Genomic DNA, 57,109 nt, shown 5'->3' with positions numbered 1-57,109 from the left:
GAACGTGGGATAATTAGGTCTAATCTGCGTGACGTAATAGGACCAGCCCGGCCGGGCGCCCCCGCTACGCCCCAGCGAAAGCCGATCCAGGAGTTACTGCCCATGGTTGCCACACCAGCCCATCTCCTCCGCTCAGCCACGGCGCTGGGCAACGAGGAGGTCCTGCGGATCCGCAACGACTTCCCGATCCTGCACCGGTCCGTCAACGGGCACCCGCTCGTCTACCTGGATTCCGGTGCCACGTCACAGAATCCGCTCAGCGTGCTGGAAGCGGAGCAGGAGTTCTACGAACAGCGGAACTCCGCGGTGCACCGCGGCGCGCACTACCTCGCGGTGGAGGCCACCGAGGCCTTCGAGGACGCCCGCGAGACCGTGGCGGGCTTCATCGGCGCGGACCCGGACGAACTGATCTGGACGTCCAACGCCACCGAGGGCCTGAACCTGCTCAGCTACTCCTTCCTGAACGCCTCCCTGCCCGGCGCCCCGGCGGAAGCCGCCCGCTTCGCGCTGGCCGCCGGCGACGAGATCGTGGTCACCGAGATGGAGCACCACGCCAACCTGATTCCCTGGCAGCAGCTGGCGGACCGGACCGGCGCCGTACTGAAGTTCATCCCCGTCGACGATGCCGGCGCCCTGGACCTCGACGCCGCCGCGCGCCTGATGGGCGGCCGCACCCGCGTGCTGGCCTTCACCCACGCCTCCAACGTCCTGGGGACCATCAACCCGGTGTCCACGCTGGTCCCGCTGGCCCGCGCCGTCGGTGCCCTCGTCGTGCTGGACGCCTGCCAGTCCGCCCCGCACCTGCCCCTCGACGTCAAGGCCCTGGACGTGGACTTCGCCGTTTTCTCGGGGCACAAGATGCTCGGCCCCACCGGAATCGGCGGACTCTACGGGCGCTCGGAACTGCTCAATGCCATGCCTCCCTTCCTGACCGGCGGCTCCATGATCACCACTGTCACGATGGAGCGCGCCGGTTTCCTGCCCAGCCCGCAGCGCTTCGAGGCCGGCACCCAGAAGATCTCCCAGGCCGTTGCGCTCGCCGCCGCCGCCAACTACCTCAGCGAAACCGGCCTGGCCCGGATCCACGCCTGGGAAACGGAACTGGGCCAGCGGCTCGTGGCAGGCCTCGCGGCCATCCCCGGGATCCGCGTGCTGGGCCCGGCGGCGGGGGAGGAACGGATCGGCCTGGCCGCGTTCGACGTCGCCGGAGTGCACGCGCACGACGTCGGGCAGTTCCTGGACAGCCGCGGGATCGCCGTCCGCGTGGGCCACCACTGCGCCCAGCCGCTGCACCGCCGGCTCGGACTCACCGCGAGCACGAGGGCCAGCACCTACCTGTACAACACCACGGACGACGTCGACGCGTTCCTCGACGCCGTCGCCGGGGTCCGCGGATACTTTCAAGCCTGAGGACGGCACTGCATGAGTCTTGACCAGCTGTACCAACAGATCATCCTGGAGCACTCCAAAGCACGCCACGGCAGCGGCCTGGCCGGCGCCGGAGTGCCCGAAGGGGCCAGCAGCGGCCAGTCGCACCAGCTCAACCCGGTCTGCGGCGACGAAATCACGTTGCGGGTGTCGGTGGCAGGCGGAAAGGTCAGCGAGCTGCGCTGGGACGGCGAGGGCTGTTCGATCTCGATGGCGTCGGCCTCAGTGCTGACCGACCTCGCCGAGGGTCTGGATACGGACGAGCTGCGCAGCGTGATCGACAGCTTCCGCGAGGTGCTGCGCTCCCGCGGCAAGGTGCCCGCCGACCCGGAGATCCTGGGCGACGCGGCGGCCTTTGAAGGTGTGTCCCGCTACGCCGCTCGGGTCAAGTGCGCGATGCTCTCCTGGGTCGCTGCCGAGGACGCCCTCGGCCAGGCGGTCGCGGCCCAGAACCGTACCTCCTAGGTCCGTACCTCTTAGGACCCAGGCGGCCAGGACCGCAGGGGCCAGGACCGCAGGGGCCTCAAGGGGCCCAGCGGCGCCGCCGGACCAGCAATGTGAGCAGGGCGCCGAGGACGGCCCCCAGGGTGTTGGCCAGGACATCGGCCATCGTGGGATAGCGTCCGGGCAGGAAGAGCAACTGTGCAAGTTCGATGGCGCACGAGATCAGGAGCCCGGCGGCCGCGCCGACCCACCAGTAGCCACGGCCGATGATTAAGGCCACGAGGGCGCCCAGCGGAACGAAGAGCAGCACATTGGCGGCGGACTCCACAAAGCCGTAGTCGACCCAGCCGGGAATGCCTCGGCCGTGCAGCCACCTCAACGCCGCGCGCAGCAGCCCGGCGACCGGGCGGTCCACCGGCTGCGGCCACAGGGCGACGGCAGCCAGCACCGCGACGTAGGCGATGAGTCCCCACGTGGCCACGCGCTGGGGCCGCAAGGCATCCCCCTTCGGCAGTGGACAGGCATTTTCCTGAGTCTAGCCCCGCCGCCGCCGCGGGGTTAACCCAACTGGCTCGCAGTTGTTGTCGTTTTGAAGAGTCATAACGTCAACAACTGCGAGCCAGTTGGCCGGGGGAGAGCCGGTCAGTTCAGCAGGCCCGTGATCCCGATCGCCGCCGTCGCCGCGCCGAGCAGCATCGAAATGCTGACCAGCACGACGTGGACGGTGAGGAAGCGGGTGGCCTTGCCGCCGGCGTCGCGCGCCCGCGGGTCCTTCATGACCCGGCGCAGGAACTGGGGCCAGACGGCCAGGGACCAGACGCCGGCCACGATCAGGACGGCGGCCAGGGCACCGGGCAGCTCCATCGCCTAGTGGCTTTCGAGCCAGGCCTGGGCCTGCGTGGACTGGATGTTGAGGGCCTTGCCGACCATCGGCTCGGCCGCGTCGGCGATCTTCCCGCCCAGCAGCGGCACGGACGAGGTGACCGTTCCCTCCAGCTCGATCCGGGTGCTGCCGCCGTCGGCCACGAGGCGCTGCACGGCGTTGACGTCCAGCGGGGCGCCGGCGACCTTCAGCGAGATGTTGCTCTGCCGCGAACCGTCGGCCTCCGGGGCGCCCCAGCTCTCCAGCTGCGTCACCTTCAGGCTCTCACCGACGAACTTACGGGCCAGGTCCGGCATCCGGGTCGTGGGGATGGTGCGGACCGTCGTGGTGTTGAAGGCGCCGGCGGGGTCGCCGTCGACGGTAAACGATTCAAGGGTTCCGCCGACGAGTTCGCTGGTGTGGCGCAGGAAGTCCTCGTTGACGAAAACTGCCGTGACGCTCTCAACGCTGTGCGGAAGGGTGGTGGATGCACTCAGGGCCATTGGGGGTCCTCCATGGGGTGGGGCTGGACGTTTCGGGCTCCCAACATCCTACGCGGTGGGCCCCGCCGGTTCCGATTCGGCGGCTGGCTCCGTCTCTGCGAGGCGCTGCGCCGCTGCCGCGATATTCCGCGACATCGCGGGGAAAATGAGGCTGTGGAACGGCAGGACCGCGAGCCAGTAGAGCTTGCCGCTGAGGCCCTTCGGGAAGAAGATGGCCCGTTGCCGGTAGCGGCTGCCGGTGCCCTCGGGTTCGACCGAAAGTTCCAGCCAGGCCCGGCCGGGTGCCCGCATCTCGGCCCGCAGCCGGAGCAGCCGGCCGCGGTCGATCCGCTCGACCCGCCACCAGTCCACCACCTCGCCTTCGGCCAGCAGGTGCGGGTGCCGCCGGCCGCGCGCCAGGCCCGCGCCGCCGGTGAGCTTGTCCAGCCATCCGCGTACGCTCCAGGCCAGCGGCAGCGAGTACCAGCCGTTGCGGCCGCCGATGCCTTCGATGATGGTCCAGACGTGTTTCGGGTCCACCGCACTGGAGTAGCTGCGCTCGTCGAGGTAGACGCGGTGGCCGGCCCACTCCGGATCGCTCGGCAGCGGATCGGCGTCGGCTCCGGCGCTGGCCCAGGTGGTCTCCACCTGGCCGTCCCGTTCCTTGCCCAGCGCCAGGGCGACGGCCCGCCGGTAGGGGGTGAGGCCGCCCTCGGGCAGCGGGATGTAGGAGTCGATGTCATGCTCCCGGGAGACGGCGTCGTGCTGCAGCGACTCCACCAGGGGCAGCGACATGGACAGCGGGATCGGCGTGGTCAGCGCGACCCACATGCCCGCGAGCTTGGGCGCGGGGATGGGAAGGGCAAGCACCACCCGGTGCGGGAGTCCGGCCTCCGCCGCGTACTCCTGCATCATCCCGGCGTAGCTGAGCACCTGCCGTGAGCCGATGTCGAAGGTGCGGTTGATCTTGCCCTCCAGCGACGCCGCACCGACAAGGTAGTACAGCACGTCCCGCACCGCGATGGCCTCGATCTTGTTCCGTACCCAGCTGGGGGCGGGCATCACCGGCAGGGTCTCGGACAGGTGCCGGATCATTTCGAAGGAGGCCGAGCCGGAGCCGATCACCACGCCGGCCTGGAACACGACCGCGTCCACCGGGCCGTCGAGGAAGACCTTGCCCACGGCCTCGCGGGAGCGCATGTGGGTGGAGAGCTCGGCGCCGGAGGGGTGCAGCCCGCCGAGGTAGACGATCCGGTCCACGCCGGCCCCCGCGGCCGCCTGCGCCGCCGTCTCGGCCATCGCCTTTTCCTTCGCCTCGAACCCGGCGCCGCCGGCCATCGAGTGGACCAGGTAGTAGAGCACGTCGACGCCGGCCAGCGCCTCCTGCAGCGCCGCGCCGTCGTCGAGGCTGCTCTGGACCACCTCGACCTGGTCCAGCCAGGGGACGCCGGCGATTTTGGCCGGGGTGCGGACCAGGACCTTCACCCGGTGGCCGGCCTCAAGCAGCCGGGGGACCAGCCGGCCGCCGATGTAACCGGTGGCGCCGGTCACGAGCACGGTCTTCGGGTTCGTGGCGTTGGGGGTGCCGTTCATGGGTGGCTCCTTCATCATTGCGGATATAAGCCATTCGGAGCGCCGGCCGCGCTGGACTGCAGCCTGGACGGCCGGATCCCCGTCCTGCCAGCTTAGTCCCGGGTGCCGGCCCGCCTCCGGGTCGCGGTAGGCTGGAAGTACCCGGGATTCTTGCGAATTTCGGGTATTCGTGTTGCCTGCATGCCCGTGATCACCCCAGGAGTTCCCGCCATGAGCCTCAACGGCCCTTCTCTCACCGGTCTGCGGCGTGTCCTCGCCGAGGACACGTCCTTTGCCCGGGTGCAGGCCGAAGCGTCCCGGCCGTTCACGGCCCGCAGCGAGGACTACCAGATCAGCGCCCCCGCCGGGCTGCGCGCCGCGCTGCTCGCGGAGATGGCCGACGGCCTCGCGTCCGACGGCGGGGCTGCCGGCGGCGGGGCTGCCGACGGCGCCGCCGCCCCGGTGGTGCTGGCCGTCACCGCCACCGGCCGCGAGGCCGAAGACCTTGCCGCCGCGCTGGGCGCCTTCCTGCCGGCCGGCACGGTCGCGGAATTCCCCAGCTGGGAGACCCTCCCGCACGAGCGGCTCTCGCCGCGCTCGGACACCGTCGGCCGCCGGCTCTCCGTGCTCCGCCGCCTCGCGCACCCCGAGGCCGGGGGCGCCCTGCGCGTCGTCGTCGCCCCGGTCCGGGCCGTGGTGCAGCCGATCGTGGCCGGGCTCGGCGAGCTGGTCCCGGTGACCCTCAAGCTCGGCCAGGAGGTCCCGTTCGGCGACGTCGTGAAGAACCTCGCCGACGCCGCCTACGCCCGGGTGGACATGGTCACCCGGCGCGGTGAATTCGCGGTCCGCGGCGGCATGCTGGACGTTTTCCCGCCCACCGAGGACCACCCGATCCGGGTGGAATTCTTCGGCGACGAGGTCGAGCAGATGCGCTGGTTCGCCGTCGCCGACCAGCGCTCGCTAACCGCGCCGGGCGTGCACCACCCCACCGAACTGCACGCCCCGCCCTGCCGCGAAATCCTGATCACGCCCTCGGTGATGTCCCGGGCCGCGACGCTGAAGTCCCAGCTGCCGGCCGCGGCGGACATGCTGGAAAAGATCGCCGGCGGCATCGCCGTCGAGGGAATGGAATCCCTGGCCCCGGTGCTGGTCGATTCCATGGTGCCCTTCCTGGACCAGTTCCCGGAGGGCTCCATCTCGGTGGTGATTGAACCCGAAAAGGTCCGCACCCGCGCCCACGACCTCGCCGCCACCAACGAGGAGTTCCTCGAGGCAGCCTGGTCCACGGCCTCCGACGGCGGGACCGCCCCGCTGGACTTGAGCTCCGCGGCCTCGGAGGCCCTGCACTCGGCGAGTTTCCGCTCGCTGGGCGAGACCCGCAGCACAGCCCTCGCGCACGGAGTCTCCTGGTGGTCCATCACCTCGCTCGCCAGCGACGAGGAACTGCTGCCGGAGATCGACGTGCTGAACCTGCACGCCCGCGAACCCCGCGGCTACCAGGGCGACGTGGCCGAGATGATGGACTTCATCGGTTCGCACGTGCGGGAACAGTGGCGGATCGTCGTCGCCACCGAGGGCCCCGGCCCGGCGCAGCGCCTCGCCGAACTGTTCCACGACAACGACATCCCGTGCGCCCGGGTGGAAACCCTCGACGCCGACCCGCAGCCCGGCCTGATCGAGGTGACCACCGCCGCCGTCGGCCGCGGTTTCGTCCTTGACCGGCTCAAGGTGGCCCTGCTGACCGAGGCCGACCTGCTGGGCCGCACCTCCGCCGGGTCCACCAAGGACATGCGCCGGATGCCGTCCAAGCGGCGCAACGCCGTGGACCCGCTGCAACTGCTGGCCGGCGACTTCGTGGTGCACGAACAGCACGGCATCGGCCGGTTCGTGGAGCTGATCCAGCGCAAGGTCGCGGGCGGGGGAGACGGCGTGCGCGAATACCTGGTGCTCGAATACGCGCCTTCCAAGCGCGGTGCCCCGGGTGACCGGCTCTTCGTCCCCACCGACCAGCTGGACCAGGTCACCCGCTACGTCGGCGGCGACACCCCGGTGCTGAGCAAGATGGGCGGCTCGGACTGGGCCAGCACCAAGTCCAAGGCGCGCAAGGCCGTCAAGGAGATCGCCGGCGAACTGATCCGGCTGTACTCGGCCCGGATGGCCTCCCGCGGCCACGCCTTCGGCCCCGACACCCCGTGGCAGCGCGAACTCGAGGAAGCCTTCCCCTACGTGGAGACCCCGGATCAGCTGACCACCATCAACGAGGTCAAGGCGGACATGGAACGGGAGATCCCGATGGACCGCCTGGTCTCCGGCGACGTCGGCTACGGCAAGACCGAGATTGCCGTCCGGGCGGCGTTCAAGGCGGTCCAGGACGGCAAGCAGGTGGCCGTGCTGGTGCCCACCACGCTGCTGGCGCAGCAGCACTACGAGACCTTCACCGAGCGCTTCTCCGGCTTCCCGCTGCGGGTCAAGCCGCTGTCCCGCTTCCAGGGCGCCAAGGAGGCCAAGGAAACGGCCGAGGGAGTGAAGAACGGCTCGGTGGACGTCGTGATTGGCACGCACCGGCTGCTGTCCAAGGACTTCGCGTTCAAGGACCTTGGCCTCGTGATCGTGGACGAGGAGCAGCGCTTCGGCGTCGAACACAAGGAAGCGCTGAAGAAGATGCGCACCAACGTGGACGTCCTGGCCATGAGCGCCACCCCCATCCCGCGCACCCTGGAGATGTCGCTGACCGGCATCCGCGAAACGTCCACGCTGGCGACCCCGCCGGAGGAGCGGCACCCCGTGCTCACCTACGTCGGCCCGTACACGGACAAGCAGACGTCGGCCGCGATCCGCCGCGAGCTGATGCGCGAAGGACAGGTCTTCTTCGTGCATAACCGGGTTTCCACGATCGAACGCACCGCAGCGAAGATCCGCGAACTGGTCCCGGAAGCCCGCGTCGAGGTGGCGCACGGCAAGATGTCCGAAAGCCGGCTGGAACAGATCATCGTGGACTTCTGGGAGAAGCGCTTCGACGTCCTGGTCTGCACCACCATCATCGAGACCGGGCTGGACATCTCCAACGCCAACACCCTGATTGTCGACGGCGCGGACAAGTACGGGCTCTCCCAGCTGCACCAGCTGCGCGGGCGCGTGGGCCGCGGCCGGGAACGGGCCTACGCCTACTTCCTCTATCCCTCCGAAAAGCCGCTGGGCGAGGTGGCGCTGGAACGGCTCAAGGCCGTAGCGACGCACAACGAACTCGGCGCCGGCATGCAGCTGGCCATGAAGGACCTCGAGATCCGCGGCGCCGGCAACCTGCTTGGCGGCGAGCAGTCCGGCCACATCCAGGGCGTCGGCTTCGACCTCTACATCCGGCTGGTCGGCGAGGCCGTGGCGGACTACCGGGGCGAGGCCGAGGAGAAGGCCGCGGAGATGAAGATCGAGCTGCCGGTCAACGCGCACCTGCCGCACGACTACGTACCCGGTGAGCGGTTGCGCCTCGAGGCCTACCGGAAGCTGGCCGCGGCACTGAGCAATGAGGCGATCGAGGAGGTCGAGGCCGAGCTCGTGGACCGCTACGGGGAGCTGCCGCTGCCGGCGAAGAACCTCGTCGCGGTGGCCCGTTTCCGGGTCGGGGCGCGCGAGGCCGGCCTCACTGACGTCGCCCTGCAGGGCAACTTCATCAAGTTCTCGCCGGCCCAGCTGCCGGAGTCCAAGCTGATGCGGCTGGCCCGGATGTACCCCGGCTCGCAGGCGAAACCGGCTTTGGACGCGGTGCTGATCCCCAAGCCCAAGACTGCCCGGATCGGCGGCCGCGACCTGCAGGATGCCGAGATCCTGGCCTGGGCCAACGGCGTGATCGAGGCGATCTTCTCCGACGTCCCGCTCTCGGTGGGCTAAACCGTGATGGGAGGACACCACGCCGCGTCCGGGGCCGCGGCGTGGGTGGCTATTGCCTCGACCGGGCCCTACGCGCTGGGCTGGTATCCGCTGGATGCAACCGGCATCGTGATCGGCGGGATGGCAACGGCCGGGACTGCGCTGGTCTGCGACTGGGACCACCGCTCCAGCACGGTGGCGCATGCCCTGCCGCCGCTCTCGAACATGATCGCCGTGGGGATCGAGAATGCCTCCGGCGGCCACCGCCAGGGCACCCACTCGGTCCTCGGCGCCGCGTTCTTCGTGTTGCTCGCGGCCATGGCCGGGCAGGCCCAGCTGCAGACGGACTGGGGGCTGCTCTCCGTGGGCGCAGGGCTGCTGTGCATGTTCATGATCAACATTGCCGCAAAGGCGCTGAAGCTGTTTCCCAAGTACGGCTGGATCAGCAACTGGATCTTCGCCCTGGCCATGGCGGGCCTGGTGACCTGGTTCGCGCCGCACCAGTGGTTCTGGCTGCCGGTGTCGATGCTCACCGGCGTCCTGGTGCACATCGTGGGCGACATGATCACCACCGGGGGAGTGCCGCTGCTCTGGCCGTTGGTGGTCAAGCCGCCGAAGTTCCTGCGCAGGCTGCCGTTGGTCAAGGACATCTGGAAGGCCAACGGGGCATTTTCCATCCCGCTGCTGGGCCGGGCCGGCTCGCGGCGCGAATGGTTCGTGCTGATCCCGGTCAGCGCGTACGCCATGGTCGGGATGTTCTCCGCCGTGCTTGCCCTGGCCAAGGGGCATTTCCCGGCCGCCCTCGCGCTGGGGACCGCGCTGGTCAGCCGCCTGCTGGCCGTCGTCGGCGGTTAGGGCCGCCGCGCTTTTCCGCTGCGGTTCCGGACGTGCGCGGCACGGATCCCGGGTGCCTTAGCCCGCATCCGCCGCGCTTGTCCGGACCGGCCGCTTAAACATCTGAAGCCCCGGAAAACCGGGGCTTCAGTTCGAAGCGTGGTTAGCTCTCGCCTGCGGAGTCGGAGCGGCCCGTGATGGTCTGCGGGATCCAGAATGCCAGGGCGAACAGGATGAGGCAGGCGGCCATCGGCCAGGGGTTGCCCAGGCTGAGGAAGGACAGCGAATACAGGGCGCCGAAGAACAGGGCCATCATCAGGACAAACAGCACGACGCTGGATGCCAGGCTGTTTTCGCCGCGCTGGGTCTTGGTGGTGTTACTGGACATTCGTTCCTCCTCGGCCCCGCGGGGCTCAAAAACTGTGGCGGCAGCGGCTGTGACCGGTGCGCGGTCAGTACGCGGACGAACCCTGTTCGCCCTTGACGATCGCGATGCCGGAGCTGGCGCCAATACGTGTTGCACCTGCAGCAATCATAGCCTGCGCGTCGGCGAGCGAACGCACGCCGCCCGAGGCCTTGACACCGAGCCCCGGACCCACGGTGCGGCGCATCAGGGCGACGTCCTCGGCCGTGGCTCCGCCGCCGTTGAATCCGGTGGAGGTCTTCACGAAGTCCGCGCCGGCCTCGACGGCGGCCTCGCAGGCGAGGACCTTCTGGGCGTCGTCGAGCAGTGCGGTCTCGATGATGACCTTCAGGATGGCGCCGCCGGAGTGGACGGCCTCGGCAACGGCGCGGATGTCATCCACCAGGGCGCCTTTGTCGTTCGCGCGTGCCGCGGCGATGTTGATCACCATGTCGATCTCGTCGGCGCCGTCGAGCACCGCGCCGCGGGCTTCGAAGGCCTTGACGTCGCTGGGGGTGGCGCCCAGCGGGAAGCCGATCACGGAGCAGGTCAGCACGCCGGAACCCCTGAGCGCGGTCTTGACGGTCTTGACCCAGATGGGGTTCACGCAGACGGACTTGAAGTGGTACTCGGCCGCCTCGGCGCAGACCTTCAGGACCTCGGCCTCACTGGCCTCCGGCTTGAGCAGGGTGTGGTCGATGTACGAGGCAATGTTGCCCGCAGCGCCCTGGTTGTCGGTGCCGGCGGCGTCGGTGGCCGTGTTGGCTTCGTTGCTCATGATGGTCCCTTTCCTGGCGGACCTGGTTCATGCCCGGTCCGGCGTGCTGACACGGCGTGTGTCGTGGCTTCTCAGTGCACCATCTTGCCATAACGTCACCCGGCCGGCGTCGGGCCTACGCCGCCTGCGCGATGGGCTCTGAGAGGGACGCCTGAAGTAGCGCCGCGGCGCAGACGCCGGCGGCGGAACCGGCGGCGACCAGCAGGCCCAGCCGTACGCCGTCGTACGCCGCCGCGTCGCCGATGGCCCAGATCCCCGGCACGGAGGTCCGGTAGTCCGTGCCCACCACGATGCCGCCCTGCGGCGCGGTGGCCAGGCCGGCGGTGCGGGCGAGGCTGTCGCGGGAAACGCGCTCTTCGGCGAGGACTACGAGGTCCCCGCTCATGCTGGAGCCGTCGTCGAACACGATCCCGGCGGCGGGCAGCGCGGAGCCGGCGAGGGTGGGGACGACGGCGGACGGGCGCAGCGTGGTGCGGACGGGCCGGACGCCGCGCGCCCGGAGCACCGCCTCGGCCTGGCCCGCGGCGGTGCCGGTGCCCACCAGGATGCCCAGCGGCCTGCGGCCCAGGACCCGGGTGACGTCCTTGACGGCGTCGCCCAGGCGGGTGGCGTCATCAATCGTGGAGTAGCTGAGGCAGCGGCCCGCACCCTCGATCGGCGCGAGGGCCGGCGTCGAACCGGTGGCGATTACCAGCTGGTCGTAGCTGAACTCGAGGCCGTCCGCGGTGGTGACCCGCCGCTCCGCCGCGTCGATGAAGCTGGCAGGCTGCCCGAAGCGGACCGAGACCTGGGGCAGGGCGGCGAGTTCCAGCAGCTCCTCCGGGGCATCGTCGCGGTTGCTGAGCACGGTGATGCCGCCGGCGAAAGGGGTGCGCGTGAGCTGGCGGACCAGCGCCTGGGCGGCCGGGCCGGCCCCGGCGACGACGATCCGCGGCCGGGTCTGGGCGGTGGCGGACACGGTGGAGATGGCGGACGCTTCCGTAACGGACATGTGCTGGCCCTTTCGCTGGTGGGCCGGATGTGGCCCGTGTTCTTGATGTTCCCCAGCGTAGGGGGCCGGCTTTTCGCGGAGGTTTCCGCGGTGTTGCAGTATTCTCGCGGTTCGTTCGCCAGTTGTTACCAGCTGGTAATGCCGTGGGTCACACCCGGATCCGGTAGCCGCGCTTGACCACCGTCTCCACCAGGCTGCCGTCCGGCAGCGCGGAGCGGAGCCTGCTGACGGTCATGTCCAGGGCGTGGACCGATCCGCGCAGCTCCAGCAGTTCGGAGAGCGCGTCGCGGGACAGCACGGCCCCACCGGCACCCAGCAGCGCCCGCAGCAACAAGAGCGGCGCCGGGGCCAGCTCCACGGCCTCGCCGTCGATCCGCAGCGACCTGCCGCGCAGCTCCACCGCGCCCGAGGCGGTAGCCAGCCGCCGTACATGGTTCAGGGCCAGGTGTTCCACGACCAGCCGGATCAGGGCGCCCATCCGAAACCGTTCCGGGATCAGCGGCTGCACCCCGGCGTCGAGCAGCGGCTGGGCGGTGATGGGCCCGACGACGGCGGTGGCCACCGTGGTCTTCAGGCTCTCCACAAGCTGTTTGTAGAGGCCCATCTCGTGCGCCGTGCTCCACAGCGCATCGACGGCGGGGGCGCTTGTGAAGGTCAGCACGTCCAGGTTGCCGCCGCACGCCGCCTCGATCAGTTTCGGCAGCCGGTCCGCGCCGTCGGGCTTGACCCAGCGGTACGGAGTGACGGTCATGACGTTGGCGCCGGACATCCGCAGCCGCTCCAGCTGCCGGACATCGGTGTAGCCGTGCAGCTGCACGGCGACGGTCTTGCCCCGCACCCCCTCGGCCAGCAGCATGTCCACCAGGGTGGAGGTGGTCTCGTCGCTGCTGATCCCGACGTCGGCCAGGCCGGCCGCGCGGACGGCGCCGCGGGCCTTGGGGCCGCGGACGAACATCCGGGTGGCGCCGAGGGTTTCCAACAGCTGTTCGCCGATGCCGAAGGTGTCCGCCGCCTCGCACCAGCGGCGCATGCCGTAGGCGGTGGTGGCGATGCAGAGCTCCGGCCGGGCCTCGATGATGGCGCGGGTGTCCTCGATCAGCCGCAGGTCCTCCTGGACCGGGGCGATCTTCAGCGCCGGGGCGTGCAGCACCTCCGCGCCGCGCCGTTCCAGGGCCTCGATCAGGTCCTGGGAACGGCGGTGCGAGGTGACCCCGATCCTGAAGCCCTCCAGCGGCAGCTCAGCCTTCTCCTGCGCTTCCTCCGCGGCGGGTGCCCCGGGCGAGGGTGCTCCGGCGGCCTGCGCTCCCGGGCCGGCGGCGGCAATGGCCTCCAGCGCGCTCACGGCGCTCACGCTCCCATCAGGGACGCGGCGAGGCGGTCCAGTTCGGCTTCGGCTTCGGCACAGCCGCGGTTGGCCTCGGCCACCCTCACCACCTCGCCGATCACCAGCACGGCGGGGTTGCTGCAGTCCGCGGCCGCCGTCGTAATGCTGCCCAGTTCGGCGATGGTGGTCCGCTGGCCCGGGCGGTAGCCGCGTTCGACGACGGCCATCGGCATGTCCGCGCGCATCCCGGCGCGCCGCAGTCCCGCGGCCAGCTGGTGCAGGGTGCCAATGCCCATCAGCACCACGATGGTGCCGCCCAGCCCGGCCAAGTGCGTGTGTTCCTTGTCGGTCAGCGGGGCGTGTCCGGAAACCACGGTGAACATGTGGCTGACCTCGCGGTGCGTGACCGGGATCCCGGCCGCGGCGGGGACGGAGATGGCGCTGGTGACCCCGGAGACCACCCGCACGGGCACGCCCGCCTTCACGCAGGCGGCCACTTCCTCGCCGCCCCGGCCGAAGACGTACGGGTCCCCGCCCTTGAGCCGGACCACGTTCTTCCCGGCCAGGGCTGCGTCGACCATGAGTTCCTCAATGCCGGACTGGCTGACGGGGTGGTGGCCGGGCCGCTTGCCCACATCCACGAGCTCCGCCGTCGTCAGTGCGGGCAGTTCCTGGTAGGGGGCGAGCCGGTCATAGAACACGACGTCGGCGTCCCGCAGCGCCTGGACGGCCGCCACGGTCAGCAATTCAGTGGTCCCGGGTCCGCCGCCCACCAGGGTGACATGGCCGGCGGGGCCGGCGGCGGGCTCTGTCGCGACCGGGATGCCGGTCTCGTGGCAGCGCTCCAGCAGGGCCGCCCAGCCCGGCTGGCCGTCGTCGACCGCGGCGACCAGGAAGGGCCGCTCCGGCAGCGCGCCGTCGTGCGCCCCGCCGTCCGGGCGGCTGAGCCGGGACACCACGGCCCCGGCCGCCTGGTAGCGCCGGACGGCCTGGCGGGCGGCGGTGTCCGCGCCGGTGACGAGGACTTCGCGGCCGCTGAGATCGATGCTGAGCTGCATGTTAGGCCTGGCTTTCGGTAGGGGCAGACGAGACGGCGGGGCCGGCAGTTGCGGGGCCGCTGTCGGCGTCGGCGGGACGGACCGGGATGCTGGCGGCGATCAGCACCGGCTGCTGCCCGGCCTGCGCCTTCTCCTCCGCGGTGGCGGGGCGCATCTGGCCGCGCTCCGGGACGAAGGAGATCGAGTCGTCCTTTTGGTCCGGGGCGTTGACGAAGGAGCGGAAGCGGCGCAGCCGTTCAGGGTCCTTGAGCGTCTCGGCCCACTCGTCCTGGTAGGTGTCCACGTGCTTGGCCATGGCTGCCTCAAGGTCCGCGGCGATGCCGAGCGAGTCGCGCACCACCACGTCCTCGACGTGCTTCAGGCCGCCGTCGAGCTCTTCCTGCCAGCGCGCGGTGCGCTGCAGCCGGTCCGCGGTGCGGATGTAGTACATCAGGTAGCGGTCGATGTACTTCAGCAGGGTCTCCTCGTCCAGGTCCTGCGCGAGGAGCTGGGCGTGCGCCGGCTGGAAGCCGCCGTTGCCGCCCACGTAGAGGTTCCAGCCCTTGTCCGTGGCGATCACGCCGACGTCCTTGCCGCGGGCCTCGGCGCATTCGCGGGCGCAGCCGGAGACGCCCATCTTCAGCTTGTGCGGGCTGCGCAGTCCGCGGTAGCGCAGCTCCAGCGTGATCGCGAGGGCGACGGCGTCCTGGACGCCGAAGCGGCACCAAGTGGACCCGACGCAGGACTTCACGGTGCGCAGCGACTTGCCGTAGGCCTGGCCGGACTCGAAACCCGCGTCCACGAGTTCCTTCCAGATGTCCGGGAGCTGTTCCAGCCGGGCGCCGAACATGTCGATCCGCTGGCCGCCGGTGATCTTGGTGTAGAGGCCGTACTTCTCGGCGACGGCGGCGATCACGCCGAGCTTCTTCGGGGTGATCTCGCCGCCCGCGATCCGGGGAACCACCGAGTAGCTGCCATCCTTTTGCATGTTGGCCAGGGCGCGGTCGTTGGTGTCCTGCAGGGTCCCGCGGCCGGCGTCGAGCACGTAGGCGCTGTGCTGGCTGGCGAGGATGTTGGCGATGGTGGGCTTGCAGATGTCGCAGCCGGCGCCGGTGCCGTAGCGGGCCAGGATGTCCTCGAAGGAGGCCAGTTCCAGGACCTTGATGGCGTCGAAGAGTTCCTGCCGGGAGAGTTCGAAGTGTTCGCAGAGGGCCTTGGAGACGGCGACGCCGGACTTGGCCAGTTCGCCTTCGAGCAGCTTCTTCAGCATCGGCACGCAGGAGCCGCACTGGGTGCCGGCACGGGTGCAGCCCTTGAGGTCGCCGAGGTCCTGGACCGGGGGGTTGCCCTCGCAGGCGCCGCAGCCATTGACGGCGTCGCGGATGGCTCCGGCGGCCACGTTGTTGCAGGAGCACAGGATGGCGTCGTCCGGGAGGCTGGCCTCCAGGGCTTCGCCGCCGCCGGCCGCGGTGAGGTAGGCGCCGGGTTCGGCGGCCAGTTCGCGGCCGAGCATGGGGCGCAGCGAGGTGTACGGGGTCGCGTCGCCGACGAAGATGCCGCCCAGCAGGGTCTTGGCGTCGTCGGTGGTGACGATCTTCTGGTACACGCCGCGGGCCGGGTCCGCGTAGACGATTTCAAGGGCGTGGTCCGTGCGGGCGAAGGCGTCGCCGAAGCTGGCGACGTCGACGCCGGAGAGCTTGAGCTTGGTGGCGGTGTCGAAGCCCGGGAAGGTCGCGCCGCCGCCGTGCAGCCGGTCCGCGACGATCTCCGCCATGGTGTTGGCCGGGGCTACCAGGCCCAGGCACATGCCGCCGAAGTTGGCGACCTCGCCGATCGCCCAGACGCCGGGCACCTGGGTCTGGCAGCCGTCGGAGATCACGACGCCGCCGCGCGGGCCGAGTTCGAACTGCTGCTGTGCGCCCTCGTCGGCCCGGAACAGTTCGTCGCGGGGGCGTACGCCGATTGCGACGATCACAATGTCGGCCTCAACGGTGCGGCCGTCGGCCATCAGCACGCCGGTGACCTGGCCGTCGTCGTCGGAGAGGACCTCGGCGGGGAAGACGCCGCCGTGGACGGTGAAGCCCTTGGCCTCGATCAGCCGGCCGAGCGCCTGCCCGGCGCCCTCGTCCAGCTGGGTGTTCATCAGCCAGGGGGAGCCGTTGATGACGATCGGCACGGCGCCGAGCTGTTCGGTGCCGGCCGCGGACTCGAGGCCGAGCAGGCCGCCGCCGATCGTGACGGCGTTGACCTTCCGGCCCAGCTTGGCGGTGAGTTCCGCGATCGCCTGGTTGATGGCCCGGACGTCCTCGAGGGTGCGGTAGACGTGGGTGAGTTCGGCGCCGGGGATGGGCAGGCGGGCGGCGTCGGAGCCGGTCGCGACGACCAGTTCGTCGTACGGGTAGACGGTGCCCGCGGCGGTTTCCACGGTTTTCGCGGCGGTGTCGATGCCGGTGACGCGCTCGCCGGTCCTGAGCGTGAGGGCGTCGTGGTCCCACATTGAGGCGCTGCCCAGGGTGAGGTCCACGTCCGCATCGGTGAGCGCCTTGCTGAGCGCGACGCGGTCGTAGGGGAGGTGCGCTTCCTCGGTGAGGACGGTGACCTGCCAGCCGTCGAGGCCGCGGGCGTGCATGGCGTCGGCGAAGCGGTGCGCGGCGGGTCCGCCGCCGGCGACGACGACGCGTCGGGGGACCTGCCGGGATTCCGTCCGGGAGCGTTCGTTTTCGGGGCTGGCGGTCTGTCCGGTCACGGGTGGCCTTTCGTTGGGCCGCAGGCGGTGCTCTGCAACGGTTAGATCCAGCTGCTTCGATCGGCCCGTGCTGTCGGCGGCATCGATCGGCTGGTCCGTTCAGCCTAGGGACCGGCAGTTTCGCTTCAGTTTCCCTTTTGTTTCGTGATCTTAACTTCTGCATCACGGCTGCGTTTCGGGCTGCGTGAGGTCTCTTTTACCGGCCGGACACATTGGCAGCACGCCGTTGAAACACCCCGCTCCTAGCGTGGAGCCATGGCCGCAGCTGTGGCCAGGAAACTTTGAGAGGGGCCGACATGACTGCCGTACTGGAAAGCGCAGCCCGCAGCTTTGTGGAGCGAACCGCCGACGAAAGCGGCTGGCACCGGGTGTGCGCCGTGGAAGACCTGGAGCCCGGCTGGGGCGAGGCCGCGCTGATCGCCGGACACCAGGTGGCCTTGATCCGTACCGCGGCCGGTGAGGTGTTCGCCGTCGAGCACGCCGATCCTGCCACCGGCGCCCATGTCATGGCCCGCGGCATCACCGGCTCCCGCGGTGCGCGCCCCACGCTGGCCTCGCCGCTGCACAAGGAGGTCTACGACCTCGGGACAGGGGAGTGCCTAGGCACCCCCGAGCTGCGCCTGGGCACGTACGCCGTCCGGGTGACGGACGGCTTCGTCGAGGTGGCGCTCTAGAGCCCGAGCGCCTCGCGCACGTCGGCCAGGACGCCGTCCAGGGCCGCACGGGCTTCGAGGCGCGCCTGCGGCAATTCGGCGGCGGATCCGACGCTGCGGATCACCTCGAGGTAGCACTTGAGCTTCGGTTCCGTGCCGCTGGGGCGGATGATGACGCGGCTGCCGTCCTTCGTCAGGTAGAGCAGTCCGTCGGTGGGCGGGAGCTGTTCGCTGCCCTCGGCCAGGTCCGCCGCGGTCTCGACGGCGGAGCCCCCGAAGGAGTCCGGCGGGCTGACCCGCAGCCGGTTCATCATGGCGTCCAGCAGGCCCAGGTCCGCAACCCGGATGCTGAGCTGGTCGCTCGCGTGCAGCCCGTGCACCAGGTACAGCTCGTCCAGGGTGTCGAAGATCGTCTTGCTCTCGGCCTTCGCGGCCGCGGCGAGTTCGGCGATCAGCACCGCGGCCGAAATGCCGTCCTTGTCCCGCACCAGCGACGGCGCGACGCAGTAGCCCAGCGCCTCCTCGTAGCCGTAGAGCAGGCCGGGCACACGGGCGATCCACTTGAATCCGGTGAGGGTTTCCTCGTGGGCGTAGCCCGCGGCGGCGGCGATGCGGGCCAGCAGCCGGGATGACACGATCGAATTGGCGAAGACGCCGGCAGCGGCACCCCCTGCGGCCCCGTCGGCGGCCAGCCGGGCCACGACGTGTGCCCCCAGCAGGGCGCCCACCTCGTCCCCGCGCAGCATCCGCCAGGCGCCGGTGTCCGGGTCCTTCGCGGCAACCGCGGCGCGGTCGGCGTCGGGGTCGTTGGCGATCACAATGTCGGCGTCCACCCGGGCCGCGGTTTCCAGCGCGAGGTCCAGCGCGCCGGGCTCCTCGGGGTTGGGGAAGTTCACGGTGGGGAAATCGGGGTCCGGTTCCGCCTGCTCGGCCACCAGCGTGACGTCGGTGAATCCCGCGGCCTTGAGTACCGCCACGGCCGTCTCGCCGCCCACACCGTGCATGGGGGTCAGGACGATCTTCAGCTCCCGGGCCGGGAAGCGCTCCGGCACGGCGAGGGCGGCGACGGCGGCCTCGTAGTCGCTGGCGATGGAGGGATCCAGCACCGTCCAGCCCCCGGCGGCCAGGGCAATCGAATCCAGTGCGCCGACGGCGTCGATCTCCGCGGCGATCAGCGCATCGTAGGGCGCCACGATCTGGGCGCCGCGTCCGCTCTCCTCGACGGCGTGGCGGCCAAGGTAGACCTTGTAGCCGTTGTCCTGCGGCGGGTTGTGGCTTGCCGTGACCATCACGCCGCCGTCGCAGTCCAGGGCGCGGACCGCGTAGGCGAGCAGCGGCGTGGGCAGCGCCGCCGGCATCAGGAACGTCTCGATGCCGGCGGCGGTGAAGATCGCGGCGGTTTCTTCGGCGAAGATGTCGGAGTTGTAGCGGGCGTCGTAGCCGACGACGGCGCGCGGCCGGGTCCCCGGCGCGGCCTGCGCAACAGCGCTGCCGAGGAAGGCCGCCAGGCCCGCGGCGGCGCGGCGCACCACGACGCGGTTCATCCGGTTCGGCCCGGCGCCGAGGGCCGCCCGCAGGCCCGCGGTGCCGAACTGGAGCGTGCCGCTGAAGCTGTCCGCCAGTTCCTGCCGTGCTCCCGCTGCTCCCTCGTCGGTAAGGCGGACCAGCTCGGTCAGGGCGGCGGCGGTCGCGGGATCCGGGTCCTGGGCCGCCCAGGTGCGGGCGTCGCTCAACAGTCGGGTCAGTGCGGCATCGGAAGACGTCATGGGTACCAAACTAGCGTCAAAGCTGGGCCGGGCGCGCCCCGACAAGCGCGGGCGGGGCTTACAGTTCCATCACACCCGGGCGGCCAGGGGCGCGCGGGCTGGCACATCACGGCAGTGTTTCCGGCCGGTGCTGCCGCGAAGGGTCGGCTCGGCGCAGGTCTTCCGAAGGATCGGCTCAAGACCGCGGCGAAGGCAGTGGCGGGTCATTGACACCCATTTTTCCGGACACGTAACGTCTGGAATATGAAAATGGGGCGTGGAGTGGAATGGGCCGTGCACTCGTGCGTCAACATGGCCTGGACGCCGCCGGGGGAGGCCGTGAACAGCGCCAGGCTCGCGGCCTTGTACAAGCTCCCCGCGGCGTACCTGAACAAGCAGCTCCAGGCCCTGGTCCGCGCCGGGATCCTGACCTCGGTCTCGGGCCCGCGCGGCGGCTTCCACCTCGCGCGCAGGCCGGAGAACATCACCGTGCTGGATGTGGTCCTGGCCCTGGAAGGGCAGGAGCCGGCCTTCCGCTGTGAAGCCATCCTCGGCGACATGCCGGAGGCTGACCGGCAGGAGAACTTCGTCCGGACCTGCCTGATCTCCCAGACCATGCGGCAGGCGGAGCTGGCCTGGCGGCAGGCGCTGGCACGGCAGACCATCGCCGGGATCGCCGACTCGATGGAGCGTCGGCTTCCCGGCGGCCGCGACAAGGCCGTCCGCCGTCTCACCGCAGGCCTGGGCTAGGGGCGCTGGGGGCGCTAGGGGCTTTAGGGGCCCCGGCCTGCAGGGGCCGGCTTAGAGCTTGGCGATGATCTCCGCGAGCAGCTTGGAGATGCGCGGACCCGCGGCCTGGCCGGCCTCAAGGACCTCCTCATGGCTCAGCGGCACCGGGCTGATGCCGGCGGCAAGGTTGGTGACCAGCGAGATGCCGAAGACCTCCATGCCCGCATGGCGGCCGGCGATGGCCTCCAGCGCGGTGGACATGCCCACCAGGGACGCGCCGATCCGCTTGGCGTACTGCACCTCGGCCGGGGTCTCGTAGTGCGGGCCGGTGAACTGCGCGTAGACGCCTTCGTCCAGGCTGGGATCTACCTCACGGGCCAGGCCGCGGATCCGCGAGGAGTACAGGTCGGTGAGGTCCACGAAGGTAGCGCCCTCGAGGGGGGACGTGGCGGTGAGGTTGATGTGGTCGCTGATCAGCACGGGGGTGCCCGGCGCCCAGTCCTCGTTCAAGCCGCCGCAGCCGTTGGTGAGGACCAGCGTCTTGCAGCCGGCGGCGGCCGCGGTGCGAACGCCATGCACGACGGCGCGGACGCCCTTGCCCTCGTAGTAGTGCGTGCGGGCGCCCAGGACCAGGGCGCGCTTGCCTTCCCGGGTCAGCACCGAGCGGATGGTGCCCACGTGGCCCACCACGGAGGGGGAGGAAAAGCCGGGGACCTCGTCCGCGGAGAGCGTGGCGGTGGTCTCGCCGATCAGTTCGGCAGCGTCGCCCCAGCCCGAGCCAAGCACCAGCGCGACATCGTGGCTGTCGACGCCGGTCTCTTCGGCAATGTAGTCGGCGGCGGCGCGGGCGGCGTCGAAGGGGTCCGTGTTCAGGAATTCTGTATTACTCACTGGTACAAGCTACCGTGCCCGTGCCGCACCGCACAGCATCTTTATTGGTGGCGCCGGTCCGGATGATGGACAATGGATGATTGTGACTACGCATCCCGATTTCAGTGCCCCCCGGATCGCAATTCTTGGCGGAGGGCCCGGTGGCTACGAAGCCGCCATGGTCGCCGCATCGCTGGGAGCGCAGGTCACCATTATTGAGCGCGCCGGACTCGGCGGATCGGCGGTGCTGACCGACGTCGTGCCGTCCAAGACCTTGATCGCGACGGCGGACCTGATGACCCGCGTGGGGGAGGCCGGCGAGCTGGGTGTGAAGTTCGACCTCGACGGCGGCGACTGCAGCCCGACGATGCGTGCGGACCTCAAGCACATCAACGACCGCCTGCTGGGCCTCGCCCGGCAGCAGTCCGCCGACATCCAGAAGGGCCTGGAGGGCCAGGGCGTCCGCATCCTGCTCGGCTCCGGCAAGATGCTGGACAACCACACGATCGAGGTCCTCACTTCCGAGGGCACCGAGACCATTGAGGCCGACGCCATCCTGCTCGCCGTCGGCGCCCACCCGCGCGAACTGCCCACGGCCCGGCCGGACGGCGAGCGCATCCTGAACTGGGCACAGATCTACAACATGGACGAGCTGCCCGAGGAACTGATCGTGGTGGGCTCGGGCGTCACCGGCGCCGAATTCGCCTCCGCCTACAACGGCCTTGGCTCCAAGGTCACCCTGATTTCTTCCCGCGACAGGGTGCTGCCCGGCTCGGACACGGACGCGGCCGAGGTGCTGGAAGGCGTCTTCGAACGCCGCGGCGTGAAGGTGTTGTCCCGGGCCCGCGCCGAGACGGTGGAGCGCACGGAGGGCGGCGTCGTGGTCACCCTCGGCGACGGTTCCAAGGTCACCGGCAGCCACTGCCTGGTGGCCGTCGGCTCCATTCCGAACACCGCCGGGATCGGCCTGGAGGAGGCCGGCGTCGCGCTGACCGAGAGCGGCCACATCAAGGTCGACGGCGTCTCGCGCACCACCGCGCCGAACATCTACGCCGCGGGCGACTGCACCGGCGTGCTGGCCCTCGCTTCGGTCGCGGCCATGCAGGGACGCATCGCGATCGCGCACTTCCTCGGCGACAGCGTCACCCCGCTCAAGCTGCACCAGGTGGCCTCGAACATCTTCACCTCCCCGGAGATCGCCAACGTCGGCGTCTCCGAGGCGGAGATCGACTCCGGCAAATACCAGGGCGACGTCGTCAAGCTCTCGCTGCGCAGCAACGCGCGCGCCAAGATGCGCAACCACAAGGACGGCTTCATCAAGATTTTCGCCCGCAAGGGCTCCGGCACCGTGATCGGCGGCGTCGTGGTGGGGCCGAACGCCTCCGAGCTGATCTTCGCGATCTCCCTCGCGGTGACGCAGAAACTGCACGTCGACGACGTCGCCAGCACCTTCACGGTGTACCCGTCGCTCAGCGGCTCCATCTCCGAAGCGGCACGGCGGTTGCACGTCCACATGTAGCTGGCCGAGAGTTTCTTTCGGCCGCGAAAAGTCAGCACCGGCGCCCCCAGGGCGTCGGTGCTTGGCTTTAAGCCCGGTGTATTGGTTTGAGCAGGGAGCCATCTTCCGTGCCGGTTTACATTCTGACATTTCATGCATATATTGTCAGAATGAATAGCCGTCCAGACGCCATCATCGACGCGGCCTACGTGTGCTTCACCCGCCACGGTGCCCGCCGGACCACGATGCACGACCTGGCGGAGGAAGCCGGCATGTCCCGGGCGGCCCTGTACCAGTACTTCCGCAACAAGGAAGACGTGTTCCGGGCGCTGGTCGAGCGCCTGCTGGCCGGTGCCCTCGCCGCCTCCGAACACGCGGCGGAAATGGACGGGCTCCCCGAGGCGCGGCTGGCAGGGATCCTGTCGGCCAAGCTCGGCCTGGTGATGCAGATCTGGCGGGACAGCCCGGCACATGCGGCAGAACTCCTTGGCGTCGACACACGCCTGAGTTCGGACGTGCTTGGACGCTACGACGAGGCAATGCTCGGTCTGCTGACGCGGACAGTTCACGATTCTTACCCGGCGGCGGACGCCCCGGAAGCGGCCGAGATCCTGCTGGCCTTCACCCGCGGCCTGGAGGCGGGCGTTTCCAATCCAGCCGCCCTGCCCGAGCGCCTGCGTCGGGGCGTTGAAGTCTTCGTCACCGGTCTCAACAGCCTCACTCCTACGAAGGAACAACCATGACCACAGCAGTACTGATCACCGGAGCCTCCTCCGGCATTGGCCGCGCGACAGCCGAACGGCTGCTCGCCCAACCCGGGTTCACCGTCTACGCCACCGCGCGACAGCCTGAGGCGATTGCCGATCTTGGGCGTGCCGGAGCCAAAGTCCTGGCGCTCGACGTCACCGACGAAGCATCGATGGTCGCAGCCGTTGGCGCCGTCGAGGAACAGCACGGCAGCGTCGGAGTCCTCATCAACAATGCCGGTTACGGCGAGTACGGGACGATCGAGGAAGCCGAGCTGGATGCGGTCAGGCGTCAGTTCGAGACCAACGTTTTCGGCTTGTCCCGGATGATCCAGCTGGTGCTGCCGGGGATGCGGGCCGCCGGGGCCGGGCGGATCGTCAACATCGGTTCGATGGGAGGCCGGGTCACGTTCCCCGTCGGCGGCTACTATCACGCCACTAAGTACGCCGTGGAGGCCATCACTGACGCGCTCCGCTTCGAGACCGCGCCCTTCGGCATCCACACCTCCCTGATCGCCCCGGGCCTGATCCGCACCGGCTTTGGTGCCACCGCCTCCCGGACCCTGGCCGCCTCCGGCAAAGCGGCAGGACCGTACGCGGCCCTGCGGGCTGCCGCGGACGAGCAAATGGCCACCTCCTACGCCTCGCCGGTCCTCGCTGCCGAACCCGACGCCGTCGCCAGCGCGGTTGAGCACGCAGTGACGTCCCCCCGGCCCCGGCCCCGCTATACCGTCACCCCGGCCGCCAAAGCCATCGTCCAGTCCCGGCGGTTCCTGGGCTCGGGACTTTTCGATGCCTACCTCCGCCTGCAGTTCAAGAGCAAGAAATGAAGCCCACCGACAGTTGGCCCGCACCCTTCGACCCCTCGACGGCGCGGGTTTACGCCTACAACGAGATCCGCACCCACCTGCCTGCCGAACTGCTTTGGCAGGTGCTCATCGAAGCGGCCGCGTGGCCCCGGTGATACCGCAATGCCCGCGACGTAAGCATTGATGGCGGAGGGCAACAGCTGACCAGCGCATCGACCTTCACCTGGACCACCTTCGGCCTCCGCGTGGCCAGCACAGTCCGGGAGTTCGCCCCGTCCAGCCGGCTGGCCTGGGAGGGCGCCGGGCGCGGGTCCTCCGGATACCACCGCTGGGATCTGCAGCCCACCTCCGACGGCGGCACGCTCATTGTGACCGAAGAGGTCCAAAGCGGAATCATCGCGCGGCTTCTGGGACCGGTAGTGAAGCGGAGCATCGAACGGCAGCACCAACACTGGCTCGAGGCCCTGGTCGAGACGGCGGAAGCCGCGACGGTCAGGCCGTAGGCCACGTCGACACCAGGGACGGTGCACCTTACCGACTCGCACCGGCGGAAAAGGGAGGGACCGGCGGAAGTTTCCGCCGGTCCCTCCCTTTTCCGCTCAGGCGGCCGCTTAGAACGGGTACGGCGCGATGTCCGGGCGCATCGTGAGCCACTGGATCTCCGTGAAGGACTCCATGTTGGCGTGGTGGCCGCCGATCCGGGAACCGTTGCCGGAGTTCTTCGTTCCGCCGAACGGGGAGTTCGCCTCGTCGGAGACCGTCTGCTCATTGATATGGACCTTGCCGGAGTCGAGCCGGTCCGCGATGGTCATGGCCATGCCGACGTCGCCCAGTATGCCGATCGACAGGCCGTATTCGTTGTCGTTGGCCAGCGCCACGGCCTCGTCGAGGGTGGAGAACTTCATCACCGGCGCCACCGGGCCGAAGATCTCGTCCTTCCACGCCGGGCTGTCCTCCTTCAGGTCCACCAGCACGGTGGGCTGGTAGAACCGGCCGTCGTGGGTGCCGCCGGCAGCCAGCCGGGCGCCGGCCTGCACCGCGTCCTGGACAATTCCGTCCACCCGGTGCAGCTGGCGTTCGTCGATCACCGGGCCCAGTGCCACGGTGCCGCTCTTCGGATCCCCCACCGGCAGGTGGCCGGCCTTCTCGGCGAGGGCGGCGACGTAGTCCTCGTAAATGTCCTCGTGCACTATGTGCCGGCCGGCCGCCATGCAGATCTGGCCCTGGTGCATGAACGATCCGAACGCCGCCGCGGAAGCCGCCTTCGCCAGGTCGGCGCCGGGCAGCACGATCAGCGCGTTGTTGCCGCCCAGTTCGAGGTGGGCACGCTTGAGCAGCCGGCCGGCGGTTTCGCCGATCTTGCGGCCGGCCGCCGTCGAGCCGGTAAAGGCGATCACCCGGACTTCGGGGGCTTCGACGACGGCGGCGCCGATGTCCGCGCCGCCGGGCAGCAGCGAGAGCAGTCCCTGCGGGAGTCCGGCCTCCTCGAAGATCCGCATCAGCGTCACCCCGCCGCAGACCGCGGTGCGGGGGTCCGGCTTGAGCAGCACCGCGTTGCCGAGGGCGAGGGCTGGGGCGACGGCGCGGATCGAGAGGATCAGCGGGAAGTTGAACGGTGCGATCACCGAGACCACGCCCACCGGCCGGCGTCGGGCGAAGGACCAACGGTTTTCGTTGGAGGTGAGCACGTCGCCGGCCGGGAGTGAGGGCAGTGCAGAGGCGTCATAGCATTCGTTGGCGGCGATGTGCGTTTCCAGTCCGGCCTTGGGCGGGATGCCGCCGGATTCGCGCACGATCCAGTCCTGGATTTCCGCGCCGTGCTCCTCCCAGAGCTGCCCGGCACGGCGCAGTACGGCCGCGCGGTCCTCGGGATTGCGGGCGGCCCATTCCTTCTGTGCCTTGGCAGCGGCCGTGGCGGCCTCCCGGACATCCGCAACGGAGGCGACACCGTAGCTGCCCAGGGTGTCGCCGGTGGCTGGTTCGACGGCGTCGGCGGTCCCACCGCCGCCGGTGCGCCAGCCGTTGAGGTAGATCTTGCCCTCCCAGAGGGCTGAGTCGAGCAGGGACATGTCTGTCCTTTCATCGTGGGGCTGCCTGAGGCAGTCTGGTGCGGCCGTCCGCCGGGCCGAAAGCGTACGGGCCGATCCCGTCCATCACATGCTGTGCCGGCGCCGCCGTCAAGACCCTCGGTGACATTCGGCCCTAGCCCGGCGCTAAACGGTGCTCGCACAGTGGACCATGGCCAACATTTACCTTCCGTTCGGGACCGTCGAGGGCCAGACGGCCCGGATCGCCGAGTACATCGCCTACGTCATCCGTGAGCACGGCCACGAGGCACGGACCGCCGACCTGCAGACCGCCGGCGACGCCCTCCCGGATGAGTACGACGCCGTCATCGTCGGCGCCTCGGTCCACATGGGCAAGCACGAGGGGGTCGTCACCGACTTCGTCCGCGCGAACAAGGCCGCGCTGGAACGTTTGCCTTCGGCGTTGTTCTCGGTCAGCCTCGCCGTGGTCGGGGACGCGGGACGGGCGGAAAGCTATGTGGAGAAGTTCGAGGAGGAAACGGGGTGGCGGCCGGCGCACGTCGGCTTGTTCGGCGGGGCCCTGCTGTACAGCGAGTACGGCTTCCTCAAGCGGCACATGATGAAGAGGATCGTCAGCGGACAGGGTTCCCCGGACACGGACATGTCCCGCGACTACGTCTATACCGAGTGGGACGGCGTCCGGCGCTTTGCGGAGGACTTCCTGGCCGGCTTGCCCGCCGCCAGCGCCTAGACGACCGCGGCCCGAACGCTTCCCGACGCCGAACTGCCCCTGGCCATCCGGGCCGCCAGCAGGTAGACGGCACCGGTGATCAGCGGGACCGCGCTTGCCGCCGCGAGCGAGGCGATCGGGCCCGACCGGCCGAGCACCGTGATCAGCAGCGGCAGCGCACCCAGGGCCAGCAGCAGCCAACCCGCCAGGGCGGTCCGCTTCAACCCGAGGATGGCGGCCGGGAACGCCAGGGCGACGACGCCGACGGCCAGCACCGGTCCGTTCACTTCCTGGAAGCTGCGCGCCATCGTCGAATCGACGGCAAACCACACGCACAGCGCGACGAAGGCCGCCGTCAGTGCCACCAGCAGGGGACCGGCCCCCGCCGGCCAGAACCAGGCGAGGGCCGCTAGGACCAGCACCGGCACCGCCCAGGCCAGGAGCACCGTCAGACCGGACGACCCGCCCGGTTCCTCCAGGGCGTAGCCGCCGATGAATGCCGCGCCGAACACGGTGAAGACCGTCATCAGCACCGCGCCCGTCCGGGTCAGCGCGGTCGCGCGCCGCTGCGGATCCTTCTGCCGGTTGAGCACAACTCCGAGCACCACGGCGACCACGACGACGGCGGCCACGGCCAGGATGATGGGGACCGACATGGGTGCCTCCCAGGGGCGGTGGGATCCTGTGCCCATTGAAGCCCAGCGGGGGAGCGCGGCCAAGGGGAGAAAGGCCTGATGGGGCGTATTGCTCCGACACGGCGGGAAATTCTTAATCACTCGTTTCGGTCGCCAGTTAGCTGTTATCCTGACGCGTCAGACTTGCAAACTTTTGTTTCCGTGGGGGAATTCATGTTCAATAGCTCCAACGTGCCGCCACGCCCGCAGCGCGGGCGCCGATCTACTGTTTCTTTCTGGATTGTGGCCATCATCGTTTTACTCATGATCATTGCCTTTGCCGCATCCGGGGGATTCGGCGCAGTGCTGGCTATGCTTGGTGTCGTTGCGCTCATCACGGGTCTCTATGCCTTGCTTTTCAAGCGCCGTTCGTGGGTCGGCCTTCCGCACCGCAAGAGTGCAGCCTTCGTAGCGGGCTCGGGCGTTATTGCGCTATTTATCGGCTCCGGCATCGCTGCGGCAACTGCCGCGCCCAGCGTGCCTCCGGCAGCGGTTCAGGAGACGGCGACGGCGACTCCGACTGCCACTCCAACGCCGACTGCTGCCGATCCGGCAGGAACGCCGTGCTCTGCTGCCGAAGAGCTCCGCGCCTACCAGGACCAAGTGCTGATCTGCACGCTCGACACTGACGAGCAGCTTGTCTGGCTTTCCGAAGCCGAGTCCAAGACGATGGTCGCTGCAAAGAAGGCGGAGGAAAAGGCGGCGGCGGACAAGAAGATCGCCGCTGAGAAGGCGGCGGCAAAGAAGGCTGCCGCAGAGAAGGCGGCGGCAAAGAAGGCCGCGGCGCAGAAGGCGGCAGCGAAGAAGGCGGCGGCTGACAAGGTTGCAGCGGCGAAGGCTGCTGCCGAGGCGGCCGCAGCCCAGCAGGCGGCCCTTCCAGTAGCGCCGTTTGTGCCCGCGCAGCCGGTTGCGCCAGCCACTGCGTACTACCCGAATTGCTCGGCGGCGCGGGCCGCCGGTGCAGCGCCCGTCTACGCAGGAACGCCCGGCTACGGCAGGCACCTGGATCGAGATGGTGACGGCGTCGGCTGCGAGTAACTGACTGAAGTCGTTGGAAGTTGTCAGCGGCTGCTAACCGCTTGCCGAATTCCAGAGTAACGGGATTCAAGAATTCGTCGGAAAGGAGAAGGGGCCACTTTGAACTGGTCCCTTCTCCCTTTCCGGCTTTAACGCGGCTCTTCGACTTCGTTTACTTCCCATGCCAAATTTCGTTGCCTGTCCCTAGCGAGCGCTGCTAGTTTTTGCCGCAGCGATAAATCGATTGCAGGCGATTCAAGATCTTCGCCGAAGTCGTCCGGCGTACTACACACGGTCCGCTCGGGTCTGCAGCCACCGCCGCCTGGCCCGGACCGTCCACTCGCCGCGGCAGCGCCCGGCCCATCGCACGGTCGGGCAGGGCATTCTCATCCGAGAGCTCTCCTAGGCCCGTAACCACCGCAACCGGCAATCGTCAAACCTGTCTCACATCGGGCCGTCATACGCCGTCATTTGGGGTCTTCCATCGAGGAGCGGTCTTGCTATCGTCGCAAGTAAGAATGCCGCCACGCGGCCAAGCTGGCGAGCCCTTGCCGGCTCCCCGACGAAGGACCACCATGAAGCGCACACGACTTTCCGTTATCGGCCTCATCGCAGCCGCAGGACTCGCCCTGGCCGGATGCGGGTCGGCGTCCACAACGCCTGCCAGCTCCGCACCGGCCGGCGGCCCGGACACCTCGTTGAGCGACGTCAAAAGCGCCGGGGTGCTCAGGGTCGGCACCGAAGGCACCTACAAGCCCTTCTCCTTCCACGCCAACGGCAGCGGCGAACTGACCGGCTACGACGTCGAGATCATCACCGCCGTCGCCGGCAAGCTCGGCGTCAAGCCGGCCTTCCAGGAGACGCAGTTCGACGCCATCTTTGCCGGACTCGAAGCCAAGCGGTTCGACGTCGTCGCCAACCAGGTCTCAATCACGGACGAACGCAAGGCGAAATACGACTTCTCCACCCCGTACACCGTCAGCACCGGCGTCATTGTCACCAAGTCCGACAACGGGGACATCACCTCCTTCGACAGCCTGAAGGGCAAGACCACGGCGCAGTCGCTGACGAGCAACTGGTACAAGCTGGCACAGCAGAGCGGAGCCAACGTGCAGGCGGTCGAGGGCTGGGCACAGGCCATCACGCTGCTCAAGCAGGGCCGCGTCGATGCCACCATCAACGACAAGCTCACGTACCTTGACCAGCAGAAGACGGCCCGCGATGACAGCATCAAGATTGCCGCCGAGACCACGGACAAGTCACTCAGCGCCTTCGCGTTCCGCAAGGGCTCGACCAGCCTGACCGCCGCCGTCGACAAGGCCCTCACCGAACTGCAGGCCGACGGTACCCTCAAGAAGATCTCGCAGAAGTACTTCAACGCCGACGTCACCAAGTAGCCGGATGGAAACCGTCGAAGAACGCGGCTCCCGATCATGACGATCAACTGGGATCTCGTCTGGGGGTCGCTGGGACCGATCCTGATGGGGGCGATCACCGGCACCATTCCCGTGGCGCTGGCCTCGTTCGCCCTGGGGCTGCTGCTTGCCCTGGTGGTCGCCCTGATGCGGCTCAGCCGCAATCCCGTCCTCTCGGCGATCGCGCGGATCTACATCTCCGTTATCCGCGGCACGCCGCTGTTGGTTCAGCTGTTTGTCATCTTCTACGGGCTGCCGTCCATCGGCATCACCATCAGTCCGTGGCCCAGCGCGATCATCGCCTTCTCCCTGAACGTGGGCGGCTACGCCGCCGAAGTCATTCGGGCGGCCATCCTGTCCGTTCCCAAGGGCCAGTGGGAGGCCGGCCACACCATCGGCATGTCGCGGCGCCAGTCACTGGTGCGGATCATCCTGCCGCAGGCCGCGCGGGTCTCGGTCCCGCCGTTGTCCAACACCTTCATCAGCCTGGTCAAGGACACCTCGCTGGCTTCGCTGATCCTGGTGACCGAGCTGTTCCGCCAGGCGCAACAGGTGGCGGCCTTCAGCCAGGAATTCATGCTGCTGTACCTGGAAGCAGCCGTCATCTACTGGATCATCTGCCTGGTCCTCGCCGGCGGCCAGTCAGTCCTCGAGAAGAGATTGGACCGCTATGTCGCCCACTGAATCCGATCTCCCGGACGCCGATCTCCCGGACGCCGGCCTCCCGGACGCAGCACCGGACGCCACCCCGCTCCTGTCCGTCCGCGGACTCCGCAAGGCGTTTGGGCAGCACGAAGTGCTCAAATCCATTGACGTGAACGTCCGCCGGGGTGAAGTGGTCACCCTGATCGGGCCCTCCGGGTCCGGCAAAACGACGGTCCTACGGTGCCTCAACGGCCTCGAAGTTCCCGACGCCGGCGTCGTGGAGTTCGACGGCGACCTCACGGTCGACTTTTCGGCGCAGGTGTCCAAGAAGCAGCTGGCGGCCATGCGGGACCGCAGCGCGATGGTGTTCCAGCACTACAACCTGTTCCCGCACAAGACCACCCTGGAAAACGTGATCGAGGGCCCGGTCCAGGTGCAGAAGCGGCCCAAGGCCGAGGCCGTCAAGGAGGCCCGGGAACTGCTCGCCCGGGTCGGGCTTGCCGACAAGGAAAACAGCTATCCCTTCGAGCTCTCCGGCGGCCAGCAGCAGCGGGTCGGCATCGTGCGCGCCCTGGCCCTGCGGCCGCAGCTGCTGCTTTTTGACGAGCCGACGTCGGCGCTTGACCCCGAGCTGGTGGGCGACGTCCTGACCGTCATCAAGGAGTTGGCGGACGAGGGCTGGACCATGGTCGTGGTCACCCACGAGCTCGCCTTCGCCCGCGAGGTTGCCGACGAAGTCATCTTCATGGACGGCGGGGTGGTCGTGGAACGCGGCCACCCGGACACGGTGCTGCGCGCCCCGCGCGAGGAGCGCACCCGGCAGTTCGTGGACCGGCTGCTGAATCCGTTCTAAGGCAGCTCCCTAGGCCACCGCCCCCTGGAAGTGCTTCTCGATGAGCCCCTTTATGTCCTCGTGGCAGCCGCCGCAGCCGGTGCCGGCGCGGGTGGAGGCTGAGACCTCGGCCACCGTCCCGCAGCCGGAGGAAACCGCGGCGGCAATGGAAGTCCCGCTCACCCCGGCGCACCGGCACACCGTGCGGTCCGGATCAGTAGCAGTAGGAGCAGCTTGGTCCGGGCCGTCCAGGCGCAGCAGCAGCGACCGGTCCGCGGGGAGCTCCGCGCCGCGCTCGAAGAGCTGCACCAGCTCCGCCCCCGTGCGCGGCATCCCCACCGCCACGAGGCCCTCAAGCACACCAGCGCGCGTGCTGATCTTGACGTAGCGCCCGTGCTCCGGGTCGGCCCACTGGGCCACCTGCAGCCGGGCCCGGCCGCCAACGGCGCCCGCGGTCAGGGCTTCCTCGTCCCACGGATCCGCGGAAACATCCCCGGCCACGGCCATGGTCAGCCCGCGGGCCTTGAGCACCAGCACGCCCGGCTGTTCCGCCGGCAGCGGCGGCAAGGTTTCCGCCCCGGCCGGGGAGCCGGAGGCCAGCAGTGTCAGGTATTCGGCGAGCCATTCGGCCTGCCGCCAGCCCGGTCCCACCAGCCCGGACGGGCCCCGGGCGCTCCGGCAGTCCAGGCAGTCCGGGTCGGGGCAGCGGACCTCGGCACAGTCGCCGATCGCGAAGATGTGGGGTTCGTGGTGCGCCCGCAGCCGGTGGTCCACCAGGATGCCGGCAGCCGTCGACAGTCCGCAGCCCTCGGCGAGTTCGGTCCGCGGCCGGACGCCGCAGGAGAGCACCAGCAGCTCGCCGTCGATCGCGGCACCGTCCTCCAGCAGTAGCGCGGAGAAGCCGCCGTCGGGCGCGTTGTGTTCAACGGCGACCGAGCGCGCGTTGCCGGCCACCTTCACGCCGCAGTTCCGCAGCGAAGCTGCCAGCACGGCGCCGCCGCCGCGGTCCATGTTGCGCCCCAGGGGGTGCGGGCCGTTGTGCACCACGGTCACGGCGGCGCCCTCCTCGGCTGCGGCCAGCGCCGTCTCGAGTCCAAGAACGCCGCCGCCGAGGACCACCACGCGCTTTCCGCCGGCTACCGCCGCCTGCAGCGCCGAGGCATCCGCCAGGTCCCGCAGCGCCGTCACGCCGGCGGGCAGCACCGGGGCGGCCGGATCCGGGTTCAACCCGGTGAGGTTGGGGATTACCGGACGGGAACCGGTGGCGAAGACAAGCCGGTCGTAGCCGGGGGAGCTGCCGTCGCTGAGGAGGACCCGCTGCCGGGCGCGGTCGACCCGGCGGACCCGGGCGCCCAGCCGGACATCCACGCCGTCGGCAACCAGCGCCTCAGCATCGGCCAGCGCCATGGCGCCTGCCGTGGTCCGGCCGACGCCGAGGTCGGCCACCAGCACCCGGTTGTAGGCCGCCTCCGCCTCCTCGCCGACCACCGTCAGTTCCACCAGGCCTCCCCGCACCGCGGGCAGCAACTCGTCGATCAGCCGCGCCGCCACCGGGCCGAAGCCCACCACCACAATCCGTTCGGTCATGATGCACCGTCCATCTGGAGGACTTCGGCCTGCACTGCTTCGACCCGGGAGCCTGCCGCAGCCGGCCGCAGCCATACCTTGCTGGTCTTGAATTCCGGCATCCCGGAGACCGGGTCCGTGGCGGCCTCGGTGAGCCGGTTCGCGCTCTCCCATCCTGGGAAGTGGAACGGCAGGAACACCGTCTCCGGCCGGATCCCCGCGCTCAGCTCCGCCCGGCAGAGGACCTCGCCGCGCCCGTTGGCGACAGCTACGAGGTCGCCCTCGGCGATGCCCTGCGCCGCGGCGGCGGCCGGGTGGATCTGCAGCCGCGCCTCGGGCTGTGCGGCGGCGAGGGCGGCCACCCGGCGGGTCTGGACGCCGGACTGGTAGTGCTCCAGCAGACGCCCGGTGATCAGGGTCATCGGGGTGCCCGCCGGGTCAGCGCCGCCCGCCGCGACCGGAAGCGTTCGACGGCGCGGCGCCACTGGAGTGAACACCGCCCGGCCGTCCGGATGGGCGAAGGAGTCCAGGAACAGCCGCGGCGTCCCGGAGCTCCCGGCCGGGTAGGGCCAGTAGGCTTCCTCGCCGCGGTCCAGCAAGGCGTAGTCGATCCCGGAGTAGTCGGCCAGGCCGCCCGCGGAGGCGAGCCGGAGCTCTTCGAACACGGTCTCCGGATCCTCGCTGAAGGTCGAGGGCGCGTCCAACAGCGCGGCCAGCCGGGTCATGATCCAGAGTTCGCTGCGCACCCCGGGCGGGGGAGTGATGGCCCGCCGGCGGCGCAGCACCCGGCCCTCGAGGTTGGTCAGGGTGCCTTCCTCCTCCGCCCACTGGGTCACCGGCAGGACCAGGTCCGCCTCGGCCGCGGTCTCGGACATAAAGAAGTCGCAGACCACCAGGAAGTCCAGGCTGCGCAGCCCGGCGATCACGGCGTTCGCATCCGGGGCGGAGACGGCCACGTTGGCGCCGTGAACGAAGAGGCAGCGGACGCCGTGGGGCCGCCCCAGGGACTTGAGCAGCTCGACGGCGGGGACGCCGGGACCGGGGATCGAGGATTCGGGGACACCCCATACGCCGGCGACGTGGGCGCGGGCGGCGGGGTCGGTGATCTTGCGGTAGCCGGGAAGCTGGTCCGCCTTCTGGCCGTGCTCGCGGCCGCCCTGGCCGTTGCCCTGGCCGGTGAGGGTGCCGTAGCCGCTGCGCGCCGAGCCCGGCAGGCCCAGCAGCAGGGCGAGGTTGATGGCGGCGGTGGCCGTGTCCGTGCCGTCCACGTGCTGCTCCACGCCGCGGCCGGTGAGGATGTAACTGCCCCCCTGCCGTGCACCTTCGGCCAGCCGCCGGGCGGTGTCGCGGACCAGCCCGGCCGGGACCCCGGTGAGGGACTGCACGCGCTCCGGCCAGTAGGGGCCGACGCTGCGGACCAGGGCCGGGTAGCCGGTGGTCCGCTCCGCGATATAGGCGCCGTCCGTCAGGTCCTCGTGGATGACCACGTGGGCCAGGCCCAGCAGCAGGGCCAGGTCGGTGCCCGGCAGGGGCTGCAGGTGCAGGCCGCCGCCGTCGGCAGTGAATGCCGCGGTGGCGGAGCGCCGGGGGTCGACGACGATCAGCCCGCCGGCGTCGCGGGCCCCTTGCAGGTGCTGGACGAACGGCGGCATGGTCTCGGCGACATTGGAGCCCAGCAGCAGGACGGTGCTGGCGGAACCCAGGTCCGCCAGCGGGAACGGCAGGCCCCGGTCCAGGCCGAAGGCCCGCATCCCGGCCGCGGCGGCGGAGGACATGCAGAACCGGCCGTTGTAGTCGATCCGCGAGGTGCCGAGGGCCAGCCGGGCGAATTTGCCCAGCTGGTAGGCCTTCTCGTTGGTCAGGCCGCCACCGCCGAACACCCCGACGGCGTCCGGCCCGTACGCGGCGCGGGTGTTCTTGACCGCGGCGGCGGTGAGCTCCAGGGCCGTGTCCCAGCTGACCGGGCGGTGCACGCCGTCGGGGCCCCGGAGCAGCGGCTCGGTGACGCGCCCCGGGTGCTCAAGCAGCGACGCCGAGGTCCAGCCCTTGCGGCACAGGCCGCCGCGGTTGGTGGGGAAGTCCCGGCCGGCCACTTTCAGCGGAGTCTCGGGCCGTGCCGGCGCTGCAGCCGCCGGAACTGCCGACGCCGGTTGCACCTCCGGAACGGTCAGCGTCATGGCGCACTGGAGGGCACAGTACGGGCAGTGCGTGGCGGCGCCGTCGCTCATTTAGACGTGTCCTTTTCCGTGGCGTGTGGCGGGGCGCAGGTAGCAGGCCCAGCAAACGGCCAGCATCACCAGGTAGGCCGCGACGAAGCCGTAAAAGGCCGGGGTGTAGGAGCCGCTGGCGGTGTTGGAGGCGTTCAGGACCTGCGGGATGACGAAGCCGCCGTAGGCGCCGATCGCGGAGATCAAGCCCAGCGCGGAGGACGCCAGCCGCTGGGTCGCCACGGTGCTGGCCCCGGACAGGGCTGCCCGGCTGTGCAGGGCGAAGATCACCGGGATCATCCGGTAGGTGGCCCCGTTGCCGAAGCCGCTGGCGGTGAACAGCGCCAGGAACAGGGCCAGGAAGAGCCAGAAGTTGCCCAGCAGCAGGGTCCAGACCATGGTCAGGGTGATGACGGCCATCGCGGCGAACGCGGTCACGGTCATCCGCGCGCCGCCCAGCCTGTCCGCCATCCTGCCGCCGTAGGGCCGGGCCAGCGAGCCGACCAGCGGCCCGAGGAACGCCAGGGACAAGGCCACGGTCCCGACGCCGATCGAGGAGAAGGCCGGGAAGTAGTCCTTGATGAGTTTGGGGAACACGCCGGCGAAGCCGATGAAGGAGCCGAAGGTGCCAATGTAGAGCAGCGCCATGATCCACAGGTGCGGTTCCTTGACCGCGGCGAGCGAGCCGGCGACGTCGCCCTTGGCGCTGGTCAGGTTGTCCATGTACTTCCAGGCGCCGAAGGCGGCGAGCAGGATCAACGGGATCCACATCAGCCCGGCCACCGGCAGGTTGACGGTCCCGGCGGCCAGCACGGTAATGGCGACCGGCACGGCGAGCTGGGCGACGGCGGCGCCCAGGTTCCCGCCGGCGGCGTTCAGCCCCAGCGCCCAGCCCTTTTCGCGGGCCGGGTAGAAGAAGGTGATGTTGGCCATCGAGCTGGCGAAGTTGCCGCCGCCGAATCCGGCCAGGGCGGCCACGAGCAGCATGACGCCGAACGGGGTGCCGGGGTTTCCGACGCACAGGGCCAGCCCGGTCGAGGGGATCAGCAGCAGCATGGCCGAGACGATGGTCCAGTTCCGGCCGCCGAAGCGGGGAACCATGAAGGTGTAGGGGATCCGGAGCGTCGCACCCACCAGGCTGGGCATCGAGATCAGCCAGAAGATTTCGTTGGTGGAGAAGCGGAAGCCGGCCCCGGGGAGCTGGACCACCACTATCGACCAGAGCTGCCAGACCACAAAGCCCAGGAACTCGGCGAAGATGGACCAGTTCAGGTTCCGCCGGGCGATGCCGCGGCCCAGGGACTCCCACTGGGTCTTGTTCTCGGCGTCCCAGTTGGCGATCCAGCGGCCCGGGCGGTACTCGAGCGCGGGGCCGGCGACGGCGGTGCGCTCGGCGGCGGGTGCGGCATCGGCGTCGTGGTTGGGGGAAACGCCGGTTGCGGCGTCGGCAATGCGTTCAGCAGTCACGGGGACCTCCTTCGGGGTTGTCCCTCAAAACTAGGGACGCCGCATTTCCGGGACGCTCGCGCTTTGTTAACGTGCTGTGACGTTTGCCTATCGGCTCCTTTGTGACGGCGTGAGGCGGCGTGGGCGCCGCAGCGGGGGCGACCAACAGGTGGGACGACACGAATTGTCCAAATAGTGGAACATTTGTCCATTGCGTGGACACGAGGAACTAATATCAGACATATATCCATTCCTTAGCCGGACGCCTCTCCGCAGGGCGATCCGGTCTTCATGAAAGCGTCACTACATGTCATCCACTGCCACTTCGACGGAGCATGGGTCCGCCAAGCAGGTGAACTCGCGCGGCCGCGTGATCGTCGCCAGCTTGATCGGCACCACCGTTGAGTTCTACGACTTCTACGTCTACGCCACGGCCGCCGTCCTGGTCTTCCCGAAGCTCTTCTTCCCGGGCCAGAACGAGACCACCCAGCTGCTGAGCTCTTTCGCCGTCTTCGGCGTTGCCTTTATCGCCCGCCCGCTCGGCTCGATCGTCTTCGGCCACTTCGGTGACAAGTTCGGCCGCAAGGGCACCCTGGTCGCCTCGCTGCTCACCATGGGCATCGCGACGTTCCTGATCGGCTGCCTCCCGACGGCCACCGTTCCCGGCTGGACCTTCTGGGCCCCGGCCCTGCTCGTCGTGATGCGCTTCGCCCAGGGCCTCGCCCTCGGCGGCGAATGGAGCGGCGCGGCCCTGCTGGCCACCGAGAACGCCCCGGCCAACAAACGCGCCATCTACGGCACGTTCCCGCAGCTGGGCGCGCCGATCGGCTTCATCATCGCCAACGTGATCTTCCTGGTCTTCAGCTACACCCTGAGCCCGGCGGCCTTCGAAGCGTGGGGCTGGCGCGTGCCGTTCCTGCTCAGCGCCGTCATGGTCATCATCGGCCTGTACGTCCGGCTCAAGCTGATCGAAACCCCGGCCTTCACCAAGGTCATCGAATCCAACGAGGTCGCCAAGCTGCCGCTAGGCCGGGTCTTCAAGAGCAGCTGGCGCCAGCTGATCCTGGGCACGTTCATCATGCTCGCCACCTACGTGCTCTTCTACCTGATGACCACGTTCACCCTGACCTACGGCACCCGCGCATCCAGCCTGGACGCCGCCAAGGCCGCCGCCGAGAAGGCCGGCAAGCCGATGACCGAGGCAGCAGCCGCTGCCTTTGTCCCGGGCCTGGGCTTCACCCGCAACGACTTCCTCTGGATGCTCATTGCCGGCGTCGTGTTCTTCGGCATCTTCACCCTGGTCTCCGGTCCGCTGGCCGAAAAGTACGGCCGCCGCAAGATGCTGATTGCCGTGACCGCGGGCATCTTCGTCTTCGGCCTGCTGTTCGTTCCGCTCTTCAGCGGCGGCTTCGTCGGCACCATGGCCCTGCTGATCATCGGCTTCTCCCTGATGGGCCTCACGTTCGGGCCGATGGGCGCGCTGCTGCCGGAGCTGTTCCCGACCAACGTCCGGTACACCGGCTCGGCCATCAGCTACAACGTCTCCAGCATCCTGGGCGCGGCTGTGGCACCGTTCATCGCCGTCTGGCTCTGGGAACTGGCGAAGGGCAGCCCCGTGCTGGTGGGCGTGTACCTTACCGCCATGGCCGTGCTGACGCTGATCGCCCTGTTTGTGAGCAAGGAAACCCGCGACCTGGATTACGAGAACAACGTAGCCTGACGCTCCAGCCCGGTTCTTAGCCGAAATGCCCGGTGTGTTCTGTGGACACGCCGGGCATTTCCGTGTCCCGGGGCGGTGGCGGCTGAATAACTGGGCAGGAGCGCGACGACGGGGTCCCGCGACGGGCCTGCGGCGGGGCCCCTACCGGGCGTAGCGCTCGACGAAGTTGCGCAGGATGGCCATCGGCTCGGTGACGTTGTGGTGCCGGGCCTGGGCCATCAGCTCCTCGGCGGAGTCGGGTGGGAAGTAGCCGGCGTGGCGGTAGATGTCGATCCGCGTGGTGAGGCCGTCGGCGTCGAGCTCGGGGTGGAACTGGGTGGCGTAAAGGTTAGAGCGGATCCGGAACATCTGCACCGGGCAGGTCTCGGAACTGGCCAGCAGCACGGCCCCGCCGGGCAGCACAGTGCAGGCCTCCTTGTGGCCCACGAACGCCGTGAACCGCTCCGGCAGGCCGCGCAGAAGCGGGTCCTGCTGCCCGGCGGAAGTGATGCTGACGGTGACGCCGCCCAGGCCCTCGCCGTAGGTCCGGTCGATCACGGCGCCCTGGTGCAGTCCCAGGGTGCCGACGCCGTAGCAGGCGCCCAGGAACGGGAAGTCCTCGGCCACGATCCGGTCCAGCAAGGCGAACAGCTCGCGCTCCACCCGGTGCTGGACGTCGCTCTTATGCTCCGCGGGGTCGCTGGAGGTAAACGGGCTGCCGCCCACAATCACGCCGGAGTACTCGCTGAGCTCCAGCCGGGGCAGCGGGGCTGCCTCCATGCGGACCCGGTGCAGCTCGGTCTCGGCGAGCCCGGTGTAGCGCAGGTAGGCGAGGTATTCGTCGTCGGCGGCGGCGTCCTCGGCGCGGGAGGCGAGGAGCAGAAATGGCTTCACGTAACTAAGTCTGCCCCCGCCGCCGGCGATGCCGCTATTCGGCCGGCTCGCCGTCCTCGATCATGGCGATCACGGCGCCCGCGGAGACGGTCTCGCCGGCCGATGCGGAGAGCCCGATCACGATGCCGGCGCGGTGCGCGGTAAGCGGCTGTTCCATCTTCATGGCTTCGAGCACGACGACGAGGTCGCCTTCGGAAACCCGCTCGCCCTCGGCGACGGCCACCTTCACGATGGTGCCCTGCATCGGAGAGGTCAGGGCGTTGCCGCCGGCCGGCGCCGCCGTGCCGGCGCTCCGGGAGCGCTTCTTGGCCTTCGCCGGCTTGCCGCCACCGCCGCCGGAGATGGAGCCGAGGGACGCCGGGAGCACCACTTCGAGGCGCTTGCCGCCGACCTCGACGACGACGCGCTGGCGTTCGCCGGCGTCGGCTGCCTCAGCTGCGGTGCCGGTGGGAGTCCAGGCGGGGATGTCGTTGACGAAGGCGGTCTCGATCCAGCGGGTGTGGACCTTGAACGGGCCTTCGGCGGGGGCGAAGTCGGGGTTGCTGACGACGGCGAGGTCGAACGGGATGACGGTGGGGATGCCCTCGACCACCATTTCCTCGAGGGCGCGGCGGGAGCGCTGCAGGGCCTGGGCGCGGGTGGCGCCGGTGACGATCAGCTTGGAGAGCATCGAGTCGAAGTTGCCGCTGATGACGTCGCCCTGCTCCACGCCGGAGTCGATCCGAACGCCGGGCCCGGTGGGGTTCAACAGTTTGGTGATGGTGCCGGGGGCGGGCATGAAGTTCCGGCCCGGGTCCTCGCCGGTGATGCGGAATTCGATCGAGTGGCCGCGGACCTCGGGGTCACCGTAGCCGAGCTCCTCGCCGCGGGCCAGCCGGAACTGCTCGCGGACCAGGTCGATCCCGGTGACCTCCTCGGAGACGCAGTGCTCCACCTGGAGGCGGGTGTTGACCTCGAGGAAGGAGATGGTGCCGTCCTGGCCGACGAGGAACTCGCAGGTGCCGGCGCCGAGGTAGCCGGCTTCCTTGAGGATGGCCTTGGAGGAGTCGTAGAGCCGCTGGTTCTGCTCCTCGGTGAGGAACGGGGCCGGGGCTTCTTCCACCAGCTTCTGGTTGCGGCGCTGCAGAGAGCAGTCGCGGGTGGACACGACGACGACGTTGCCGTGGGCGTCGGCGAGGCACTGGGTCTCGACGTGGCGCGGGGCGTCCAGGAAGCGCTCGATGAAGCACTCGCCGCGGCCGAACGCTGCGGTGGCTTCGCGGACGGCGGATTCGAAAAGCTCGGGGATCTCCTCGCGGGTGCGGGCGACCTTGATGCCGCGTCCGCCGCCGCCGAAGGCTGCCTTGATGGCGACCGGCAGGCCGAACTTGTCGACGAATTCGAGGATTTCCTCGGCGGAATTCACCGGATCGGCGGTGCCGGGGACCTGCGGGGCGCCGACCTTCTCGGCGATGTGGCGGGCTTGGACCTTGTCGCCGAGGGCGGAGATGGCCTCGGGGGAGGGCCCGATCCAGGTGATGCCGGCGGCGATCACCTTCGAGGCAAACTCGGCGTTCTCGGCGAGGAAGCCGTAGCCGGGGTGGATGGCGTCGGCGCCGGAGCGCTGGGCCACCTCGATCAGCTTGTCCATCACCAGGTAGGACTCGGCGGCGGTGTTGCCGCCCAGGGCGTAAGCCTCGTCGGCGAGCTTGACGTGCAGGGCATCGCGGTCCGGATCCGCGTAGACGGCCACGGAGGCGATGCCTTCATCGCGTGCGGCGCGGATGATGCGCACGGCGATTTCGCCCCGGTTGGCGATCAGCACCTTGCTCAGGCGGTGGGTGCCCGGCGTGGTGGCTGCGGGCACTGACGTTGCGGACTGCTCCGAATTTGCTGACAAGGCGTCTCCTTCTTTCCTTCAGGGAGCCTAGCGCGGTTTTGTGGGTTCCGCCGATATTACTTGCGGATCCCGCGCGTAAACGGCCGATCCTTTGTGGGGTTCCTACAAGGTGGTGCGAAATGGCTCACTCGGCACGGACCGCGGAGGTGCCCCGGAGTTCACTCGGCGCGGATGTCGGCGGGGTCGGCGGCCCCGCCGGTCCAGAGTTCGGTGACATTCACTTTGGCCTGGCCCAGCAGGCTGCGCAGGGTGGAGATGGAGAGCCCGACGACGGTGTGCGGGTCGCCGTCGACCTTGCGGATAAAGGCCCCGCCGTAGCCGTCGATCGTGAAGGAGCCGGCGCACTGCAGCGGCTCGCCGGTGGCGATGTAAGTGTCGATCTCGTCCTCGCTCATCTCCATGAAGTGCACCTCCGCGGAGGAGACAGCGCCCAGCGTCGCGCCGGTGCCGGTGCCGGCGTCGTCGTCGTCCGAGGATTTCGTGTCCGTGTCGCGGCAGTCGACCAGCCAGTGGCCGGTGTGCAGCACGCCCATGCTGCCGCTCATCCGGAGCATCCGTTCCCTGGCGACGTCGGCGGTGTACGGCTTGCCGTGGGCCTCGCCCTCGAACTCGAAGACCGAGTCGCAGCCGATCACCAGGGCGCCGTCGGCCTCGGGCAGCGAGGCGACGGCCTCGGCCTTGGCGCGCGCCAGCAGCAGGGCGGTGTCGTGCGGGTCGGTCACACCGTAGCGGGCCTGCACGGCGTCCTCGTCGACGTCCGAGACGAGGACGTCGTGGGCGATGCCGGCGTTGCTGAGCAGCTTGGTGCGGGCGGGGGACTGGGAGGCAAGAATGAGGCGGGTCACGGCTCCAGCCTAGTTCACGGGCGGTACAGCAACGCGGGGTCACTTCGCGCCCAWCCGAAGGGGATTTATGGGCGCGAAGTGACCCCGCGTTGCTTTGGTCGTTGCGGGCTAGCGCGCGGCGACTTCCTCGGGCTCGCCGGCGCCGGCAGCGTCGGCGTCGGCATCGGCGTCGGACGTCGGCTTGTGCAGCTTGGCGCCCTCGACGTCGACGTCCGGCAGGATGCGGTCCAGCCAGCGGGGGAGCCACCAGGCCTTGCGGCCGAGCAGGTACATCACGGCCGGGACGATCGTCATGCGCACCACGAACGCGTCCACCAGCACGCCGAAGGCCATCGCGAAGCCCAGCGGCCGCACCATGTTCAGGTGCGAGAAGATGAAGCCGGAGAACACGCTGACCATGATGATCGCGGCCGCGGTAACCACGGCGGCCGCGTGGCTGAAGCCGGAACGGACCGCGTGCTTGGCCGTTTCGCCGTGCATGTAGGACTCGCGCATGCCGGAGGCGATGAACACCTGGTAGTCCATGGCCAGGCCGAACAGCACGCCGATCAGGATGATGGGCAGGAAGCTCAGCACCGCGCCGGGGTTCTCGACGCCGAACACGGTTCCCAGCCAGCCCCACTGGTACACCGCGACGACGCCGCCGAACGCGGCCGCGAGCGAGAGCAGGAATCCGCCGGTGGCCAGGAGCGGCACCACGATGGACCGGAACACCAGCAGCAGCAGGATCAGCGAGAGCCCGACGACGATCGCCAGGTAGGGCGGCAGCGCGGCGCCGAGCTTGCTGGAGACGTCGACGTTGCCGGCAGTCTGGCCGGTCAGGCCGATGCCGACGCCGGTGGCGTCCTGGATCCGGCCCTTTTCGGCGCGCAGATCCGAGACCACCTCGACGGTGCTGGCGCTGGCCGGACCCTCCTTCGGCAGGATCTGGAAGACGGCGGTGCGGCGGTCCTCGCTCAGCGCCAGCGGCACCGCGGCGGCAACGTTGTCCGTCTTCCGCAGGATGTCCGCGACGTCGAACTGCTTGGCCTGCGCCTCGGCGGCACTGAGGCCCGCGGGGAAGTCGCCGACGACGATGATCGGCCCGGTCATGCCCTCGCCAAAGCTCCGCTTCGTGACGTCATAGGCCTTGAACGCCTGCGAGGCGACCGGCTCCGAACTGGCATCCGGCAGGGCGAGCCGGAGCTGGCTGGCGGGCAGGGCCACCACGCCCAGCAGGAGCACGCCGGCCACCAGGGCCAGCCAGGGGTGCCGGGTGACGACGCCGCCCCAGCCGTGGCTGCTGCGGTATTCGTCCCTGGCACGGTCCTCGGTCTCGTGGCCCGGGGCGGCGTTGTGCCGCTCCGCCTTGGCCCAGGCCCGCTTGGAAATCAGTTTGCGGCCCACCAGGGACAGGACGGCCGGCGTCAAAGTCAGGGCGACGACGACGGCGACGGCCACCGTGGCGGCGGCGGAGAGACCCATGACGGCGAGGAACGGCAGCCCCGGCACCACGAGGGCAGCGAGGGCAATGATCACCGTGAGGCCGGCGAAGAGCACCGCGTTGCCGGAGGTACCGGTGGCCAGGGCCACGGACTCTTCGGGATCCATGCCCTTGAGCAGCTGGCCGCGGTGCCGGTTGACGATGAACAGGGAGTAGTCGATGCCGACGGCCAGGCCGAGCATGAGCGCCAGCATCGGGGAAATGGAGCTCATGTCGACGGCGCCGCTGAGCGCGAAGGTACCGCCGACGCCGACGGCCACGCCGACGATTGCCATCAGCAGCGGGAGGCCGGCGGCGACGAGGGTGCCGAGCATGATGATGAGCACCAGGGCCGCGACGGCGATGCCGATGATCTCCGCGGTGCCGAAAATCTCGGAGATGTCCTCGCTGATTTCCTTGCTGGGCAGGGCGGTCACGTTGGCGGCGGAGACCTCCTTGACGATGTCCTGGACTTCCTGCCGCACCTCCGGCTTGAGGCCGTTGATCGAGGTCTTGAACTGCACCTGGGCGATGGCGGCCTTGCCGTCCTCGGAGACAAAGCGCAGGCCGTTGGAGGCCTCAAGCTGGCGCTTGCCGAGCGCCAGCTTGGCGTTGCCGGCCTCGAGTTCCTTGGTGCCGGCGTCGAGCTTTGCCTGCCCGGCGGCGAGGGCGGCCTTCTGCTGGCCGAACTGGGCCTCGACGGCCGCGGGCGGCAGCCCGGCGGCGGCCATCTGCTGCTCGGCGTCGGCCAGCTGGGCCTTGCCGGCGGCGAGCTCCGCAGCGGCCTTGTCCAGCTGGGCCTTGCCCGCCGCGGCCTTCTGCTCTCCGGCAGCAAGGTCCGTGACGGCCTTGTCCAGCTGGGCCTGGGTGGCGAACGGATCCACGGTCCCCTGGACGTCGGGGAGGGTCTTCAGCTTGGTCAGCGCGGCGGAGACCGCGTCCTTGCCGGCCTGGCTGAACTGCGCGTCGTTGGCTTCAAAAACGATGCTCGCGGAGCCGCCCGAGGAGGACGGGAGTTCCTTTTTGAGCTTGTCCGCCATCTGCTGGGTTTCGGTACCCGGGATCTGGAAGTTGTTGGACAGCGTGCCGTGAAGCGCCGCCGCGGCACCGCCGACGGCAACCATGACGGCAAGCCAGAGGGAGATGACGAGCCAGCGGTGGCGGTAGGAGAACTTGCCGAGTCGATAGAGCAAAAGAGCCATGTCAGGACCGATCTGGGGAAGGGGCGGCGGGTGGGGTGGCGGCCGGGACGGCTGCGGGGGAGGCAAATCCGGAGCCCAGCAGGCCCATGGAGTCGATCAGGAGTTGGCGCAGGGTGGAGAGCGATTCGGGGGTGAGTGAGCCGCCGCAGCGTGCGAACCAAACATCCATGGCGGCTTTGCCGCAGTAGATGACCGAGCCGGCGAGGGCGCGCAGGTACAGCTCGTCGATTTCGACGCCGGAGCCCCGGGCGAAGCGTTCGCGGGCGGCGTCGATGATCTCGGCGGTGCAGTGGTCCCAGGCCTCGAGCTCGGACCGGTTGAGCTGCGGGTTGGACTGGCCCAGGCTGTAGAGCTCAGCCAGCGGAGCAATGGTCATCGGGTCGGCGAGTTCAACCAGGGCCGCCTGCGCTGATTCCAGGATCGGTTCGTCGGCCGGGCGCAGCCGGAACTGCTGGAGCGCGGTGTCCAGGAACCCGTGGGTTACGGAGGCAATGACCACTTCGGTGCTGCTGAAGTAGTTGAAGAAGGTCCGGCGGGAGATGCCGGCGGTTTCGGCGATGTCCTCCACCGTGAAGTTGCCCGGGCCCCTGGAACGGAGCAGGCCGAGCGCGGCATCCGTAATGGCCTGCCGGGTGGCGGCCTTGTTCAGCTCGCGCCGCGACGGCGGCGCCGCCCCGCCGTCGGGGTCGGAAAGGGGCGGAGTGGGCATGCACTTACACTATGTGCATGTTTGCACTCAGGGCAAGTTTCTGGGCTCAGCTCGTCAGCTGGACGGACTGGCCCGTTGCGCCGGGCTCGCCGGCGCCCAGCGGGATGGCAAACACCGCCGTGCCGTAGGCGCAGATCTCCGTCCAGTTGTTGGCCATGTGGGCCGTGTCGAACCGCATCGCCACGATCGCGTTGGCACCGCGCTGCGCGGCCTCCGCGACCATCCGCGCCATGACCTCCTGCCGGCTCTCGTAAAGCACCTGGGTCAGTTCGCGCAGCTCGCCGCCGGCCAGCGAACGTAATCCCGCCACGACCTGGGCGCCGACGTCCCGCGACCGCACGGTCAGTCCCATGACTTCGCCGAAGACGGCGTCAATCCGGTGGCCGGGGATGTCGTTTGAGGTGACGATCAGCATGACCTGAGCCTAGCCACTTTGCGCCCCGGGACAAGGGAAGGTTTTGGGGAACGGCACGGCCTGGAAGCATTCACAGGAAGATGAAAGGTTCTGGACAGCTCCCGCCGAAGCCCGCGGCACACACTGGAGTCACGTCTTGCGAAAGACCACTGACCGCAGAGCCGTCGCTGTACGGCAGATCCAGGAGAGCGCACATGTCACGTACCAAGAGAATCACGCTCGGCATTTCGGCCGCCGCCCTGGCGCTGGGCGCCGGCGTCGGAGTCGCTGGGATGGCCTCCGCCACCACGACGCCGACCCCCACCCCCAGCTCCACCGCTTCCCCGGACGGAAGCAGCACAAAGGGTGACGGCATGGGAATGCGCGGCGGGCACGGCCCTGGCGGTGAACGCGGCGAACGCGGAGGCTTCGGCGGTGCGCGGGCATCCGAACTCGCGGCCAAGCTCGGCGTGGACGAAGCCAAGGTCGCCGACGCGCTGAAAGCCTTCCGCGACGCCCACAAACCGACCGCCCGGCCGGCTGAAGGTACCCGGCCGGACAGGGCGGCCATGGAGGCGGAGCTGGCGAAGTCCCTCGCGTCCTCGTTGGGCATTGACGAGGCCAAGGTGACGGCGGCCCTGACGGAGCTCCGCACCGCCGAACAGGCGGAACGCGCCGCGGCGCTGAAGACCAGGCTGGACAAGGCTGTCAGCGACGGCACCCTGACCCAGGCCGAGGCCGACGCGGTCACCAAGGCCGTCGAGAAGGGCGTTATCGGCGGAGGCGGCCACTAGGGCGCAGCAGCACCAGGACCATAAAAAGTAGTCCCCGGGAGGAGAATCCCGGGGACTACTTTCGTTGGGCGCTGGGCTTAGGCCTTGGCGCCGGCCAGTTCGCGTCCCTCGGCAGCCGGGACACCGCCGTCGGCGTCCACACGGGAGGCGTCCACAACATCGGCGTCCACGACGTCGTCGCTGAACGGGTCACCGTTGCGCGGGGCGTTGTAGAGCGACTCGTCCAGGATGCCCTGGCGCTTGGCCACGATGGTGGGGACCAGGGCCTGGCCTGCCACGTTGACCGCGGTGCGGCCCATGTCCAGGATCGGGTCGATCGCCAGCAGGAGGCCGACGCCGGCCAGCGGCAGTCCCAGCGTGGAGAGTGTCAGGGTCAGCATGACGACGGCGCCGGTGGTGCCGGCGGTCGCGGCGGAACCCAGCACCGAGACGAGGGCGATCAGCAGGTACTGGGTGAAGTCCAGCTGGATGCCGAAGAACTGGGCCACGAAGATCGCGGATACAGCCGGGTAGATCGCGGCGCAGCCGTCCATCTTGGTGGTGGCGCCCAGCGGCACGGCGAAGGAGGCGTAGGCGCGGGGCACGCCCAGGGAGCGTTCGGTCACGCGCTGGGTCAGCGGCAGGGTCCCTACGGAGGAGCGGGAAACGAAGGCCAGCTGCACCGCGGGCCAGACGCCGGAGAAGTACTGCTTGATGGACAGGCCGTGGCTGCGGACCAGGACCGGGTACACCACGAACAGCACCAGGGCGAGGCCAACGTAGATGGCAAAGGTGAACTTGCCGAGCGAGCCGATGGTGTCCCAGCCGTAGACGGCCACGGCGTTGCCGATCAGGCCGACGGTGCCGAGCGGGGCGATCCGGATGATCCACCAGAGGACCTTCTGGATCACGGCGAGTGCGGAGGCGTTGAGGTTCAGGAACGGCTCGGCGGCCTTGCCCACCTTCAGGGCCGCGATGCCGACGGCGATCGCGATCACGAGGATCTGGAGGACATTGAAGCTCACGGCGGTGGTCGCGACGCCGTCCGTGACGGTGGTGCTCGCGCCGAGGCCCAGGAAGTTCTTCGGGAACAGCCCGGTCAGGAACGCCCACCAGTCACCGGACTTGCCGGCGTACTCGGCCTGCTTGGTGATGCCGGTGCCAGCGCCGGGCTGCAGCAGCACGCCCAGGCCGATGCCGATCAGCACCGCGATCAGCGAGGTGATCGCGAACCAGAGCAGCGTGTTCCAGGCCAGCCGGGCCGCGTTGGAGACGGCGCGCAGGTTGGAGATGGAGCTGACGACGGCGGTAAAGATGAGCGGCACGACGGCGGTCTGCAGCAGCGAGACGTAGCTCGAGCCGATGGTCTGCAGGGTGGCGCCGAGGGCGTTGGGGTTGGCCTTGGTGCTGCCTGTGTATTTCGCGAGCAGGCCAAGGCCCAGGCCCACGATCAGGGCGGCGATGATTTGGAAGCCGAATGAGCCGGCCCATTTGGGCAGCTTGAAACCGGGCTTGCCTGCGGTTGCGGGGGTGCTTGTCTGAGTGGTCACCCGAATACGCTAGGACCGGGCCGATTATCACGGCGAACGAACATTGAGAAATGTTACGCGCCCCGAATTGAACGGCGCGCGCAAGAACCCCGCAAAGACGCCGAAAGACCACCCGTTTATGAAGTTATTCCACCCCAGAGTGTGGCGATTGTCTCTCCATAGGCCCGGGGGAGCAGGCATCCGGCAGCGTGCGTCTAAGCGAGGAACGAGCGAGCACGCAGAGGATGGCTGCTCCCCCGGGACACCAGGCAGGGTGCCTGCAACAGGCCCGGCCTACCCCAGCAGCGCCCGCTTCAGCGTGTCCAACCCCACGGAGCCCATGTTGAGCGCCTTGGTGTGGAAGGCCTTGAGGTCGAAGCCCGGCCGGGATTCGAGCTCGGCGCGGATCTGCTCCCAGAGCCGCTGGCCCACCTTGTACGACGGCGCCTGCCCCGGCCAGCCGAGGTAACGGGTGAACTCGAACTTGAGCTGGCCCTCGCTGATGGCAAGGTTCTGCTTCAGGAACTCGTACCCCGTGTCCGGAGTCCAGGTGCCCGACCCCCAACGCTCGGGCACCTCCAACTCCAGGTGCACGCCAATGTCGAACACCACCCGGGCCGCCCGCATGCGCTGCATGTCCAGCATGCCCATGTGGTCGCCCGGATCCTTCAAATAGCCGAGCTCCTGCATCAGCTTCTCGGCGTACAGTGCCCAGCCTTCCCCGTGCCCGGAGGTCCAGCAGACGTTGCGGCGCCACTTGTTCAGCAGCTCCCGCCGGTAAGTGGCCGTGGCGACCTGCAGGTGGTGGCCCGGAACGCCCTCGTGGTAGACCGTGGTGGTCTCGGCCCAGGTGGTGAAGGTGTCCTCGCCCGGCGGCACAGACCACCACATCCGGCCCGGCCGGCTGAAGTCGTCCGAGGGGCCGGTGTAGTAGATGCCGCCTTCCTGGGTGGGGGCAATCTTGCACTCGAGCGTCTTCATGGCGTCCGGGATGTCGAAGTGCACGCCAGCGAGGTCGGCCACAGCCTTGTCGGAGAGCTCCTGCATCCAGGCCCGGAGGGCTTCGGTGCCTTTGAGCTCGCGGGCCGGATCGTTGTTCAGGATTTCCTTGGCCTCTTCGACCGTGGCGCCGGGCCGGATCTCGTTGGCCACGCGCTCCTGTTCGGCGATCAGGCGGTCGAGTTCCTGGACACCCCAGGCGTAGGTCTCCTCAAGGTCCACCGTGGCGCCGAGGAAGGAGCGGGAGGCCAGGGCATAGCGTTCGCGGCCCACGGCGTCCTTTTCCGGGGCGGCCGGCAGCAGTTCGGATTCCAGGAAGCCGGCCAGCCGGGCATAGGCCGCGCGGGCGGCGGCAGCTCCGGCGTCGAGCTTGGACTGCACGTCTTCGGGCAGCGGACCCTCGGCGGTCTTTGCCTCGGCGGCCAGCTTGGCGAAGAAGCCGTCGTCCGCGGCGTGCTTGGTGGTCTGTTCGATCACGATCCGGACCTGGCGGGCGGCGGAGACCCGGCCGGCGTCCCGGGCCGTGCGCAGCGACACGATGTAACCGTCCAGGGCAGCGGGGACATTGTGCGCGCGGCCGGCGATGTGCTCCCACTGCGCGGCGGTGTCCATCGGCATCAGGTCGAAGATCGCGCGGATCTCCTGGGCCGGGGAGGCGATGTTGTTCAGCTCGGCCAGGTCCCAGCCGGAGTCGTGGATCTCAAGCTGCAGGCCGAGGCGCTCGCGCATCGCGTCCAGGGTGACGGCGTCGACGTCGTCAGCGGGCTCCAGCCCGTCCAGCGCGGCGAGGGCCTCGCGGGCCGCGGCAGCGAACTCCTTATGGCCGGCGGGGGAGAAGTCCGGGTACTCGGTTTCGTGGCCGGGCAGGCCCAGCTCGGTGGCGAAGCTCGGGTTGAGCCGGATCAGGGTGTCCGTGAAGGCGTCAGCGACGACGTCGATCGCGGTCTGCGGGCGTGCCGGAACCGGATTGTCGGGCGTGGTGTTCTGAGTTGTTTGGGTAGTCACCCGAACGAGACTAGCCGGGCCGCGCCAGTTATGAAAGGGTTACTGAACTTTTCTTAGCCGCGGCTGCGCTTCCACGAGCCCGGGCCCGGCTTCGGCGCCAGTTGCAGCTGCTGCCGCCGGATCCAGTGCCGCACGCCCGGCTTCTCCGCAGCGGCCGTCTCGCCGCTGCCCAGGGAAAGGACGACTGCGGTCAGTGCCGCGAGTTCTTCGGCCGTCGGCTCGCCCTTCACGACGGCGAGCGCCGGCTGTGCCGCCGGCGGGGTGGCTTCCGGCTCGGTCCCCGGTTCGATCGAGGGCGTCACAGCGGGATGTTCCCGTGCTTCTTGGCGGGCAGGCTGGCACGCTTGTCCCGCAGCGCGCGCAGGCCCTTGATGATCTGCAGCCGCGTCTCGGACGGGGCGATCACCGCGTCCACGTAGCCCAGCTGGGCGGCCTGGTACGGGTTGAGCAGCTCCTCCTCGTACTGCCGGATGACCTCGGCGCGCTTGGCCTCGACGTCGCCGCCGGCCTCCGCAACCGCGGCGAGCTCGCGGCGGTACAGGATGTTGACCGCGCCCTGGGCGCCCATCACGCCGATCTGCGCGGTGGGCCAGGCCAGGTTGAGGTCGGCGCCGAGCTTCTTGGAGCCCATCACGATGTACGCGCCGCCGTAGGCCTTGCGGGTGATCACGGTCAGCTTCGGCACGGTGGCCTCGGCGTAGGCGTAGAGCAGTTTCGCGCCGCGGCGGATGATGCCCTGGAACTCCTGGTCCTTGCCCGGCAGGAAGCCCGGCACGTCCACCAGCGTGATGATGGGGATGTTGAAGGCGTCGCAGTGCCGGACAAAGCGGGCGGCCTTCTCCGAGGCTGCGATGTCCAGGGTGCCGGCGAACTGCATCGGCTGGTTGGCCACGATGCCCACGGTGTGGCCCTCGACCCGGCCGTAGCCGATGATCACGTTCGGCGCGTAGAGCGACTGCATCTCCAGGAAATGCGCGTCGTCGACGATCTGTTCGATCACCTTGCGCATGTCGTACGGCTGGTTGGCCGAGTCCGGGATGAGCACATCGAGGGCCAGGTCGTCGTCGTCGAGCTCCGGCTGCTGGCTGTGCTCCAGCACCGGGGCTTCGGCGAGGTTGTTGGAGGGCAGGAAGTCCAGGAGTTCGCGGACGAACTCGACGGCGTCCGCCTCGTCGGCGGCGAGGTAGGTGGAGGTGCCGGTGTTGGCGTTGTGCTGCCGGGCCCCGCCGAGGGTCTCCATGTCGACGTCTTCGCCGGTGACGGTCTTGATCACGTCCGGGCCGGTGATGAACATGTGCGAGGTCTTGTCCACCATGACGACGTAGTCGGTCAGGGCGGGGGAGTAGGCCGCGCCGCCGGCGGAGGGGCCCATGATGAGCGAAATCTGCGGCACGACGCCGGAGGCGTGGACGTTGTTGCGGAATATGTCCGCGAACATGGCCAGCGAGGCGACGCCTTCCTGGATGCGGGCGCCGCCGCCGTCGAGGATGCCGACCACGGGGCAGCCGTTGCGCAGCGCGAACTCCTGGACCTTGACGATCTTCTCGCCGTTGACCTGGCTCAGTGAACCGCCGTAGACGGAGAAGTCCTGGCTGTACACGGCCACGGGACGGCCGTCCACGGTGCCGTAGCCGGAGACCAGGCCGTCGCCCAGCGGCTTCTTCTTCTCCATGCCAAACGCCGTGGAGCGGTGCACGGCGAGGGCGTCGAACTCGACGAAGGACCCGGCGTCGAGCAGCAGGTCGATGCGCTCGCGGGCGGTGTTCTTGCCGCGCGCGTGCTGTTTCTCGATCGCTTCCGGGCCGGAGGGCTGCTCGGCACGGGCCTGGCGGTCGCGGAAATCGGCAATCTTTCCCGCGGTCGTGGTCAGATCGTGGCTCATCAAGTGTCTCCGGCTCTGTTGTTCGCTGCTGTTCATCGTTACGGCTGTCGCAGGCCTGTGCGGTGGCGCTTAAGTGGATTCCACACAAAAACATGGCCGTGCTGGCAAGTCTAGTGACGGTATTCGTCCGCGCCGCTGTAGAAAACCTACAATTTTCACCCCAAGCTTCACCGCCGGCTGCTGCGCTCCAGCCCAGTTGCCCGCGGCCGCACCGGGGCTGGACCCCGGAATTCCGCGGGTGCGGGCCATATTTCCGCGTCCGCGCGGGCAATAACCGGGCGGGAACGTCATGACCGTCCCGCGAAAAGGTATGTTACTGGTGAGTAACATCGGCTAAGGTGGGGCTATGACTTCAAGCAACGACGCTTCGGCCGTCTCCCCGGAACCCCGCCAGCCGGAGCCGTACCAGGCCTCGGGTACCCTGGCGGGCCGCACCATCCTGATGTCCGGCGGCAGCCGCGGCATCGGCCTGGCGATCGCCCTCCGTGCCGCCCGGGACGGCGCCAATATCGTGCTGCTGGCCAAGACCGGCCAGCCGCACGCCAAACTCGAGGGCACCGTCTACTCGGCCGCCGAGCAGATCGAGGAGGCCGGGGGACAGGCGCTGCCGCTGGTCGGCGATGTGCGCAACGACGCCGACGTCGCCGGCGCGGTTGCCGCCGCCGTCGAACGCTTCGGCGGGATCGACATTGTGGTCAACAATGCCTCGGCGATCGACCTCTCCAAGACCGACGCCGTGGACATGAAGCGCTATGACCTCATGCAGGACATCAACGTCCGCGGCACCTTCCTGCTCAGCAAGCTCGCCCTGCCGGCGCTCCGCGAATCCACGGCCGGGCAGATCCTCACGCTCTCGCCCCCGCTGAACCTGGACCCCAAGTGGGCCGGCATGCACCTTGCCTACACCATGGCCAAGTACGGCATGAGCCTGACCACGCTGGGCCTGGCCGAAGAACTCAAGGTGGACGGTATCAGCGTGAACTCGCTCTGGCCCTGCACCCTGATCGACACCGCCGCGATCCGCAACATGCCCGGCGGCGAGCAGATCGTCCGCGGTGCGCGCGGCCCGCAGATCATGGCCGACGCCGCCCACGCCGTGCTGACCGCCAGCAATGCCATCCCGGCATCCGGCAGCTGGAGCGGAAATTTCTACACCGACGAAGAGGTGCTGGCCGCAGCCGGCGTCACGGACTTCGCGCCGTACAGCCTGGGCGCGCCGGAAGACCGGCTGGTTCCTGACATTTTCCTCTGAGTTCCCGGCCGCTTTTCGCCGTTCCGGGGCGGTGCGGGCCGCCGAAACTCCCCACCTTTGCGGGTTCGACGCCGGAATGCCGCGGCGTGTCAGTGCAACGCGCCGGCGGCGGCGTCCAAACGTGGGGACGTTCCGCGGTGACCGGGCCGCAGCCGGCGGAACGGTAACTCGGTAGGATTCAAGCATGCAAGCCGCGCAAGAGACACCGGACCGTCCACCCCTGGACCAGGGCGCCCTCAGCGACGCCGCGTTCCTCTCGGCCAACGGCATCCCGCAACTGACCGTAGTGGAGTCCACCGGCTCCACCAACGCGGACCTGCTGCGCGGCGTGAGCGTGGATCCCGGTGCCTGGCCGGACCTGTCCGTGCTCACTGCTGAGTACCAGAGCGCCGCCCGCGGCCGCCTGGACCGGCACTGGGAAGCCCCGGCCCGCAGCTCCGTTTCGGTCTCGATCGTGCTCCGGCCGGTCAACGCCGAGGGCCGCCCGCTGCCCACCCAGAGCTACTCCTGGCTTTCGCTGCTTGCCGCGCTCGCGCTGCGGGAGGCCCTGCTGGAAACCGCCGGCATCCCGGCCGAACTCAAATGGCCCAACGACGTCCTGGTCCGCGGCCAGAAGATCGCCGGCATCCTCGCACAGCTGGGCCCCATGGGCGACGGCGCCGTTCCCCCCGTGGTGCTCGGGACCGGGCTGAACGTCACTCTCACCGAGGCCGAACTTCCGGTGCCCACGGCCACCTCGGTGCTGTTGGAACACCCGACGACGGTGGACCGGACGGCACTGCTGAAAAGCTACCTCTCCCGCTTCGCCACGCTCTACCGCAGCTTCTGCAACGCCGACGGCGACCCCGCCGCGGGAATGGCTGGCGGTCCTTCGCTGCACAAGCGGGTGGAGCACGTGCTGACCACCCTCGGCAAGCAGGTCCGGGCCCAGCTTCCCGGCGACCACGAGATCATCGGCCACGCCACCAGGCTGGACGACTACGGATCCCTGCTGGTGGTCGATGCGGCCGGGCACGAGCACGTGGTGACCGCCGGCGACGTCGTGCACCTGCGTCCGTGGACCCCTCCCGGCGAGGCCGGCGGCGAAAGCGGCTATGCGTAAGGAGCTCCTCCCGGGCGAGCAAGTGATTGTCGTTACCCGCCCCCAGCCGCGGACACTGATCGTCCCGGGCCTGCTGTTCATCCTGGTCTCCGCCCTCACCGCCTTTGCCTGCGCCTGGATTGTGAAGGGCGGGCCGGCCAAACTCGTCCCGCTCGTCACTCCCGACTGGACGCCGTGGCTGATCGGCGGCTGCCTGGCGCTGGCGGCCTGGGTGCTGGTGGGCTACTGCCTCCCCAGGGTGGTGACCTGGCACGCCAGCCGCTACACCCTGACCAGCCGGCGCCTGGTTGCCCGATACGGCATGTTGCGGCGGCGCGACCAGCAGGTTCCGCTGGCCGCGGTCCGTAATGTGTTCATCGAACAGACGCTGCTCCAACGGACCCTGCGCTCGGGGAATATATCCTTGGATACCGGGTACCCCTCCAGCACGGTGATTCCGGACGTCCCCGAAGTCATGACGTTCCGGAACTTCATTCTCGACGCGTTAGACGAACTTCCGGAGGACGAACTGCTTGAGGCCGACGACACGATGCACGATCCCGGCGAATGGCCCATGGACTTGAGAGAAGGTGGAAGAGATGAACGCTGAGAACGTGCACCCCGACACCGGACTCCTGGCCGCCGAACCCTCGGACGTGCCCGAAGCGGTACTCGAAGCGTCCTCCCTCGAAGCCGCCGTGCTGGACTCCCTCGCAACTTCCGACGCCGATGACCCGGCCGACTTCGACACCGACGCCGGCTCCGACGCCACTGACCCCGCCGACGGTGCTGCTGACCCCGCCACCGGTGCTGCTGACCCCGCCACCGACGACAACGCTGATACCGACGACGACGACGCCGCCGCCGCCGGCCCGGCTGCCGCCGAAGAGCCGCCTGCCACCCCTCCCACCGGCACCATGTCCGCGGAACGCCTCGCCACCAAGGCCCTCGAGCAGCGGCTGCTGGGCGGCGAACGCAAGCTGCGCCGCCGCGAGGTGGCTGCCGGTGCAGGGCTGTCCCTGCTGTCCGCCCGGAAACTCTGGCGCGCCCTCGGGTTCCCCAACCTCGGCGACGACGACGTGGCGTTCACGGAACGGGACCAGTCCGCGCTGAGCACAATTGTGGACCTGGTCCGCGCCGGCAAGCTCACCGAGGAAGCGGCCATCTCCGTCACCCGCGCCATCGGCCAGATGACGGACCGCATGGTGGTCTGGCAGATCGAGGCCCTGGTGGAGGACATGGTCCACCAGCAGGGGGTCACCGACGCCGTGGCCCGCAAGCGGTTGGTCAGCGAACTGCCCTCGCTCGTGGACGCACTCGAGGAAATGCTGGTCTACTCCTGGCGCCGCCAGCTCAACGCCGGGGTGCAGCGCCTGGCCGTGCGCGCCGAGGCCGGCCTGGCCTCAAGCGAGGAAGGCCGCGAAGGGGACGAGGACGACGCCCCGCTGCCGCTCGCCCGGGCCGTCGGCTTCGCGGACCTGGTCTCCTATACCAGCCTGTCCCGCCGGATGAACGAAAAGACCCTTGCCCAGCTGGTGCAGCGCTTTGAGAACAAGTGCGCGGAAATCATTTCCGTCGGCGGCGGACGCCTCGTGAAGACGGTCGGCGATGAAGTCCTCTACATTGCCGAAACCCCTGCTGCCGGGGCCGAGATCTCGCTGGCCCTCTCGCAGGCCTTCAACGAGGACGAGATCCTGCCGCAGGCGCGCGTGGCCATGGTGTGGGGCCGCATCCTCTCCCGGCTGGGTGACATCTACGGGCCCACCGTGAACCTGGCCGCCCGCCTCACGGCGCTGGCCGATCCGGGCACCGTGCTGGTGGACTCCATGACCGCGGCGGCGCTGGAACACGACGAACGCTTCGTACTGCTTCCCCGCGACGCCGAGAACGTGCGCGGCTTCGGCGAAATCCACCCCGTGGAGCTGCAACGGGGCAGCGGGAGGGGCCTGGTCCTGGATTAGGCGGCCAGGCAAAGACCCTGAACGCCCGCAATAGCGGCGCGCAGGTTTCTCTATTCGATGGTCAATATGTCATAGTCGTGGATATCCGACCACGCCAAGGCACTTCACTGCGTCCAGCTTGTGGCTGCTGCTGCGGTGTTGGTGACGGGGGCCATCATCTATCCGGGGTTTAAGACTGCTGAGGTGGAGTTGAACGATGGTGGTGTGTGGGTGGTGTCGAAGGCGAAGAATGCGGTGGGGCGGTTGAATTATCCGTCGCGGGTGTTGGATGGTGCGGTGACGCCGGCGTCGACGACGTTTGATGTGTTGCAGGATGCCGGGACGGTGTTTGTTGATGATGCGTCGGGTTCGACGTTGAACCAGGTGTCGGCGGCGCAGATGCGTTTGGGCGGGGATAAGAAGTTGCCGGGGTCGGCGGAGGTGAGTTTCGGGTCGCGGGTGATTGCGGTGACGGATGCGGCGCGGGGCCGGGTGTGGGCGTTGTCGCCGTCGACGGTGAATGGTTTTGATGAGGAGAATTCGGAGCCGGTGCTGTCGGGGGCGCGGGGGACGGTGTCGGCGGTGGGGGCTGATGACCGGATTTATAGTGCGGATCCGACGTCGGGTCAGGTGACGGTGACGGCGGTGGATGCTGATGGCCGGGTCACGGATTCGCAGGTGAGTTCGTGGGAGGGGTTGAAGGGTGCGGGCAGCATCCAGTTGAGCGTGGTGGGGGATCAGCCGGTGGTGCTGGACGCGGGCGGCGGGAAGTTGTTGTTGCCGGGCGGGCGTGAGTTGGCGTTGGCGGATGCGAAGGATGCGAAGCTGCAGCAGCCCGGTCCCGGGGCGGGTGCGGTGGCGGTGGCGACGCCGAAGGCGCTTTTTGAGGTGCCGTTGGATGGTTCGGCGGCGAAGACGGTGGCCTTTGGCGGGCAGGGGGTTCCGGCGGCGCCGGTGCAGTTGGGTGGTTGTGTGCATGCGGCGTGGTCGGGGGCGAATAAGTATGTGCGGGACTGCGGCAGTGATGCCGATGACAGGAGCGTGGATGTGCCGAAGGCGTCCGCGTCGCCGTCGTATGTGTTCCGGGTGAACCGGGATGTGGTGGTGCTCAATGATGTGAATTCGGGCAATGTGTGGCTGGTGAACCAGAACATGCAGCTGGTGAACAACTGGGACGACGTCATCCCGCC

50 protein-coding genes are annotated in these 57,109 nt (G+C 69.2%); 23 read left to right on the top strand and 27 right to left on the bottom strand.

Annotated elements, in window-relative coordinates:
• The first annotated feature begins 96 nt into the window (after nt 1-96).
• Complete coding sequence (locus tag AC1DH3_RS11155) at nt 97-1,410, top strand: SufS family cysteine desulfurase (RefSeq protein WP_476909389.1); 1,314 nt, start codon at nt 97-99, stop codon at nt 1,408-1,410.
• A gap of 12 nt (nt 1,411-1,422) precedes the next feature.
• Nucleotides 1,423-1,893, top strand: a complete 471-nt coding sequence (sufU, locus tag AC1DH3_RS11150; protein WP_476909337.1) for a Fe-S cluster assembly sulfur transfer protein SufU — start codon at nt 1,423-1,425, stop codon at nt 1,891-1,893.
• 58 nt (nt 1,894-1,951) lie between these two features.
• Here the strand turns inward: sufU and AC1DH3_RS11145 are convergent, their stop codons facing one another.
• From AC1DH3_RS11145 to AC1DH3_RS11130, 4 genes are all read right to left on the bottom strand, one after another.
• Nucleotides 1,952-2,368: a VanZ family protein gene (locus AC1DH3_RS11145; protein ID WP_441418439.1), complete on the bottom strand. Its 417-nt coding sequence runs from the start codon at nt 2,366-2,368 to the stop codon at nt 1,952-1,954.
• 146 nt (nt 2,369-2,514) lie between these two features.
• The gene (locus tag AC1DH3_RS11140) at nt 2,515-2,736 is read right to left on the bottom strand and encodes an SCO4848 family membrane protein (protein WP_441418438.1); all 222 of its coding nucleotides are present in this window, start codon (nt 2,734-2,736) and stop codon (nt 2,515-2,517) included.
• A 3-nt stretch (nt 2,737-2,739) separates the two neighbouring features.
• On the bottom strand, nt 2,740-3,237 hold the full coding sequence (locus AC1DH3_RS11135; protein WP_476909336.1) for a DUF2505 domain-containing protein: 498 nt from the start codon (nt 3,235-3,237) through the stop codon (nt 2,740-2,742).
• A gap of 48 nt (nt 3,238-3,285) precedes the next feature.
• Nucleotides 3,286-4,809: an SDR family oxidoreductase gene (locus AC1DH3_RS11130; protein ID WP_476909335.1), complete on the bottom strand. Its 1,524-nt coding sequence runs from the start codon at nt 4,807-4,809 to the stop codon at nt 3,286-3,288.
• A 210-nt stretch (nt 4,810-5,019) separates the two neighbouring features.
• Between AC1DH3_RS11130 and mfd the strand changes: the two genes are divergently transcribed.
• Nucleotides 5,020-8,673 carry a transcription-repair coupling factor gene (gene mfd, locus AC1DH3_RS11125; RefSeq protein ID WP_476909334.1) on the top strand — a complete coding sequence of 1,218 codons (3,654 nt, stop codon included), beginning with the start codon at nt 5,020-5,022 and terminating at the stop codon, nt 8,671-8,673.
• Between the two features lie 6 nt (nt 8,674-8,679).
• Nucleotides 8,680-9,507: a metal-dependent hydrolase gene (locus AC1DH3_RS11120; protein WP_476909333.1), complete on the top strand. Its 828-nt coding sequence runs from the start codon at nt 8,680-8,682 to the stop codon at nt 9,505-9,507.
• A 142-nt stretch (nt 9,508-9,649) separates the two neighbouring features.
• Here the strand turns inward: AC1DH3_RS11120 and AC1DH3_RS11115 are convergent, their stop codons facing one another.
• The 6 genes from AC1DH3_RS11115 to nirB all read right to left on the bottom strand — a co-directional run bounded on the left by AC1DH3_RS11115 (nt 9,650) and on the right by nirB (nt 16,765).
• Entirely contained in the window at nt 9,650-9,874 is a 225-nt protein-coding gene (locus tag AC1DH3_RS11115; RefSeq protein WP_175322755.1) for a hypothetical protein, read from the bottom strand.
• Nucleotides 9,875-9,938: 64 nt separating this feature from the next.
• On the bottom strand, nt 9,939-10,667 hold the full coding sequence (deoC, locus tag AC1DH3_RS11110) for a deoxyribose-phosphate aldolase (protein WP_476909332.1): 729 nt from the start codon (nt 10,665-10,667) through the stop codon (nt 9,939-9,941).
• Nucleotides 10,668-10,782: 115 nt separating this feature from the next.
• Nucleotides 10,783-11,658 (bottom strand): FAD-dependent oxidoreductase, encoded by an 876-nt coding sequence (locus tag AC1DH3_RS11105; RefSeq protein ID WP_476909331.1) that lies wholly within the window; start codon nt 11,656-11,658, stop codon nt 10,783-10,785.
• A 148-nt stretch (nt 11,659-11,806) separates the two neighbouring features.
• Entirely contained in the window at nt 11,807-12,982 is a 1,176-nt protein-coding gene (locus AC1DH3_RS11100; protein WP_476909388.1) for a uroporphyrinogen-III synthase, read from the bottom strand.
• Between the two features lie 23 nt (nt 12,983-13,005).
• On the bottom strand, nt 13,006-14,040 hold the full coding sequence (gene cobA / locus AC1DH3_RS11095) for a uroporphyrinogen-III C-methyltransferase (RefSeq protein WP_476909330.1): 1,035 nt from the start codon (nt 14,038-14,040) through the stop codon (nt 13,006-13,008).
• A 1-nt stretch (nt 14,041) separates the two neighbouring features.
• Complete coding sequence (gene nirB, locus AC1DH3_RS11090) at nt 14,042-16,765, bottom strand: nitrite reductase large subunit NirB (protein ID WP_476909329.1); 2,724 nt, start codon at nt 16,763-16,765, stop codon at nt 14,042-14,044.
• A 296-nt stretch (nt 16,766-17,061) separates the two neighbouring features.
• Between nirB and nirD the strand changes: the two genes are divergently transcribed.
• Nucleotides 17,062-17,439, top strand: a complete 378-nt coding sequence (nirD, locus tag AC1DH3_RS11085; RefSeq protein ID WP_441418430.1) for a nitrite reductase small subunit NirD — start codon at nt 17,062-17,064, stop codon at nt 17,437-17,439.
• On the opposite strand, the gene AC1DH3_RS11080 is transcribed toward nirD, so the two are convergent.
• A complete protein-coding gene (locus AC1DH3_RS11080; RefSeq protein WP_476909328.1) occupies nt 17,436-19,184 on the bottom strand; it encodes a phospho-sugar mutase in 1,749 nt (582 codons plus the stop codon). The two genes, nirD and AC1DH3_RS11080, sit on opposite strands and share 4 nt — an antisense overlap.
• Nucleotides 19,185-19,433: 249 nt before the next feature.
• Here AC1DH3_RS11080 and AC1DH3_RS11075 point away from each other — a divergent pair, with 249 nt between their 5' ends.
• Nucleotides 19,434-19,913: an RrF2 family transcriptional regulator gene (locus tag AC1DH3_RS11075; protein ID WP_476909327.1), complete on the top strand. Its 480-nt coding sequence runs from the start codon at nt 19,434-19,436 to the stop codon at nt 19,911-19,913.
• Nucleotides 19,914-19,964: 51 nt separating this feature from the next.
• Here the strand turns inward: AC1DH3_RS11075 and AC1DH3_RS11070 are convergent, their stop codons facing one another.
• On the bottom strand, nt 19,965-20,783 hold the full coding sequence (locus AC1DH3_RS11070; protein ID WP_476893217.1) for a purine-nucleoside phosphorylase: 819 nt from the start codon (nt 20,781-20,783) through the stop codon (nt 19,965-19,967).
• An 82-nt stretch (nt 20,784-20,865) separates the two neighbouring features.
• On the opposite strand from AC1DH3_RS11070, the gene AC1DH3_RS11065 reads away from it, so the two are divergent.
• The 5 genes from AC1DH3_RS11065 (at nt 20,866) to AC1DH3_RS11045 (ending at nt 24,318) form a co-directional block, all read left to right on the top strand.
• A complete protein-coding gene (locus AC1DH3_RS11065) occupies nt 20,866-22,281 on the top strand; it encodes an NAD(P)H-quinone dehydrogenase (protein WP_441418426.1) in 1,416 nt (471 codons plus the stop codon).
• Nucleotides 22,282-22,430: 149 nt separating this feature from the next.
• Entirely contained in the window at nt 22,431-23,003 is a 573-nt protein-coding gene (locus AC1DH3_RS11060) for a TetR/AcrR family transcriptional regulator (RefSeq protein ID WP_476909326.1), read from the top strand.
• On the top strand, nt 23,000-23,836 hold the full coding sequence (locus tag AC1DH3_RS11055) for an oxidoreductase (protein ID WP_476909325.1): 837 nt from the start codon (nt 23,000-23,002) through the stop codon (nt 23,834-23,836). The genes AC1DH3_RS11060 and AC1DH3_RS11055 overlap by 4 nt, the downstream gene beginning before the upstream one ends.
• Entirely contained in the window at nt 23,833-23,970 is a 138-nt protein-coding gene (locus AC1DH3_RS11050) for a hypothetical protein (RefSeq protein ID WP_476909324.1), read from the top strand. Before AC1DH3_RS11055 ends, AC1DH3_RS11050 begins: the two co-directional genes overlap by 4 nt.
• A 90-nt stretch (nt 23,971-24,060) precedes the next feature.
• Nucleotides 24,061-24,318 (top strand): SRPBCC family protein, encoded by a 258-nt coding sequence (locus AC1DH3_RS11045; protein WP_476909323.1) that lies wholly within the window; start codon nt 24,061-24,063, stop codon nt 24,316-24,318.
• A 108-nt stretch (nt 24,319-24,426) separates the two neighbouring features.
• Here the strand turns inward: AC1DH3_RS11045 and AC1DH3_RS11040 are convergent, their stop codons facing one another.
• Nucleotides 24,427-25,884 carry a benzaldehyde dehydrogenase gene (locus AC1DH3_RS11040; protein WP_476893214.1) on the bottom strand — a complete coding sequence of 486 codons (1,458 nt, stop codon included), beginning with the start codon at nt 25,882-25,884 and terminating at the stop codon, nt 24,427-24,429.
• 169 nt (nt 25,885-26,053) lie between these two features.
• Between AC1DH3_RS11040 and AC1DH3_RS11035 the strand changes: the two genes are divergently transcribed.
• A complete protein-coding gene (locus tag AC1DH3_RS11035; RefSeq protein WP_476909322.1) occupies nt 26,054-26,593 on the top strand; it encodes a flavodoxin domain-containing protein in 540 nt (179 codons plus the stop codon).
• On the opposite strand, the gene AC1DH3_RS11030 is transcribed toward AC1DH3_RS11035, so the two are convergent.
• On the bottom strand, nt 26,590-27,228 hold the full coding sequence (locus AC1DH3_RS11030) for a hypothetical protein (protein ID WP_476909321.1): 639 nt from the start codon (nt 27,226-27,228) through the stop codon (nt 26,590-26,592). The two genes, AC1DH3_RS11035 and AC1DH3_RS11030, sit on opposite strands and share 4 nt — an antisense overlap.
• A gap of 180 nt (nt 27,229-27,408) precedes the next feature.
• Here AC1DH3_RS11030 and AC1DH3_RS11025 point away from each other — a divergent pair, with 180 nt between their 5' ends.
• The 4 genes from AC1DH3_RS11025 (at nt 27,409) to AC1DH3_RS11010 (ending at nt 31,176) form a co-directional block, all read left to right on the top strand.
• On the top strand, nt 27,409-28,284 hold the full coding sequence (locus tag AC1DH3_RS11025; protein WP_476909320.1) for an excalibur calcium-binding domain-containing protein: 876 nt from the start codon (nt 27,409-27,411) through the stop codon (nt 28,282-28,284).
• Between the two features lie 554 nt (nt 28,285-28,838).
• Nucleotides 28,839-29,660, top strand: a complete 822-nt coding sequence (locus AC1DH3_RS11020) for an amino acid ABC transporter substrate-binding protein (RefSeq protein ID WP_441418419.1) — start codon at nt 28,839-28,841, stop codon at nt 29,658-29,660.
• Nucleotides 29,661-29,696: 36 nt separating this feature from the next.
• Nucleotides 29,697-30,362, top strand: coding sequence for an amino acid ABC transporter permease (locus tag AC1DH3_RS11015; RefSeq protein ID WP_476893211.1), 666 nt, complete (start codon nt 29,697-29,699; stop codon nt 30,360-30,362).
• Complete coding sequence (locus tag AC1DH3_RS11010; protein WP_476909319.1) at nt 30,349-31,176, top strand: amino acid ABC transporter ATP-binding protein; 828 nt, start codon at nt 30,349-30,351, stop codon at nt 31,174-31,176. Before AC1DH3_RS11015 ends, AC1DH3_RS11010 begins: the two co-directional genes overlap by 14 nt.
• Before the next feature lie 9 nt (nt 31,177-31,185).
• Here AC1DH3_RS11010 and AC1DH3_RS11005 read toward each other — a convergent pair whose 3' ends face one another.
• Genes AC1DH3_RS11005 through AC1DH3_RS10995 form a run of 3 tightly spaced genes read right to left on the bottom strand, consistent with a single transcriptional unit; the run spans nt 31,186 to nt 36,395 of the window.
• Nucleotides 31,186-32,742 carry an FAD-dependent oxidoreductase gene (locus tag AC1DH3_RS11005; protein ID WP_476909318.1) on the bottom strand — a complete coding sequence of 519 codons (1,557 nt, stop codon included), beginning with the start codon at nt 32,740-32,742 and terminating at the stop codon, nt 31,186-31,188.
• On the bottom strand, nt 32,739-34,949 hold the full coding sequence (locus AC1DH3_RS11000) for a molybdopterin oxidoreductase family protein (protein ID WP_476909317.1): 2,211 nt from the start codon (nt 34,947-34,949) through the stop codon (nt 32,739-32,741). The genes AC1DH3_RS11005 and AC1DH3_RS11000 overlap by 4 nt, the downstream gene beginning before the upstream one ends.
• Nucleotides 34,950-36,395: an MFS transporter gene (locus tag AC1DH3_RS10995; RefSeq protein WP_476909316.1), complete on the bottom strand. Its 1,446-nt coding sequence runs from the start codon at nt 36,393-36,395 to the stop codon at nt 34,950-34,952.
• A gap of 286 nt (nt 36,396-36,681) precedes the next feature.
• Here AC1DH3_RS10995 and AC1DH3_RS10990 point away from each other — a divergent pair, with 286 nt between their 5' ends.
• Nucleotides 36,682-38,094, top strand: coding sequence for an MFS transporter (locus AC1DH3_RS10990; protein WP_441418414.1), 1,413 nt, complete (start codon nt 36,682-36,684; stop codon nt 38,092-38,094).
• Between the two features lie 141 nt (nt 38,095-38,235).
• On the opposite strand, the gene AC1DH3_RS10985 is transcribed toward AC1DH3_RS10990, so the two are convergent.
• The 6 genes from AC1DH3_RS10985 to AC1DH3_RS10960 all read right to left on the bottom strand — a co-directional run bounded on the left by AC1DH3_RS10985 (nt 38,236) and on the right by AC1DH3_RS10960 (nt 45,479).
• Nucleotides 38,236-38,967: a glutamine amidotransferase gene (locus AC1DH3_RS10985; protein ID WP_441418413.1), complete on the bottom strand. Its 732-nt coding sequence runs from the start codon at nt 38,965-38,967 to the stop codon at nt 38,236-38,238.
• Between the two features lie 34 nt (nt 38,968-39,001).
• A complete protein-coding gene (locus AC1DH3_RS10980) occupies nt 39,002-40,813 on the bottom strand; it encodes an acetyl/propionyl/methylcrotonyl-CoA carboxylase subunit alpha (RefSeq protein WP_476893288.1) in 1,812 nt (603 codons plus the stop codon).
• A 191-nt stretch (nt 40,814-41,004) separates the two neighbouring features.
• Entirely contained in the window at nt 41,005-41,691 is a 687-nt protein-coding gene (locus AC1DH3_RS10975; RefSeq protein ID WP_476909315.1) for a Maf family protein, read from the bottom strand.
• Nucleotides 41,692-41,799: 108 nt separating this feature from the next.
• A complete protein-coding gene (locus AC1DH3_RS10970; protein ID WP_476909314.1) occupies nt 41,800-44,355 on the bottom strand; it encodes an MMPL family transporter in 2,556 nt (851 codons plus the stop codon).
• Between the two features lies 1 nt (nt 44,356).
• Complete coding sequence (locus AC1DH3_RS10965) at nt 44,357-45,064, bottom strand: TetR/AcrR family transcriptional regulator (RefSeq protein ID WP_476893205.1); 708 nt, start codon at nt 45,062-45,064, stop codon at nt 44,357-44,359.
• A 46-nt stretch (nt 45,065-45,110) separates the two neighbouring features.
• Nucleotides 45,111-45,479 carry a YbjQ family protein gene (locus tag AC1DH3_RS10960; protein ID WP_476893204.1) on the bottom strand — a complete coding sequence of 123 codons (369 nt, stop codon included), beginning with the start codon at nt 45,477-45,479 and terminating at the stop codon, nt 45,111-45,113.
• A gap of 194 nt (nt 45,480-45,673) precedes the next feature.
• On the opposite strand from AC1DH3_RS10960, the gene AC1DH3_RS10955 reads away from it, so the two are divergent.
• A complete protein-coding gene (locus AC1DH3_RS10955; RefSeq protein WP_476909313.1) occupies nt 45,674-46,252 on the top strand; it encodes a hypothetical protein in 579 nt (192 codons plus the stop codon).
• Between the two features lie 77 nt (nt 46,253-46,329).
• On the opposite strand, the gene AC1DH3_RS10950 is transcribed toward AC1DH3_RS10955, so the two are convergent.
• From AC1DH3_RS10950 to AC1DH3_RS10935, 4 genes are all read right to left on the bottom strand, one after another.
• Entirely contained in the window at nt 46,330-47,781 is a 1,452-nt protein-coding gene (locus AC1DH3_RS10950) for a dicarboxylate/amino acid:cation symporter (RefSeq protein WP_441418407.1), read from the bottom strand.
• Between the two features lie 273 nt (nt 47,782-48,054).
• Nucleotides 48,055-49,764: a DUF885 domain-containing protein gene (locus tag AC1DH3_RS10945; RefSeq protein WP_476909312.1), complete on the bottom strand. Its 1,710-nt coding sequence runs from the start codon at nt 49,762-49,764 to the stop codon at nt 48,055-48,057.
• A 53-nt stretch (nt 49,765-49,817) separates the two neighbouring features.
• The gene (locus AC1DH3_RS10940) at nt 49,818-50,066 is read right to left on the bottom strand and encodes an acyl-CoA carboxylase subunit epsilon (protein ID WP_476909311.1); all 249 of its coding nucleotides are present in this window, start codon (nt 50,064-50,066) and stop codon (nt 49,818-49,820) included.
• On the bottom strand, nt 50,063-51,646 hold the full coding sequence (locus AC1DH3_RS10935) for an acyl-CoA carboxylase subunit beta (protein ID WP_441418404.1): 1,584 nt from the start codon (nt 51,644-51,646) through the stop codon (nt 50,063-50,065). The genes AC1DH3_RS10940 and AC1DH3_RS10935 overlap by 4 nt, the downstream gene beginning before the upstream one ends.
• Before the next feature lie 346 nt (nt 51,647-51,992).
• On the opposite strand from AC1DH3_RS10935, the gene AC1DH3_RS10930 reads away from it, so the two are divergent.
• From AC1DH3_RS10930 to AC1DH3_RS10910, 5 genes are all read left to right on the top strand, one after another.
• Nucleotides 51,993-52,898 (top strand): SDR family oxidoreductase, encoded by a 906-nt coding sequence (locus AC1DH3_RS10930; protein WP_441418403.1) that lies wholly within the window; start codon nt 51,993-51,995, stop codon nt 52,896-52,898.
• A gap of 184 nt (nt 52,899-53,082) precedes the next feature.
• Nucleotides 53,083-54,000 carry a biotin--[acetyl-CoA-carboxylase] ligase gene (locus AC1DH3_RS10925; protein WP_476893200.1) on the top strand — a complete coding sequence of 306 codons (918 nt, stop codon included), beginning with the start codon at nt 53,083-53,085 and terminating at the stop codon, nt 53,998-54,000.
• Nucleotides 53,993-54,589, top strand: coding sequence for a PH domain-containing protein (locus AC1DH3_RS10920; protein WP_476893199.1), 597 nt, complete (start codon nt 53,993-53,995; stop codon nt 54,587-54,589). Before AC1DH3_RS10925 ends, AC1DH3_RS10920 begins: the two co-directional genes overlap by 8 nt.
• Nucleotides 54,579-55,940, top strand: coding sequence for an adenylate/guanylate cyclase domain-containing protein (locus AC1DH3_RS10915; protein WP_476909310.1), 1,362 nt, complete (start codon nt 54,579-54,581; stop codon nt 55,938-55,940). Before AC1DH3_RS10920 ends, AC1DH3_RS10915 begins: the two co-directional genes overlap by 11 nt.
• Before the next feature lie 81 nt (nt 55,941-56,021).
• Nucleotides 56,022-57,109, top strand: a 1,088-nt coding sequence (locus AC1DH3_RS10910; RefSeq protein WP_476909387.1) for an NHL repeat-containing protein, incomplete at its 3' end; no start/stop codon positions are given.

Source organism: Arthrobacter sp. 05L428, from assembly GCF_056397665.1.
Note: the sequence above shows the minus strand (reverse complement) of the source record. Positions and strands in the feature narration are given on the sequence as shown.

Bases quoted from the DNA above. Each gene is read 5' to 3' on its own strand.
- sufU (WP_476909337.1), top strand. From the start codon at position 1,423: ATGAGTCTTGACCAGCTGTACCAACAGATCATCCTGGAGCACTCCAAA.
- AC1DH3_RS11040 (WP_476893214.1), bottom strand. From the start codon at position 25,884: ATGTCCCTGCTCGACTCAGCCCTCTGGGAGGGCAAGATCTACCTCAAC.
- AC1DH3_RS10960 (WP_476893204.1), bottom strand. From the start codon at position 45,479: ATGCTGATCGTCACCTCAAACGACATCCCCGGCCACCGGATTGACGCC.
- AC1DH3_RS11140 (WP_441418438.1), bottom strand. From the start codon at position 2,736: ATGGAGCTGCCCGGTGCCCTGGCCGCCGTCCTGATCGTGGCCGGCGTC.
- AC1DH3_RS11075 (WP_476909327.1), top strand. From the start codon at position 19,434: ATGGGGCGTGGAGTGGAATGGGCCGTGCACTCGTGCGTCAACATGGCC.
- AC1DH3_RS11020 (WP_441418419.1), top strand. From the start codon at position 28,839: ATGAAGCGCACACGACTTTCCGTTATCGGCCTCATCGCAGCCGCAGGA.
- AC1DH3_RS10955 (WP_476909313.1), top strand. From the start codon at position 45,674: ATGTCACGTACCAAGAGAATCACGCTCGGCATTTCGGCCGCCGCCCTG.
- AC1DH3_RS10935 (WP_441418404.1), bottom strand. From the start codon at position 51,646: ATGAGCCACGATCTGACCACGACCGCGGGAAAGATTGCCGATTTCCGC.
- AC1DH3_RS11060 (WP_476909326.1), top strand. From the start codon at position 22,431: ATGAATAGCCGTCCAGACGCCATCATCGACGCGGCCTACGTGTGCTTC.
- AC1DH3_RS11000 (WP_476909317.1), bottom strand. From the start codon at position 34,949: ATGAGCGACGGCGCCGCCACGCACTGCCCGTACTGTGCCCTCCAGTGC.
- AC1DH3_RS11055 (WP_476909325.1), top strand. From the start codon at position 23,000: ATGACCACAGCAGTACTGATCACCGGAGCCTCCTCCGGCATTGGCCGC.
- AC1DH3_RS10965 (WP_476893205.1), bottom strand. From the start codon at position 45,064: ATGCCCACTCCGCCCCTTTCCGACCCCGACGGCGGGGCGGCGCCGCCG.
- AC1DH3_RS10970 (WP_476909314.1), bottom strand. From the start codon at position 44,355: ATGGCTCTTTTGCTCTATCGACTCGGCAAGTTCTCCTACCGCCACCGC.
- AC1DH3_RS11010 (WP_476909319.1), top strand. From the start codon at position 30,349: ATGTCGCCCACTGAATCCGATCTCCCGGACGCCGATCTCCCGGACGCC.
- mfd (WP_476909334.1), top strand. From the start codon at position 5,020: ATGAGCCTCAACGGCCCTTCTCTCACCGGTCTGCGGCGTGTCCTCGCC.
- AC1DH3_RS11035 (WP_476909322.1), top strand. From the start codon at position 26,054: ATGGCCAACATTTACCTTCCGTTCGGGACCGTCGAGGGCCAGACGGCC.
- AC1DH3_RS11050 (WP_476909324.1), top strand. From the start codon at position 23,833: ATGAAGCCCACCGACAGTTGGCCCGCACCCTTCGACCCCTCGACGGCG.
- AC1DH3_RS10930 (WP_441418403.1), top strand. From the start codon at position 51,993: ATGACTTCAAGCAACGACGCTTCGGCCGTCTCCCCGGAACCCCGCCAG.
- AC1DH3_RS10925 (WP_476893200.1), top strand. From the start codon at position 53,083: ATGCAAGCCGCGCAAGAGACACCGGACCGTCCACCCCTGGACCAGGGC.
- AC1DH3_RS11080 (WP_476909328.1), bottom strand. From the start codon at position 19,184: ATGACGTCTTCCGATGCCGCACTGACCCGACTGTTGAGCGACGCCCGC.
- AC1DH3_RS10915 (WP_476909310.1), top strand. From the start codon at position 54,579: ATGAACGCTGAGAACGTGCACCCCGACACCGGACTCCTGGCCGCCGAA.
- AC1DH3_RS11120 (WP_476909333.1), top strand. From the start codon at position 8,680: ATGGGAGGACACCACGCCGCGTCCGGGGCCGCGGCGTGGGTGGCTATT.
- cobA (WP_476909330.1), bottom strand. From the start codon at position 14,040: ATGCAGCTCAGCATCGATCTCAGCGGCCGCGAAGTCCTCGTCACCGGC.
- AC1DH3_RS11030 (WP_476909321.1), bottom strand. From the start codon at position 27,228: ATGTCGGTCCCCATCATCCTGGCCGTGGCCGCCGTCGTCGTGGTCGCC.
- AC1DH3_RS11130 (WP_476909335.1), bottom strand. From the start codon at position 4,809: ATGAACGGCACCCCCAACGCCACGAACCCGAAGACCGTGCTCGTGACC.
- AC1DH3_RS11105 (WP_476909331.1), bottom strand. From the start codon at position 11,658: ATGTCCGTTACGGAAGCGTCCGCCATCTCCACCGTGTCCGCCACCGCC.
- AC1DH3_RS11135 (WP_476909336.1), bottom strand. From the start codon at position 3,237: ATGGCCCTGAGTGCATCCACCACCCTTCCGCACAGCGTTGAGAGCGTC.
- nirD (WP_441418430.1), top strand. From the start codon at position 17,062: ATGACTGCCGTACTGGAAAGCGCAGCCCGCAGCTTTGTGGAGCGAACC.
- AC1DH3_RS11115 (WP_175322755.1), bottom strand. From the start codon at position 9,874: ATGTCCAGTAACACCACCAAGACCCAGCGCGGCGAAAACAGCCTGGCA.
- deoC (WP_476909332.1), bottom strand. From the start codon at position 10,667: ATGAGCAACGAAGCCAACACGGCCACCGACGCCGCCGGCACCGACAAC.
- AC1DH3_RS11005 (WP_476909318.1), bottom strand. From the start codon at position 32,742: ATGACCGAACGGATTGTGGTGGTGGGCTTCGGCCCGGTGGCGGCGCGG.
- AC1DH3_RS10920 (WP_476893199.1), top strand. From the start codon at position 53,993: ATGCGTAAGGAGCTCCTCCCGGGCGAGCAAGTGATTGTCGTTACCCGC.
- AC1DH3_RS11015 (WP_476893211.1), top strand. From the start codon at position 29,697: ATGACGATCAACTGGGATCTCGTCTGGGGGTCGCTGGGACCGATCCTG.
- AC1DH3_RS10990 (WP_441418414.1), top strand. From the start codon at position 36,682: ATGTCATCCACTGCCACTTCGACGGAGCATGGGTCCGCCAAGCAGGTG.